General features: G+C 66.0%; 50 protein-coding genes (2 of these 50 only partly in view). 16 read left to right on the top strand and 34 right to left on the bottom strand.

Going from position 1 to position 57,671, the window contains the following annotated elements; all coding sequences use genetic code 11:
• Nucleotides 1-1,385, top strand: partial view of an MFS transporter gene (locus tag ACZI8W_RS22645; protein WP_463370765.1) — the 3' portion only. Its footprint begins 262 nt before the window's first position; 1,385 of the gene's 1,647 nt are visible here — the last part of the coding sequence; its start codon lies beyond the left edge, outside the window; its stop codon occupies nt 1,383-1,385.
• Here ACZI8W_RS22645 and ACZI8W_RS22640 read toward each other — a convergent pair.
• The 7 genes from ACZI8W_RS22640 to ACZI8W_RS22610 all read right to left on the bottom strand — a co-directional run bounded on the left by ACZI8W_RS22640 (nt 1,375) and on the right by ACZI8W_RS22610 (nt 9,413).
• Nucleotides 1,375-2,226 carry a mycofactocin-coupled SDR family oxidoreductase gene (locus ACZI8W_RS22640; protein WP_463370764.1) on the bottom strand — a complete coding sequence of 284 codons (852 nt, stop codon included), beginning with the start codon at nt 2,224-2,226 and terminating at the stop codon, nt 1,375-1,377. The genes ACZI8W_RS22645 and ACZI8W_RS22640 overlap by 11 nt on opposite strands.
• A gap of 95 nt (nt 2,227-2,321) precedes the next feature.
• Entirely contained in the window at nt 2,322-3,494 is a 1,173-nt protein-coding gene (locus ACZI8W_RS22635; protein ID WP_463370763.1) for a lipid-transfer protein, read from the bottom strand.
• Complete coding sequence (locus ACZI8W_RS22630) at nt 3,491-3,916, bottom strand: MaoC family dehydratase (protein WP_463370762.1); 426 nt, start codon at nt 3,914-3,916, stop codon at nt 3,491-3,493. Before ACZI8W_RS22630 ends, ACZI8W_RS22635 begins: the two co-directional genes overlap by 4 nt.
• Nucleotides 3,913-4,929 (bottom strand): bifunctional MaoC family dehydratase N-terminal/OB-fold nucleic acid binding domain-containing protein, encoded by a 1,017-nt coding sequence (locus ACZI8W_RS22625; RefSeq protein ID WP_463370761.1) that lies wholly within the window; start codon nt 4,927-4,929, stop codon nt 3,913-3,915. Before ACZI8W_RS22625 ends, ACZI8W_RS22630 begins: the two co-directional genes overlap by 4 nt.
• A gap of 11 nt (nt 4,930-4,940) precedes the next feature.
• Nucleotides 4,941-6,092, bottom strand: coding sequence for an acyl-CoA dehydrogenase family protein (locus tag ACZI8W_RS22620; protein WP_463370760.1), 1,152 nt, complete (start codon nt 6,090-6,092; stop codon nt 4,941-4,943).
• Nucleotides 6,077-7,126 carry an acyl-CoA dehydrogenase family protein gene (locus tag ACZI8W_RS22615; protein ID WP_463370759.1) on the bottom strand — a complete coding sequence of 350 codons (1,050 nt, stop codon included), beginning with the start codon at nt 7,124-7,126 and terminating at the stop codon, nt 6,077-6,079. Before ACZI8W_RS22615 ends, ACZI8W_RS22620 begins: the two co-directional genes overlap by 16 nt.
• 148 nt (nt 7,127-7,274) lie before the next feature.
• Entirely contained in the window at nt 7,275-9,413 is a 2,139-nt protein-coding gene (locus ACZI8W_RS22610) for an acyl-CoA dehydrogenase family protein (RefSeq protein WP_463370758.1), read from the bottom strand.
• A gap of 93 nt (nt 9,414-9,506) precedes the next feature.
• Here ACZI8W_RS22610 and kstR point away from each other — a divergent pair, with 93 nt between their 5' ends.
• Together kstR and otsB are read left to right on the top strand one after the other, a co-directional pair.
• Complete coding sequence (gene kstR / locus ACZI8W_RS22605; RefSeq protein WP_463370757.1) at nt 9,507-10,223, top strand: cholesterol catabolism transcriptional regulator KstR; 717 nt, start codon at nt 9,507-9,509, stop codon at nt 10,221-10,223.
• Between the two features lie 68 nt (nt 10,224-10,291).
• The gene (gene otsB, locus ACZI8W_RS22600) at nt 10,292-12,850 is read left to right on the top strand and encodes a trehalose-phosphatase (protein WP_463370756.1); all 2,559 of its coding nucleotides are present in this window, start codon (nt 10,292-10,294) and stop codon (nt 12,848-12,850) included.
• A gap of 6 nt (nt 12,851-12,856) precedes the next feature.
• Here the strand turns inward: otsB and ACZI8W_RS22595 are convergent, their stop codons facing one another.
• Nucleotides 12,857-13,966: a LacI family DNA-binding transcriptional regulator gene (locus ACZI8W_RS22595; RefSeq protein WP_463370755.1), complete on the bottom strand. Its 1,110-nt coding sequence runs from the start codon at nt 13,964-13,966 to the stop codon at nt 12,857-12,859.
• Nucleotides 13,967-14,117: 151 nt separating this feature from the next.
• Between ACZI8W_RS22595 and ACZI8W_RS22590 the strand changes: the two genes are divergently transcribed.
• From ACZI8W_RS22590 to ACZI8W_RS22570, 5 genes are all read left to right on the top strand, one after another.
• Nucleotides 14,118-15,158 carry a metal ABC transporter solute-binding protein, Zn/Mn family gene (locus ACZI8W_RS22590; protein WP_463370754.1) on the top strand — a complete coding sequence of 347 codons (1,041 nt, stop codon included), beginning with the start codon at nt 14,118-14,120 and terminating at the stop codon, nt 15,156-15,158.
• Nucleotides 15,159-15,200: 42 nt separating this feature from the next.
• Nucleotides 15,201-16,067, top strand: a complete 867-nt coding sequence (locus tag ACZI8W_RS22585; RefSeq protein ID WP_463370753.1) for a metal ABC transporter ATP-binding protein — start codon at nt 15,201-15,203, stop codon at nt 16,065-16,067.
• On the top strand, nt 16,064-16,951 hold the full coding sequence (locus ACZI8W_RS22580) for a metal ABC transporter permease (protein ID WP_463370752.1): 888 nt from the start codon (nt 16,064-16,066) through the stop codon (nt 16,949-16,951). The genes ACZI8W_RS22585 and ACZI8W_RS22580 overlap by 4 nt, the downstream gene beginning before the upstream one ends.
• Nucleotides 16,952-16,979: 28 nt before the next feature.
• Nucleotides 16,980-17,528: a TetR/AcrR family transcriptional regulator gene (locus tag ACZI8W_RS22575; RefSeq protein WP_463370751.1), complete on the top strand. Its 549-nt coding sequence runs from the start codon at nt 16,980-16,982 to the stop codon at nt 17,526-17,528.
• Between the two features lie 84 nt (nt 17,529-17,612).
• Complete coding sequence (locus tag ACZI8W_RS22570) at nt 17,613-19,226, top strand: GMC oxidoreductase (RefSeq protein WP_463370750.1); 1,614 nt, start codon at nt 17,613-17,615, stop codon at nt 19,224-19,226.
• Nucleotides 19,227-19,265: 39 nt separating this feature from the next.
• Here the strand turns inward: ACZI8W_RS22570 and ACZI8W_RS22565 are convergent, their stop codons facing one another.
• The 16 genes from ACZI8W_RS22565 to ACZI8W_RS22490 all read right to left on the bottom strand — a co-directional run bounded on the left by ACZI8W_RS22565 (nt 19,266) and on the right by ACZI8W_RS22490 (nt 39,445).
• The gene (locus ACZI8W_RS22565; protein ID WP_463370749.1) at nt 19,266-19,928 is read right to left on the bottom strand and encodes a hypothetical protein; all 663 of its coding nucleotides are present in this window, start codon (nt 19,926-19,928) and stop codon (nt 19,266-19,268) included.
• Nucleotides 19,929-20,004: 76 nt separating this feature from the next.
• Nucleotides 20,005-20,985 carry an MlaD family protein gene (locus ACZI8W_RS22560; protein ID WP_463370748.1) on the bottom strand — a complete coding sequence of 327 codons (981 nt, stop codon included), beginning with the start codon at nt 20,983-20,985 and terminating at the stop codon, nt 20,005-20,007.
• Nucleotides 20,982-21,935 (bottom strand): MlaD family protein, encoded by a 954-nt coding sequence (locus ACZI8W_RS22555; protein WP_463370747.1) that lies wholly within the window; start codon nt 21,933-21,935, stop codon nt 20,982-20,984. The genes ACZI8W_RS22560 and ACZI8W_RS22555 overlap by 4 nt, the downstream gene beginning before the upstream one ends.
• Before the next feature lie 68 nt (nt 21,936-22,003).
• On the bottom strand, nt 22,004-23,053 hold the full coding sequence (locus ACZI8W_RS22550) for an MlaD family protein (RefSeq protein WP_463370746.1): 1,050 nt from the start codon (nt 23,051-23,053) through the stop codon (nt 22,004-22,006).
• Between the two features lies 1 nt (nt 23,054).
• Nucleotides 23,055-24,071: an MlaD family protein gene (locus tag ACZI8W_RS22545; protein ID WP_463370745.1), complete on the bottom strand. Its 1,017-nt coding sequence runs from the start codon at nt 24,069-24,071 to the stop codon at nt 23,055-23,057.
• Nucleotides 24,071-25,075, bottom strand: coding sequence for an MlaD family protein (locus tag ACZI8W_RS22540; RefSeq protein ID WP_463370744.1), 1,005 nt, complete (start codon nt 25,073-25,075; stop codon nt 24,071-24,073). The genes ACZI8W_RS22545 and ACZI8W_RS22540 overlap by 1 nt, the downstream gene beginning before the upstream one ends.
• Nucleotides 25,075-26,163 (bottom strand): MlaD family protein, encoded by a 1,089-nt coding sequence (locus ACZI8W_RS22535; protein WP_463370743.1) that lies wholly within the window; start codon nt 26,161-26,163, stop codon nt 25,075-25,077. Before ACZI8W_RS22535 ends, ACZI8W_RS22540 begins: the two co-directional genes overlap by 1 nt.
• 2 nt (nt 26,164-26,165) lie before the next feature.
• Nucleotides 26,166-27,035 (bottom strand): MlaE family ABC transporter permease, encoded by an 870-nt coding sequence (locus ACZI8W_RS22530; protein ID WP_463370742.1) that lies wholly within the window; start codon nt 27,033-27,035, stop codon nt 26,166-26,168.
• Nucleotides 27,036-27,038: 3 nt separating this feature from the next.
• Nucleotides 27,039-27,842: an ABC transporter permease gene (locus tag ACZI8W_RS22525; protein ID WP_463370786.1), complete on the bottom strand. Its 804-nt coding sequence runs from the start codon at nt 27,840-27,842 to the stop codon at nt 27,039-27,041.
• Nucleotides 27,843-28,296: 454 nt separating this feature from the next.
• Entirely contained in the window at nt 28,297-30,108 is a 1,812-nt protein-coding gene (locus ACZI8W_RS22520) for an AMP-dependent synthetase/ligase (RefSeq protein WP_463370741.1), read from the bottom strand.
• Nucleotides 30,109-30,159: 51 nt separating this feature from the next.
• Complete coding sequence (locus ACZI8W_RS22515; RefSeq protein ID WP_463370785.1) at nt 30,160-31,557, bottom strand: aldehyde dehydrogenase family protein; 1,398 nt, start codon at nt 31,555-31,557, stop codon at nt 30,160-30,162.
• A 29-nt stretch (nt 31,558-31,586) separates the two neighbouring features.
• On the bottom strand, nt 31,587-33,560 hold the full coding sequence (locus ACZI8W_RS22510; protein WP_463370740.1) for a flavin-containing monooxygenase: 1,974 nt from the start codon (nt 33,558-33,560) through the stop codon (nt 31,587-31,589).
• A 182-nt stretch (nt 33,561-33,742) separates the two neighbouring features.
• Nucleotides 33,743-35,059 (bottom strand): TetR/AcrR family transcriptional regulator, encoded by a 1,317-nt coding sequence (locus ACZI8W_RS22505; RefSeq protein WP_463370739.1) that lies wholly within the window; start codon nt 35,057-35,059, stop codon nt 33,743-33,745.
• A 95-nt stretch (nt 35,060-35,154) separates the two neighbouring features.
• Complete coding sequence (locus tag ACZI8W_RS22500; RefSeq protein WP_463370738.1) at nt 35,155-35,952, bottom strand: alpha/beta fold hydrolase; 798 nt, start codon at nt 35,950-35,952, stop codon at nt 35,155-35,157.
• A 32-nt stretch (nt 35,953-35,984) separates the two neighbouring features.
• Nucleotides 35,985-38,198 carry a 3-hydroxyacyl-CoA dehydrogenase NAD-binding domain-containing protein gene (locus ACZI8W_RS22495; RefSeq protein ID WP_463370737.1) on the bottom strand — a complete coding sequence of 738 codons (2,214 nt, stop codon included), beginning with the start codon at nt 38,196-38,198 and terminating at the stop codon, nt 35,985-35,987.
• A gap of 29 nt (nt 38,199-38,227) precedes the next feature.
• The gene (locus ACZI8W_RS22490) at nt 38,228-39,445 is read right to left on the bottom strand and encodes an acetyl-CoA C-acetyltransferase (RefSeq protein WP_463370736.1); all 1,218 of its coding nucleotides are present in this window, start codon (nt 39,443-39,445) and stop codon (nt 38,228-38,230) included.
• 167 nt (nt 39,446-39,612) lie between these two features.
• Here ACZI8W_RS22490 and ACZI8W_RS22485 point away from each other — a divergent pair, with 167 nt between their 5' ends.
• On the top strand, nt 39,613-40,761 hold the full coding sequence (locus tag ACZI8W_RS22485; RefSeq protein WP_463370735.1) for a CaiB/BaiF CoA transferase family protein: 1,149 nt from the start codon (nt 39,613-39,615) through the stop codon (nt 40,759-40,761).
• Between the two features lie 57 nt (nt 40,762-40,818).
• On the opposite strand, the gene ACZI8W_RS22480 is transcribed toward ACZI8W_RS22485, so the two are convergent.
• From ACZI8W_RS22480 to ACZI8W_RS22470, 3 genes are all read right to left on the bottom strand, one after another.
• Nucleotides 40,819-41,958 (bottom strand): acyl-CoA dehydrogenase family protein, encoded by a 1,140-nt coding sequence (locus ACZI8W_RS22480; RefSeq protein WP_463370734.1) that lies wholly within the window; start codon nt 41,956-41,958, stop codon nt 40,819-40,821.
• Nucleotides 41,959-41,962: 4 nt separating this feature from the next.
• Nucleotides 41,963-43,129, bottom strand: coding sequence for an acyl-CoA dehydrogenase family protein (locus tag ACZI8W_RS22475; RefSeq protein WP_463370733.1), 1,167 nt, complete (start codon nt 43,127-43,129; stop codon nt 41,963-41,965).
• A 160-nt stretch (nt 43,130-43,289) separates the two neighbouring features.
• Nucleotides 43,290-44,609: an oxygenase MpaB family protein gene (locus ACZI8W_RS22470; protein WP_463370732.1), complete on the bottom strand. Its 1,320-nt coding sequence runs from the start codon at nt 44,607-44,609 to the stop codon at nt 43,290-43,292.
• A 162-nt stretch (nt 44,610-44,771) separates the two neighbouring features.
• Between ACZI8W_RS22470 and ACZI8W_RS22465 the strand changes: the two genes are divergently transcribed.
• The 4 genes from ACZI8W_RS22465 to ACZI8W_RS22450 all read left to right on the top strand — a co-directional run bounded on the left by ACZI8W_RS22465 (nt 44,772) and on the right by ACZI8W_RS22450 (nt 48,231).
• Entirely contained in the window at nt 44,772-45,476 is a 705-nt protein-coding gene (locus ACZI8W_RS22465; RefSeq protein ID WP_463370731.1) for a nitroreductase, read from the top strand.
• Between the two features lie 40 nt (nt 45,477-45,516).
• Complete coding sequence (locus ACZI8W_RS22460; protein WP_463370730.1) at nt 45,517-46,533, top strand: ABC transporter ATP-binding protein; 1,017 nt, start codon at nt 45,517-45,519, stop codon at nt 46,531-46,533.
• Nucleotides 46,534-46,853: 320 nt separating this feature from the next.
• On the top strand, nt 46,854-47,639 hold the full coding sequence (locus tag ACZI8W_RS22455) for a LamB/YcsF family protein (protein WP_463370729.1): 786 nt from the start codon (nt 46,854-46,856) through the stop codon (nt 47,637-47,639).
• Nucleotides 47,623-48,231, top strand: a complete 609-nt coding sequence (locus ACZI8W_RS22450; RefSeq protein ID WP_463370728.1) for a 5-oxoprolinase subunit B family protein — start codon at nt 47,623-47,625, stop codon at nt 48,229-48,231. Before ACZI8W_RS22455 ends, ACZI8W_RS22450 begins: the two co-directional genes overlap by 17 nt.
• A gap of 14 nt (nt 48,232-48,245) precedes the next feature.
• Here ACZI8W_RS22450 and mgtE read toward each other — a convergent pair whose 3' ends face one another.
• Nucleotides 48,246-49,619, bottom strand: coding sequence for a magnesium transporter (mgtE, locus tag ACZI8W_RS22445; protein WP_463370727.1), 1,374 nt, complete (start codon nt 49,617-49,619; stop codon nt 48,246-48,248).
• A 99-nt stretch (nt 49,620-49,718) separates the two neighbouring features.
• On the opposite strand from mgtE, the gene ACZI8W_RS22440 reads away from it, so the two are divergent.
• Entirely contained in the window at nt 49,719-50,582 is an 864-nt protein-coding gene (locus tag ACZI8W_RS22440) for a 5-oxoprolinase subunit C family protein (protein ID WP_463370726.1), read from the top strand.
• Between the two features lie 36 nt (nt 50,583-50,618).
• Here ACZI8W_RS22440 and rlmB read toward each other — a convergent pair whose 3' ends face one another.
• The 5 genes from rlmB to carD are packed head-to-tail and all read right to left on the bottom strand — an operon-like array spanning nt 50,619 to nt 54,711.
• A complete protein-coding gene (gene rlmB, locus ACZI8W_RS22435) occupies nt 50,619-51,578 on the bottom strand; it encodes a 23S rRNA (guanosine(2251)-2'-O)-methyltransferase RlmB (RefSeq protein WP_463370725.1) in 960 nt (319 codons plus the stop codon).
• Entirely contained in the window at nt 51,578-52,972 is a 1,395-nt protein-coding gene (gene cysS, locus ACZI8W_RS22430) for a cysteine--tRNA ligase (protein ID WP_463370723.1), read from the bottom strand. Before cysS ends, rlmB begins: the two co-directional genes overlap by 1 nt.
• Nucleotides 52,973-52,983: 11 nt before the next feature.
• Nucleotides 52,984-53,460, bottom strand: a complete 477-nt coding sequence (ispF, locus tag ACZI8W_RS22425; RefSeq protein WP_463370722.1) for a 2-C-methyl-D-erythritol 2,4-cyclodiphosphate synthase — start codon at nt 53,458-53,460, stop codon at nt 52,984-52,986.
• 6 nt (nt 53,461-53,466) lie between these two features.
• Nucleotides 53,467-54,183, bottom strand: a complete 717-nt coding sequence (ispD, locus tag ACZI8W_RS22420) for a 2-C-methyl-D-erythritol 4-phosphate cytidylyltransferase (protein WP_463370784.1) — start codon at nt 54,181-54,183, stop codon at nt 53,467-53,469.
• Between the two features lie 39 nt (nt 54,184-54,222).
• Nucleotides 54,223-54,711 carry an RNA polymerase-binding transcription factor CarD gene (carD, locus tag ACZI8W_RS22415; RefSeq protein ID WP_463370721.1) on the bottom strand — a complete coding sequence of 163 codons (489 nt, stop codon included), beginning with the start codon at nt 54,709-54,711 and terminating at the stop codon, nt 54,223-54,225.
• Nucleotides 54,712-54,984: 273 nt separating this feature from the next.
• Between carD and ACZI8W_RS22410 the strand changes: the two genes are divergently transcribed.
• Both ACZI8W_RS22410 and radA read left to right on the top strand, forming a co-directional pair.
• Nucleotides 54,985-55,614 carry a copper chaperone PCu(A)C domain-containing protein gene (locus ACZI8W_RS22410; RefSeq protein WP_463370720.1) on the top strand — a complete coding sequence of 210 codons (630 nt, stop codon included), beginning with the start codon at nt 54,985-54,987 and terminating at the stop codon, nt 55,612-55,614.
• A 98-nt stretch (nt 55,615-55,712) separates the two neighbouring features.
• Nucleotides 55,713-57,101 (top strand): DNA repair protein RadA, encoded by a 1,389-nt coding sequence (radA, locus tag ACZI8W_RS22405; RefSeq protein ID WP_463370719.1) that lies wholly within the window; start codon nt 55,713-55,715, stop codon nt 57,099-57,101.
• On the opposite strand, the gene ACZI8W_RS22400 is transcribed toward radA, so the two are convergent.
• A protein-coding gene (locus ACZI8W_RS22400) for a crotonase/enoyl-CoA hydratase family protein (RefSeq protein WP_463370718.1) crosses the window boundary here: on the bottom strand, nt 57,098-57,671 show its 3' portion. The gene runs 221 nt beyond the window's last position; 574 of the gene's 795 nt are visible here — the last part of the coding sequence; its start codon lies off the right edge, out of view; it ends in the stop codon at nt 57,098-57,100. The genes radA and ACZI8W_RS22400 overlap by 4 nt on opposite strands.

The following is a 57,671-nucleotide window of genomic DNA, read 5'->3' as shown; positions in this document are numbered from 1 at the left end:
GTCTCGTGATCTACGCGGTCGGATCGCTTGTCACCGGCCTCGCCCCGAACCTGGTGGTCCTGCTGATCGGGTGGTCGCTCCTCGAAGGGATCGGCGCAGCGCTGATCATGCCGGCCATCGTGTCACTCGTCGCAGCCAACTTTCCGCCCGAGCGGCGCGCAGCGGCATACGGCCTCGTTGCGGCAGCCGGTGCCATGGCGGTCGCGGTCGGCCCGCTCCTCGGTGGGGCGGTGACGACATTCGCATCGTGGCGGTATGTGTTCTTCGGTGAGGTCGTCGTGGTGGCGCTGATCCTGCTCGTGTTGCGGCAGGTGAAGGATGTTCCAGCGTCGCCGGTGTCGATCGACGTGCCCAGCGCGGTCATGTCCGTGATGGGGCTGGCGATGGTCGTGTACGGCGTGCTGCGGTCGAGCGAATGGGGTTGGGTGATCGCCGCGCCCGCCGGCCCGGAGATCATCGGTGTGTCCCCCGTGATCTGGCTGATCCTCGGAGGGTCGCTGATCCTCTACGCGTTCATGCGACGGCAACACACGCTGGTCGCGAAGAGCCGCGATCCACTCATCGATCCGGCATTGTTCGAGAACCGTCAGCTCACCGGAGGGCTGACGATGTTCTTCGCCCAGTTCGCAGTTCAGGCCGGGGTGTTCTTCTCGGTGCCGCTGTTCCTGTCCGTGGTGCTGGAGCTGAGTGCACTCGAGACCGGGGTGCGGATCCTCCCGCTCTCACTCGCCCTCGTGCTCGCCGCGGCAGGTATCCCCAAGCTCTGGCCGTACGCGAATCCCCGACGAGTGGTGCGCTTGGGGCTCGCATCGATGATCATCGGGATCGTCATCCTCACCGCGGGTATGGATCCTGGCGCCACCGCTGCCGTCGTGGCGATCCCGATGCTGTTCCTGGGGCTTGGGCTCGGCGCATTGTCGTCGCAGTTGGGAGCGATCACGGTGTCGGCGGTGCCGGAGTCGCAGAGCGCGGAGGTCGGTGGCGTGCAGAACACCGCCACCAACCTCGGCGCGTCGCTCGGTACGGCATTGATCGGGTCGATCCTCATCGCCACCCTCTCCACCTCGGTGGCCGCGGGGATCGAGGACAACCCCGAAATCCCGGCGGCCGTCCAGCAGCAGGCCGGCACTCAGATCGCACAGGGCGTGCCGTTCCTGTCGAATACCGAACTCGACGGCGCCCTGGTCGCGGCGGGTATGGACGAACAGACGCGCGACGCCGTCGTCGCCGTCAACAGCGGTGCGCGGCTCGAGGCCCTGCAGGTGGCCTTCGGGGTGACTGCCCTGCTCTCGGTCGCTGCGCTGTTCGGAACGGGTCGGCTACCGACGCATGCCGTCGGCACCGACCCGCCGAGCAGATCCGGTCCCGACGTTGCTAGCCGGTGACGCGCGCGGCGTTCCCCGCGTCGATCGGCAGGACGGTTCCACTGATGTGCGCGGCAGCCTCGTCGCAGAAGAACAACACCGCACGGGTGACCTCGGCGGGCTCGAGCCAGGGCACCGGCTGCGCGTGCAGCGACGTGAAAACCGGGGCGACATCGTCTGCGGTGGGGTTCTCCAGATCAGGTCGGAGCATTCCGTAGAGCGCGTCGTTGTGGATCATGGGGGTGGAGATGTTTCCGGGGGCGATGGCGTTGACGGTGATCCCGTTCTGTGCGAGATCCAGGGCGGCACTCTTGGTCAGGCCGATCACACCCCACTTCGATGCACCGTAGGCCACCATGTTGGTGTTCCCGGCACGGCCGAGCATCGATGAGATCGTCACGATCCGCCCGTATCCGCGCTCGATCATGCCCGGTGCAACCGACGCGATAGTGTTGAACACACCCGTCAGGTTCGACGAGATCGTCTCGTCCCACATTGCCTGGGGCATCGATTGGACGGGCGCGGCCGTCGACACCCCGGCGTTGGCGACCGCGATGTCGATGCGGCCGAACTCCTCGTGTGCGCGAGCGACGAGCCGGTCCATCGCTGCGCGATCGGCGGTGTCGATCTTGTCCGAGACGACCTTCGCTCCGGCTGCCTCGACGAGCCGTACCGTCTCGGCCAGGTCCTCCTCCGTCGCGAGCGGATACCGGACGACAGGAGTGTCCTCGCACCGGTCGCAGAGCACCAAATTCGCGCCTGCCTCGGCAAACGCGACCGCATGCGCACGTCCCTGACCGCGCGCGGCACCCGTGACGAACGCGACCTTGCCTTCGAAATTACCGCCTTCGAAATTACCCATGCCGTTCCCTTCTCGATTCCGCGGCTACCCGTACCCGGTTTACACCACCGTCACACGGCACGCCCGGATTCTCCCGTCGACCGGGAGAGGACCGGTCAGGACCGGGACAGCACCAGCCCGGATGTGGGGACACCGGTGCCCGCCGTGACGAGCACATTCTCGACGACATCCACCTGGTTGACAGAGGTGCCACGAATCTGGCGGACACCCTCGGCGATGCCGTTCATGCCGTGGATGTAGGCCTCGCCGAGCTGGCCCCCGTGGGTGTTGAGCGGCAGATGCCCACCGAGTTCGATTCCGCCGTCGGCGATGAAGTCCTTCGCTTCGCCGGGCTTGCAGAATCCCAGCTCTTCGAGCTGCATCAGCACATACGGGGTGAAGTGGTCGTAGAGCACCGCGGTCTGCACATCTTGCGGGGTCAGTCCCGACTGGTCCCACAACTGGTTGCCGACGATGCCCATCTCGGGCAGCCCCGCCAAACCGTCCCGGTAGTAGCTCGTCATGATGTATTGATCCGGGCCACTGCCCTGTGCCGCCGCCGTGATGACCGCCGGTGCCTGCTTCAGGTCCTTGGCGCGCTCGGGTGTCGTGATCACCAGCGCCACACCACCATCGGATTCCTGGCAGCAATCCAGGAGATGTAGCGGCTCCGCAATCCAGCGTGAGTTCTGGTGGTCTTCGAGGGTGATCGGCTTGCCGTGGAAGAACGCCTTCGGGTTCGTCGCCGCATGTTTGCGGTCGGCGACCGCGACAGCACCGAAATCGGCGCTGGTAGCACCAGTGACGTGCATATAGCGCTGCGCGGTCATCGCGACGAACGAGGCCGGAGTACTCAGGCCGTGCGGGTAGGAGAACGCGTTGTCGGTACCCGAGGAATTCACCTGGGTCGCAAGGGCACCGTTGACCTGCCCGAAGCGTGCACCGGAGCGTTCGTTGAACGCGCGGTAGGCAACGACCACGTCGGCGACTCCGGTCGCGACGGCCATCGCGGCCTGCTGCACCGTGGCCGCCGCGGCCCCACCGCCGTAGTGGATGCGAGAGAAGAACGTCAGACTCGGGATGCCGACCGCCCGTGCCACCGCAACTTCGGTGTTGGTGTCCATCGTGAAGGAAACGAGTCCGTCGACGTCCGCCGGCGTCAATCCGGCATCGTCGAGGGCATCGGTCACCGCTTCGGCAGCGAGGCGCAGTTCACTGCGCCCGGACTCCTTCGAGAAATCGGTCGCGCCGATTCCGGCGATGGCAGCCTTACGCGACAGCCCGCTCATGCGGCTCCTCCTTCGGATACGCCCTCGCCCGCATGGAACGTGGCTTTCGCGACGATATGGTTCCCGAGCGAGTTGCTGCCGACGATGTCGACGGTGACAACACCGTCGTCACCGATGTCTGCCACGGTGCCATTCAGCGTGAGGGTGTCGTACGCGTACCACGGGACCCCGAGGCGCAGTGAGATGGATTTGACGACGGCACGGGGCCCGGCCCAGTCGGTCAGGTACCGCTGCACGAGTCCGGTGTCGGTGAGGATGTTGACGAAGATGTCCTTCGAGCCACGCTGCTGTGCGAGGTCGCGATCGTGGTGGACATCCTGGAAATCCCTGGTGGCCAACGCTGTCGACACAACGAAGGTCGGGTCTCCGTGGACGGACAGCGGCGGGAGTGTGGCCCCCACCGTCGTCGCAGATGTACTCATGCGTCCTCCTCACGGGGCTGCCAAGCGTAGAGAGTCCAGGGGCTCCCGCCCGTCTCATCGTCGCCGGGGAAATCGAGATAGGTTGCCTCGACTGGCATTCCGATCTTCACGTCCCCTGGGGAGACACCGCGAAGCTCGCCGAGCATGCGGATTCCACCTTCGTCGAGTTCGACGAGGGCAACTACGAACGGCAACTGTCGCCCCGGGGCCTTCGGCGCGTGGTGCACCACGAAACTGAAGACGGTACCGCGACCACTCGAGACGACGTAGTCGGTGGTCTCGCCCTTGTCGAGCCACAGCGCGGGGACCGGCGGATGCTGCAGCGAGCCGCCGGGGCGACGCTGGATCCGCAATTGGTGCGCGGCGACACCGTCCCAGAAGAACTTCGTATCGTGCGACACGGACGGACGGAGCATCCGCGTGGGGTCGAGATCCTCCGGCACCGGTTGCCCCGCAGCGGAATCCGACTTACCCCTGTCGGCCGAGGGGGGCGCGAACTTCAGTATGCGGAAGATCATCTCGGCGACCGGTTCGTCGCCGACCTTCCAGATGTTGCGGGTGGTGAAGAACCAGCCCTCCCCGAGTCCCGTCTTCTTGGGGCCCACGACGTCCTCGAGGGTGGACTCGATCGTCACCTCTTCGCCGGGGCGAAGGTAGCGGTGATAAATCTGGTCGCAGTTGGTCGCGACCACCGAGGTGTAGCCGGCCTCGTCGAGGATGCTCGTCATCCGGCCGAGCGGATCGTCCTTCTCGCGTTCGGCACCGAGGCCACGCATCGTCCACACTTGCGCCATCGCGGGAGGTGCGACGAGACCGCCGTGACCGGCGGCGATGGCCGCGGCTTCGTCGGTGTATACGGGGTTGTCGTCGCCGATCGCCTCGACCCAGTTGCGGATCATCGGCAGATTCACCGGGTCGCGTCCCTCGCGCGGAGCGGACGGCCCGTCGGCGCGGACGCCGTCTGCGGCGGCGAGGATCTCGTCAGGGGTACCCATGGTGCCTGTGTTCGTCATCGCAGTCTCCGTCATCGCGGCACCCGGGGCATTCCGAGACCTGCCGTTGCGATCAGTTCCCGCATCACCTCGTTGACACCACCGCCGAAGGTGATGACGACGTTGCGCTTGGCCTGCATGTCCAGCCAGCTGAGCAGCGCGGCGGTGTCGGGGTCGGCGGGGTCGCCGTGACGTCCGACGATCTCCTCAGCGAGCATGCCGACCCGCTGGATCCGTTCGGTGGCGAAAACCTTGGTTACCGACGCATCGGCGATGTCGACGGCATCGCTGTCGCTCGAGGCGACCTGCCAGTTGAGCAGTTCGTTGAGCCGATACGTCGCGTGGATCTCGCCGAGTGCGCGGCGCACGTCGGGTTCGTCGGTGAGCTTGTGTTCGCGCACCCAGTCGATGAGGTGCTCGTAGATTCCCGCGACCTTGCCGGCCGGTCCGAGCATGACGCGCTCGTGGTTGAGCTGGGTGGTGATCAGGCGCCAGCCCTTGTTCTCTTCGCCCACGAGCATGCTCGCCGGCACCCGGACGTCGCTGTAGTACGTGGCGTTGATGTGGTGGGCGCCGTCGTTGGTGATGATCGGCGTCCAGCTGAATCCGGGGTCGCTGGTATCGACGATGAACACGGAGATGCCCCGGTGTCGCGAATCGGCGGACCCGGTGCGTGCGGCGAGCCAGATGTAGTCGGCGTCGTGGCCGCCGGTGGTGAAGATCTTCTGGCCGTTGATCACGTATTCGTCGCCGTCGCGGACAGCTGTCGTGCGCAGCGCCGCGAGGTCGGTGCCGGCCTCGGGCTCGGAGTAACCGATGGCGAAGTGGACTTCACCGGCCAGGATTGCGGGCAGAAACTTCTGCTTCTGCTCGTCGGTTCCGTACACCTGCAGGGTGGGGCCGACAGTCTGCAACGTGACGCTGGGCAGCGGCACATCGGCGCGGACGGCCTCGTTGGCGAAGATCTGCTGTTCCACGTCGCCGAAGCCGTGACCGCCGAATTCGGTGGGCCACCCGACACCGAGCCAGCGATCCTTGCCCATGCGGCGGATCACCTCACGGTAGGTGGGTCCGTGCCGCTCGGTCCGCATGATCGCGGCCTCTTCGGGTGAGATGAGATTCGAGAAGTAGCTGCGCAGTTCGTTCTGCAGTGCGCGCTGGTCTTCGGTCAGTTCGATGAACACCGGGCCCCCACGAGGTCGAGTCGGTACGAAGCGCCGCCGAGCAGCCGCGCAAGATCCTTGGCCGTCGACGAATATTTGTGCATCGGATAGGTTTCGTCGACACCGATGCCGCCGTGCAAGTGATGCAGCACGCGCATCGCCGGGAGCAACTCCGCGGCGATCCAGTAGGCGGCCACGTCGAGATCGTCTGCGGCGTCGAGTCCTTCGGAGACCCGCCAGATGACGGACAGGGCCGCCACGTGCAAGGTGCGGGAGGTGACGTATACGTCGGCGATCTGCTGCGCCACGGCCTGGAAAGCAGCCAGCGGTTTGCCGAACTGGTGGCGTTCGCTCACATGCTTTGCAGTGAGTTCAGTTGCACCGGTGAGCAATCCGTCGGAGTAGGCTGCAACCGCGGCGACCGCGAGGCCGTACAGCGTCTCGATGTCCGACATCGCGTCGGTGCCGCCCCCGAGCAGGGTGCCGACCGCGGACTCGAGGCGGACGGAGAATTCAGGGGCGTGCGCCGAGCTGGGACTCTCCAGCAGGGTCACTCCGTCGGCGTCGGGCGTCACCGCGACGACACCGGAGGCAGTGGGAACGAGGATGCTCCGTGCCCGATCCGCGTAGGGCACCGCGACGAACGATCCGGTCACCGCGACACCGCCGTCGACCTCGACGACCGTGGCGGAGGGCTGCCGAGGGAACGGACGACCCGGCTCTGCGAGTGCGGCAGTGAGAACTCCCCCACCGGCAACTTCGCTGAGCAGTGCGTCCTGCTGCTCGGAGGTCGCGAGCGCAAGCACGGGAAGGACACCGAATCCGATAGTGGGTAGTGCCGGGACCAAGGCCGCAGCACGGCCGACCTCGGTGAGGACGGTGAGCGACTCGGTGACTCCGAGTCCGGAACCGCCGAGCCTCTCGGGCACTGCCAGGGAGAGAAGATCCGCACCAGCGAGCGCGGACCACAGTTCGTCGGAGTCCAGACCCCGACCCAGCAGGTCGGCAGCGACTCCGGCCACTTCCTCCTGCGTCTCGTCACGTGCGAAATCCACCGTAACCACCTTCTAGTTAGAACGTGTTCTAGTTGTAGCACCATTCCGGTGTCGGCGAAACCGCCGTCGGCTCGTATCGTGCATGCCTCGAGGAACCGACGACGGGCTCGTCCCGGCCTTCGGGACTCGCCGCACCCCGACCCATCAGCTACCTGGGCAACCCCAGAAGGCGTTCGGCTGCGACGGTGAGCAGGATCTGCTCGGTACCGCCCGCGATCGTCAGGCACCTGAGGTTGAGGAACTCACGGGTGAGGGGGCCCTCCACCCACCCGGCCGGACCCGCAAGATCCATCGCGAGTTCGGCAGTGTCCTGACGCTGACGCACCCCGATCAGCTTCCGAACACTCGACGCCGGGCCGGGATCCTGACCTTCGAGTTGCGCGAGGGTGGTGCGCAGATCCAGCAGAGACCCGACCAGCGCCTCCCCGATCTGGGTGCCGATTCGGTCGTCGGCCACCGCATCGCCGGGCGCAGCCAGCGTGAGGAGTTCTTCGATGGCCGGGCCGAGCGACGATTTCCCTCCCATCGCGACCCGTTCGTTGGCGAGCGTGGTCCGTGCGAGCTTCCAGCCGCCGCCGAGAGAACCGACAACGCATTCGTCGGGCACGAACACCGAGTCGAGGAACACCTCGTTGAACAGCGCGTCGCCGGTGATCTCCCGAAGCGGCGCCACCGTGATGCCCGCAGACTTCATGTCGACGAGGAAGTACGTGATGCCCTTGTGCTTCGGAACATCCCGGTCTGTGCGGGCCAGGCAGATCGCCCAGTCGGCCTCGTGCGCGAGCGAAGTCCACACCTTCTGTCCCTGCAGTTTCCAGCCGCCGTCGACCTTCTCCGCGGTGGTGCGCAAGGCCGCGAGGTCGGATCCGGCACCCGGCTCGGAGAAGAGCTGGCACCACACGATGTCACCGCGCAGCGTGGGCATCGCGAAACGTTCGATCTGCTCGGCGGTTCCGTGCTCGAGGATGGTCGGCACCGCCCACCAGCCGATCACCAGGTCGGGCCGCGAGATTCCTGCGGCAGCGAGCTCTTCGTGGATGAGGAGCTGTTCGACGGGGCCGGCGCCGCGTCCGTACGGTTCCGGCCAGTGCGGTGCGAGACAACCGGATTCGGCGAGCGCTACTCTGTGCTCGGACTCGGGCTGCGCTGCGATCGCTGCAACCTCACCGCGGATACGTTCGCGGTCGGTGGCGTGTTCCGACAGATCGATCCCGAGGTGGCGGCGTGCACCTGTGCGGGTCAGCCCGGTCAGGCGTGCGCGCCATTTGGTGGAACCGCCGAGCAACTGCCGCGTAGCAACTGCGCGCCGGAGATAGAAATGCGCGTCGTGCTCCCAGGTGAAGCCGATTCCGCCGAGCACCTGGATCGCGTCCTCGGCAGTTTTCACGGCCGCGTCCAGCGATACAGCCGCCGCGACAGCAGCTGCGACGGGCAGTTCGGCCGGATCGGTGTCCGCGGCGACGGCGGCGTCCCATGCGAGGGCGCGGATCTTCTCGGTGCGGCACAGCATTTCCGCACACAGGTGCTTGATGGCCTGGAACGAGCCGATCGGCTTGCCGAACTGCTCGCGGATCTTGGCGTATTCGACGGCGGTGGTCAGCGCCCAGCCTGCGACACCGGCAAGTTCGGCCACCGAGAGTGCCGCGGTGAGGTCGCGGACGAATCCTGCGGGCGCCTGCACCACTCGATCCTCGGGAACGAGGGTGCCGTCGAAGCGCACCCGTGCGAGCGAGCGCGACTTGTCGATCGTGTCGAGCACGTCCAGGTGCATGCCCGGGGCATCGGGGTCGACCAGCCCCCAGCGTTCCGGGCCGTCGCGATCGGTGTCGAACTCGACGAGGACTGCGACACCGGACTCTGCCGCGATCACCGCGCCGGCTTCACCGGTGAGCACGACCCCCTCGGCAGTGGTCTCGGCACCCACCGGGTCGAGCGCGACAGCAGTGGGTAGGGCACCCTCCGCGAGCAGGGTTGCCGTCTTCGCTGTCGATTCTCCGCCCCGGCCGAACACGAGCGCGGCGACGGCGGTGGTCACGACAGGACCGGGAGCGAGTTCGTGCGCGGCCTGTTCGAGCATGACCGCCAGGTCGACCACGGTAGCGCCGAGCCCGCCGGCCTCCTCTGGAACTGCAACACCGAACAGTCCGAGTTCGGCGAGCGACATCCAGCCTTCGCGCCAGGTGTCGTCGGGATGCCGACGTATCCTGGATACCGGCTCCACGGCTCGCGACCAGGCCTGAACAGAGGCCTGAACGGCCCGCTGTTCCTCTGTCATGGCAATACTCACAGCGAGTCTCCGACCTTTCGAAATGACATTATTACCTAGAACGTGTTCTAATATGACACCGGATCAGAGTCAAGGTGTGAGGAAAAGCGATTTATGGTCACCCCGTCTCGTTCGCGTTCCAATGGCAACGGAACCCTGACTGCCCTCACCGAGGACGATCTCAGTTCCAATGCCCAGAAGGAACGGCGTAAGCGGATTCTCGATGCCACCCTGACGCTCGCGTCCAAGGGCGGTTACGAGGCGGTGCAGATGCGCGCGGTGGCAGACCGTGCCGATGTCGCGGTGGGCACGTTGTACCGGTACTTTCCGTCGAAAGTACACCTGCTGGTCTCGGCACTCGGGCGTGAATTCGCCCGCATCGAGGGTAGGGGGAAGATCCCGCCGGGTCACAGCCCGCTCGAACGTATGCATCTGATCCTGGGCCTGATCACCAAGGCCATGCAGCGCGACCCACTGCTCACCGAAGCGATGACCCGGGCATTCATGTTCGCCGATGCGTCGGCCGCCGCCGAGGTCGATCAGGTGGGCAAGCTCATGGACCGGCTCTTCGCCAGGGCGATGAACGAAGGCGAACCCACCGAGGACGAACTCGCGATCGCGCGCGTCATCAGCGATGTGTGGCTTTCCAACCTCGTGGCGTGGCTGACCCGTCGCTCCTCGGCCACCGACGTCGCACGCCGTCTGGAACTGACCGTCGATCTGCTACTCGGCGATTCTCCCCGCGCGGTGTACTCCACACCGGGTGCCGCCGAGTCACACGGCGATTCCCCGACCCGCACGATTCTTTCGCCCCATACTCCGACGGTGTAACACGAAACACCGTCACGATTGCCTCCACTCGGGTGGATGCACCGGCGTTTTCGCCTACCTTGGGACAGGTGAGCGCACTAGATCTCCCCATCGAGCTGCGCCGGGCGCTGGCCGCGGTCGCACGCGCACCCCGGCTGCTGGTCGCGAGCGACTACGACGGCACCCTGTCTCCCATCGTGTCCGATCCGGACAAAGCTCACCCGCACGCCGACGCTGTCCGTGCCCTGCGCAGCCTGGCAGTACTGCCCGCGACCTCTGCCGCGGTCATCTCCGGACGTGCGCTCAAGGATCTGGCAGCGCTGTCGCGACTGCCCGTGGAGGTCAAGCTGGTCGGAAGCCACGGTTCCGAGTTCGATGTCGGATTCGTCCACGCAATCGACGACGAATCCAAGAGCCGACTCCGCGGCATCGTGGCGGGGCTGGAGGCCATCGCGAGCCGATTCCCCGGTGTCGGGGTGGAGGCGAAGCCGGCCAGCGCCGCCCTGCACGTGCGCAATGCCTCGCCCGAGGATGCCGAACATGCCGTCGCGGCGGTGCGCAGCGACCTCGCGTTGCGCCCCGGCATCCAGGTCACCGAAGGTAAAGCCGTCATCGAACTGTCCGTTGTCCCGACCGACAAGGGCAGCGCACTCGACATCATCCGACACCAGGAAGCCTCGAGCGCCGCGGTGTTCTTCGGCGACGACGTCACCGACGAAAAGGCATTCGCCTCCCTGCGCGGACCCGACGTGGGCATCAAGGTCGGCGAAGGTGAGACCGTCGCCGAGTACCGGGTGGATCGCTCCGACGACGTGATCGCCGCTCTGGCGTTCCTTCTCGAGGAGCGCCGTACGTGGCTCTCGGGTGCGCACGCCGCCCCGATCGAACGACTCACGATGCTCGCCAGCCCGCGTTCCAAGGCACTCGTCACCCCCGACGGCACCATCACCTGGTTGTGCCATCCGGAACCGGATTCGGCGGCGATCTTCGCGCATCTCCTCGGCGGCGACGCCGCCGGCCATTTCACGATCGGCCCGACGCGCGAAGCACTTCCACTGAGCCAGCGGTACGTCGACTCGACGATGACCGTCGTGACCCGCTGGGCGAGCCTCGCGGTGATCGACTACCTGCCGCACGACGTCGACGCCGGCCGCACCGACCTGACGCGTGTGATCTCCGGCCGCGCATCGGCGGTCGTGACGTTCGCACCGCGTCCCGAGTTCGGCCAGGGCCAGGTGATCCTCGAGGCCGTCGACGACGGTCTGCGCGTGCACGGCTTCAACGAACCGTTCGTCCTGCGGTCACCGGGAGTCCGATGGAACATCACCAGCGAGGGCGTCCACCACACCGCGCACGCCGTCGTCGACCCGACCGATGGCGATGTCACCCTGGAATTACGCTGTGGAACAGATGATCTCGAAGCACACCCGGAGTCCGAGGTGGAGCGGCGTGCACGCGCGGAAGCACACTGGTGGCAGTGGGCAGCGGAACTCGATCTGCCTACACTCAAGCCGGATCTCGCCAAGCGATCGGCACTCACCCTGCGCGGTCTCGTCCACGAACCGACCGGATCGATCCTCGCGGCGGCGACCACGTCGCTACCGGAAGAGATCGGCGGGGTGCGTAACTGGGACTACCGGTACTGCTGGCTGCGCGATGCGGCGCTGACGGCGCACGCGCTCGTGGACGTCGGTTCCCTCACCGAAGCCGAAAAGTACCTCGACTGGGTGCACGACGTCCTCGAGACGGTGCCCGGGCCAGAGCGACTGCATCCGCTCTACACGCTCGCGGGTGGCCCGCTACCACCGGAGGCCGTGCTCGATTCCCTTCCCGGATACGCTGGTTCACGACCGGTGCGCGTCGGGAACGCGGCCAATCAGCAGGTCCAACTCGACGTGTTCGGCCCGATCGTGAGTCTGATCTCCGCCATCGCGCATCGGCGTGATGCGTGCGGCACCGACCACGCATCAGCTCTCACCGATCGCGACTGGGAGCTGGTCTGCTCGATGGTCACGGCCGTCGACCGCCGCTGGTTCGAACCGGATCACGGCATCTGGGAGATCCGGGACAACCCCCGGCACCACGTGTACTCGAAGGTGATGGGCTGGCTCACCGTCGATCGCGCCCTGGCACTCGCGGCCGCATTCTCACGCCCTGCCGGTGCAGGTTGGGCTGCACTCCGCGACGAGATCGCCGAAGAGGTCCTCGAGAAGGGCTGGAACGACGACGTCCGTTCCTATACCGCCGCATACGACGGCACCGACCTCGACGCGGCAACCCTGTTCATCGGGCTGGCCGGACTGATCGACCCCACCGACGAGCGGTTCCGCGAGACGGTTCGAGCCACCGAGACGGAACTGCGGAGTGGTTCGACGGTGTATCGGTATCGCCACGACGACGGACTGCCGGGCGTCGAAGGCGGCTTCCACCTGTGCGCGGCATGGCTCGTCGAGGCGTATCTACTCATCGGGCAACGCAACGACGCGGAGGCCCTGTTCGCTCAGCTCGTTGCCGCGGCGGGACCTACCGGCCTGCTCAGCGAGGAGTACGATCCGGTCGCCGAGCGGTCACTGGGCAATCACCCGCAGGCGTACAGCCACATCGGGCTCCTGCGGTGTGCGCAGTTGCTCGCCGCGAAACCCGTCTGAGCAGCCCTACTCGGCGTACCAGCCGGTGCTCTCGACGGGCCCCGAGGTCTTGCCGAACACCAGCCGAGTGTCGAGGGTCTCCATCTCGGGGATGCCCGAGTGCGCCGGTGAGGCCAGCAGCAGCTCACCCGCGCGCCGCCCCTTGTCCTTCTGGGGCTGGCTCACCGTCGTCAGGCCTTCGCGGAGCGCCTCGTCGACGCCGTCGAACCCGGTGATCGACAGGTGGCCCGGGACGTCGAGGCCCGCTTGATCGGCCCATGCGAGTGCGCCGAGCGCCAGCACGTCGGTGGTGCACATCAGCGCGGTGATGCGCGGGTTGACGCTCATGGCCTGCGCGGCGGCCGAGTGCCCGTCGCCGGAAGTATGGGTGAACCGTTCCACCACGGTGAGCGCGGAATCGTCGAGTCCGGCGTCGCGCAGAGCGTCGCGCACCCCGAGGATGCGTTCACGTTGGACGTGGAAGCCCGCCTCCTCGAGTACGGAGAGATCGACGACGCCGTCGTGGCGGTCGCGACCGAGCCGCATGCAGACGATCCCGAACTCGCGGTGCCCGAGTTCGATCAGGTGGGCGGCGAGGTCACGCGTCGGGCGGCGATCGTCGATTCCGACGACGGGTGCCGCCCCGATACCGCGAGGCTGGTCGCAGGCGACGATCGGCAGGTGCCGCTCGAGCACAGCAGCAAGATACGGATCTTCGGGCGGTACGGAATAGACGACGAACCCGTCGACGGACGAGCGATGCACGACCTGCGCGGCTTCGGCGTCGGTGCGGCCCGGTCCTGCGGGAATGAGCAGTAGACCCTGCCCGGCGGCTTCGCATGCTTCCGACAGGCCCGAGAGAAAACTCATCGCAGCGGGGTCTCGGAACGAATAGCTCAGTGCTTCGGTGAGAAGTACCCCCACTGCGCCCGCTTTGCGGGTGCGCAGCGATCGAGCCATCGGATCGGGACCGGCGTACCCACGGCGTTTGGCGACCTCGAAGACCCGTTCGCGCAGCTCGGTCGACAGTTGGTCGGGCCGGTTGTACGCGTTCGAGACCGTGGTACGGGAGATCTTCAGCTCGGCGGCGATCGATGCCAGAGTCGCCTGTCGGCGCGGCTGACGGGACCTGGACATGATCGGACCGTAGTCCTGTGTCGATGCTCACGACCACGCGGGTTGGGCAGGAAGCACGAAATTGTCCGCTAAAGTGGAACGGTAACGGTTTCCAATAGCGTTAGGGTTGCCTCACCGCCCTTCGACGCCTCTGACTCAGGAGAGAACAACAGTGCGCCTGTCCTCCCGCGCCGCGCTCGCCGCGGCCACTCTGTCGTGCGCCACCGCCCTCGCGGCGTGTGGCTCCGGCACGACCGGCGACTCGGGCTCGGGCGGCGAGCTGAGCGTGGTCGCGTCGACCAATGTGTGGGGCTCGATCGCCCAGGCCGTCGCGGGAGACCGGATCGAGGTCGAATCGCTGATCACCGAGCCGACCGCCGACCCACACTCCTACGAGGCCAGCCCGCTCGACGCCGCCGCGATCAGCGACGCGTCGCTGGTCGTGTACAACGGCGGCGGGTACGACCACTTCGTCGACAGCATTCTCGACTCGGTCGGCGGCGACGTCCCCACCGTCGAAGCGTTCGCGCTGTTCGAGTCGGGGGAATACAGCGACCTGCACGCAGGTCACGACCACGGCGCGAGTACCGATACCTCCGCGACCGACGACCCTGCGGAGGAGACACACGATCACAGCACTCACGATCACAGCGCTCACGATCATGACGGTCACGACCACAGCGGTATCAACGAACACGTCTGGTACGACCTCCCGACCGCCGACGCCGTCGCACACGCGATCGCCGAGCAACTCGCCGAGCTCGATCCCGACGGCGCGCAGGTGTACCGCGACAATGCCGCTGCCTTCCACGAGAGTCTGCACGGCATCTCCGACGTGACGACGCGGATCGCAGATACTCACGCCGACGCACCCGTCGCGCAGACCGAGACCATCGGCCACTACCTCGTGCTGTCGGCCGGTCTCGACGACGTGACGCCCACCGACTTCACCAACGCGATCGAGAACGGCACCGACCCGTCGCCCGCGAGCATCGCGGAAACTCGACAGCTGCTGCTCGACAGGCAGGTCGGAGTCCTTCTCTACAACCCGCAGACAGAGGACAAGGTGAGCCGTGAGATGCGCGCCGCCGCCGAGTCTTCAGGCATTCCCGTCGTCGAGGTCTTCGAGACCCTGCCCGAGGGAGTCGATTACATTCAGTGGCAGACCCGGACCGCCGAGTCGCTCGCCGACGGACTCGATTCTGCGTCGTAATCCCTGACAGCCCCTGACCACAGCTCGAGAACGCGGACCCCGGTGACATCTTCCCTACCCGACCATCCCCACGCGGTCGAACTGAACGGCGCCCGATTGGCGTTCGGCGAACGCACCCTCTGGGATCACCTCGACCTGGCAGTGCACCCCGGAGAGTTCATCGCGGTCCTCGGGCCGAACGGCGCCGGAAAAACCTCCCTGCTCAAAGTGCTGCTCGGTCAGCTGCCACTCAGCGCCGGTACCGCCACCATCGCGGGCGCACCGGTGCACACAGGCAGCCCCCACGTCGGTTATGTGCCCCAACAGAAGACCCTCGACGTGGGTGTCCCACTGCGCGGCCGCGACCTCGTCGGGCTCGGTGTGGACGGACACCTGTGGGGCACGGGAATCCGGCATTTCGCGCGCCGTAAGGCCGCTGTGGACGCCGCGATCGCCCAGGTCGGCGCGCAGTCGTACGCGAACGCCTTGGTCGGTGACCTGTCCGGCGGAGAGCAGCAACGACTCCGGGTGGCGCAGGCACTCGTGGGTGATCCGCGGGTCCTGCTGTGCGACGAACCGTTGCTCAGCCTCGACCTCGCCAACCAGAATCTCGTGTCGGCGCTCATCGACCAGCGACGAAAGGACCACGACACCGCGGTCCTTTTCGTCACGCACGAGATCAATCCGATCCTCCCCCTCGTCGATCGGGTGCTGTATCTCGTCGACGGCCAGTTCCGCATCGGTACGCCTTCGGAGGTGATGACGTCCGAGGTGCTCTCCGACCTGTACCGCACCGAGGTCGAAGTGCTCGAGATGCGCGGGCGACTCGTCGTCGTCGGCACCGGCGACGCCATCGACGCGCTCGGCAGCGCAGGCGGGCTCCGCCCCGGCGAAGGCGTCCACCATCACCACCCCGAGGACCCCGCATGAGCAGCAAATTCACGGACGCAATGGGACGGTTGTTCGATTTCCAGGCCACAGCGGAACTACTGCAGTACGACTTCGTGCAGCAAGCGCTGATCTCCGGAGCCATCCTCGGCCTCCTCGCCGGCGTCATCGGCCCTCTGATCATCAGCCGTCAGATGGCGTTCTCGGTGCACGGCACGTCCGAGTTGTCGCTCACCGGCGCCGCCGCGGCGCTCCTGGTCGGGGTGTCCGTCGGGCTCGGCGCAGTGGTCGGCGCGGTGGTCGCGGCAATCCTGTTCGGGTTGCTCGGTACCCGCGCCCGTGAACGGGACTCGGTGATCGGCGTCGTCATGGCCTTCGGCCTCGGCCTCGCCGTATTGCTGCTGTGGGCGTACGACGGACGTACCGGAGCTGCATTCTCGCTGTTGACCGGCCAGATCGTTGCCCCCGGCGGAACCGGCATCTCGCTGCTCGCGGGCTGCGCAGTGGTGGTGATCGGCGCCCTGCTCCTGATGTACCGCCCGCTGCTGTTCGCGAGCACCGACCCGGAGGTCGCCGCCGCACGCGGCGTGCCGGTGCGGGCACTCTCGATGGTCTTCGCGGTGCTCGTCGGCATCACCGCCGCGCTCGGTGTGCAGATCGTCGGTGCGCTGCTCGTCATGGCCCTGCTGATCACGCCTGCCGCCGCAGCGGCGCGCGTGACCCGCGGGCCGCTCGCGGCGACGATCCTGTCGGTGATCTTCGCCGAGGTCGCCGCCGTCGGCGGCATTCTGCTCGCACTTGCACCCGGTGTGCCGGTGTCGAGTTTCATCACCACGATCGCCTTCGTCATCTACCTCGTGTGCCGGACGATCGGATCGGTACAACGTCGTCGAGGCGCGGGGCGGGTACTCACGCCGGCCTCCTGACGTTCGCCCGGTGCGGGAGAATCGACGGATGCGCTCCCGTACGAAGATTCTCGACGCCACGCTCACGCTCATCACGCGCGACGGGTTCGATGCCGCCACCATAGCGGGAGTGGCGAAGGTGGCCGGCGTCTCCCGGCAGACCGTCTACTCGATATTCGGAAGTCGGGAGAATCTGGTGTCCCAAGCGGTCGCGAGCGCTGCGCTGGGAGGGTTCGACGATATCCGCACGCGGTTGGCCGGAACCGATTCGCCGTGCGAGTACCTGGTCGAACTGCTCGTTGCGGGGCGAACTGTAGTGCGGTGCAACCCGGTGCTCTCCGCTTTGCACCGTTCGGGCCGCGAGCATCCATTCTTCGACGAGGGCATGGTGAGCCGGGCGAAACCGGTCGTTCATCACCTGCTCGCACCGTTGGTCGACAAATACCCGGCGATCACTTCCCAGATCGACGACATCGCTGATATCGCGCTCTTCCTCGGCTTGTCGGTGGTCCTGTTCGACGATCCGGAAATGCACTCGGACGACGAATTGCGTCGGTTTCTCACCAGGTGGCTGAGTCCCGCGATGCCTAAACATTGACACTTGGGGCCACTCTGTCTAGTTTTGCACGCGGCCCAGAGAACATCCGCCGGGCTCGAGCACACTCTTTGGGGGGGTCTGATCTTGTCGAGCATCACCAGGCGCACATTCCTCGCAGGTGCAGCCACGATCGGCACCGCACTGGCGGGATCGGCTGTGGCCCATGCATCCGCCGGCCTCACCGTGTCACCCGGTATCGCCGCCCGAACGAACAAGATTCCGCTGACGCGCGAAGAACACCGAGTCGTTGTCATCGGCTCCGGGTTCGGCGGCGGTGTGAGCGCACTGCGCCTGGCCGAAGCCGGAGTGCCCGTCACAATCCTCGAGCGAGGAAAACGCTGGCCCACCGGACCCGACGCGACGACGTTCCCGCGAGTCGACGCACCCGACGGGCGCATCCTGTGGTTCCGCTCCGCACCCGAACTCTTCGGCAGGCCCGTCATGGTCGAACCGCACACCGGCCTGGTCGAGGCGGTCGTCGGACAGAACATGACCGCGCTGTGTGCCGCAGGCGTCGGCGGCGGCTCGCTGGTCTACCAGGGAATGTCGTTGCAGCCCAGCGAGGAAGTGTTCAACACCCACTTCCCGAACGAACTCGACTGGGCCACCATGAATCGCGTCCACTACCCGCGTGTGTCGCGGATGCTGGGGCTCGCGACCGCCCCCGACGAACTCGTCGCTCACCCCAACTACGCCGCCGCGCGGATCTTCGCCGAGCGCGTAAGGCAGGCGGGGCTCCCACTCGACAAGATTCCCATGCCGATCGACTGGGAGTACGCCCTCGCCGAACTGCGCGGCGAGATGACACCGTCGTACACGGACGGCTCCGGCGCTCTCGGCGTCAACAACGGCGGCAAGCACTCCGTCGATGTCACCTACATCGCCGCGGCCGAAGCCACTGGCCTGGTGACCGTCCAGACCCAGCACGAGGTCAGGGACATCGAACGAGCGCCCGACGGCCGGTGGACCGTGTACGTCGACCGGATCGACACCTCCGGGAACCTCCTCGAGAACAAGATCCTCACCACCGACACGCTCATCCTGGCGGCCGGTAGCCTCAACACGACCCGGTTGCTGGTGCGCGCATCGCAGAAGGGGCAGATCCCGGACCTTCCAGACGATCTCGGACGCAATTGGGGCAGCAACGCCGACCGCATCTACCTCTGGTCCGACATGCGCGAGGACTTCGGCGCATTGCAGGGCGGCCCCGTCGTCTACGGCAGTAAGAATTGGGACGATCCGAACGCCGCCTTCACGGTGATCCAAGCCTCGATCCCGGCGATCGGCGTGAACACCCGCAGTACCGTACTCGTGGGCTACGGCATGAGCGACAGCCGCGGTTCGTTCGTCTACGACTCCGCGCAGGACGACGCGATTCTGCACTGGCCGAAGGACGGCGACGCCGCAATCCAGAACGGCCACATCGATCCCACCGTGCGCAGGATCGTCGGCAACACCGGCGTCGCCACCGACACCAATGCCGTTGTGCCGTCCACATGGCACCCACTCGGCGGTGCGAGCATGGGTGGCGTCTGCGATCTCGACGGGCGGGTACACGGCCAGCGCGGCCTGTATGTGCTCGACGGCGCGCTGCTTCCGGGCCACGCCGGTGCATGCAATCCGTCGATGACCATCGCCGCCGTCGCCGAACGCGCGCTCGACAACATCGTCGCGAAGGACGTCGGGAATTCGATCTGATCCCGGGCAGAACAAACCGCAGCATTCGACGGCACTTCTCTACTCGGGGTCGGATCCGCCTGCCAATGCCGAGTCGATGCCGCTGATCTCGGTAATCATCCAATCTTGTTCACCGTCGATTGTCATCTTGTACGTCGCGGTGGACTCGATCCCGTCGGGGCTCTGCGAGTTCCTGGTCAGTACATTGACGAAGCAGACGACCTCGTACAGACCGTCCGATGACGACAAAACCTTCGCGGCAATCGGTTGTGCACTCGAACTCCACTGCAACGGCAGGATGAGCTGTTCCATCGAGATCGACGCCTGAGTCAGCCGATTGGCCAACTCCGGGGTCGTTCCCTCGATCAGACGTTCGCGCCACTGTGCGGGGTCCTCATAGCTCATCTCGGCCGCACCGATGGCGTAATCAAGTGCGAGAGACTCGACATGCGCGTTGTTCTCCAACCGTTGAGCCTGCTCGGCGTTCTGCGACGACTCCGAGTGCAACTGCCAGGCGAGTACCCCGATTGTGGAGACGGCGGCAATGACAGTGGCGCCCACCAATCCGAACCGGGCGAGCGTACGCACAGGGATCGACCTGCCATTCTGCCCGTGTTCATCAGGGTCGTCGGCCGGCGGTTCGGCCGATGCTTCCTGCTGTTCAGGAGCAGACAAGGGTGTTGCCTCGTCATCCGGTTCGTGGCTTCCGGTGGTGTTGTCCATGTGGCCGGTCCTTTCACTCGACGAAAACTGATTCATTCCTGCTTGAGGGTCAGGTCACCTGGCCCGTGGCGCCTTGTTACGGGTTACCGCTCGGCTGCGGGACACCGTTCGGGATGTGCAGCGTGATCTGTCCCGGTTCGTTGGTCGCCGCCAGTGCCTGATCGAGCAGGCGGGATACATCGACTGTGCGCATCGCCGCACTGCCGGCCGACGCCGCGGGCAGCAGGTTCGTTCCGATGACGTTGAGATCGGCAGCAGTGATGTCCAGGAACTCCTGCAGTCCCGCGAGGAAGGGGTTCGCCCCGTACCTAGTCCCGTCGAGCAGTGGTCCGCCGAGGTTCATCGCATCGACGATGGAGTTCAGCAGGTCTTGGAAGTTCACACCGAACCCGGCCAGCAACGGGGTGGTGTCGGCGAGCGACTCCGGTACGGTCCCGGTCCGGGCGAGCAGCGGCTGCATCGCGCTGAGTAGCGTGACCAGGCTGTCGGACTGATGTGCCAGTTCGTCCGCGAGCAGGCGACCCGCCCGATCGAGGTCGTTCACCACGGACAACTGCTCGGGCAGACCTGCGTCGAGCGAACGGAAGATGTTCCCCACCCGGTCCGGATCGACCTGCTTCAGCAGCGTGGTCAACCGTTCGGACAACTCACTGAAGCTCGTCGGCACGGTGACTCGGGCACGATCGATCTGTGCGCCGTCCTCCAGATAGGGGCCACCGGAGCCGTTCGGCGTCACAGAGACGTACGCCTCGCCGAGAGCCGACAGGTTGTCGACACGGAACGCGCTGTCTACGGGAATGTCGATGGAGTCGGCATAGTCCCATTCGATCCGCACGCCGTCCGCGACCGGTTGGATTTCACGGACATACCCGACCTCGACTCCGCGCAACAGGACTCGGGATTCGGTCAGGATATTGTTCGTGTCGGGAACGACCATGCTGGCTGTGCGTGTCGAGCTCAGCGCCTCGATGTGCAGGCCGACCCGGCCGATGTGGACGATGGACACCCCTGCGATCACAAGCATCGCGAGCACGGAAACCCTGGTTTTGGTGATCATCGGACGGCTCCGAGCATCCGCAGGACGTTCTCGGCATCGGCGAGGAGCTCGTCGCCCGAAGCCGACGTCACCGACGTAACGTTGACCGAAGGGTTGTTCACGAACGGAACCAATGTGGTTCGCAGGAAGTTGTTCAGACGCGTCGATGACTCGACCACACCGTCCTGGTTGCCCCGGAGAGTCTGAGCGGTACCGGCGAGCGAGTCGAGCATGGGCACCAGCCACAGTCCTCCGGAGAAGATCGATCCCAGCGACGGCAGCAGCGTGCTGATGTGGGCGACAGATTGATTGGCGACCTTGTCCCAATAGTCGGCCCCACCGGGGCTGAATACCGTCTGCCATTCGGCAGAGCGGTCGTTGATCGACACCGCGGTGTCGTCGATGCCGTTCAGGAAGTTGTCGATGCCCGCGGTCCCGTTGGCGAGGTCCTCGAGGTCGATCGCGACCGTACCGGCAAGAGATTTCAAATCCTCTGTTTCCGAAACTGTTTCGTTGAGAACGGCCATGGTCTCCTGCACCTTCTGGATGCTGCCGCCGTTCACGAAGTGCGCAAGTACGGCGATGGTGTCCTCGAGCTGCGGTGGTGAAGTCGTCCTGTCGATGGGGATCACGTCGCCTTCGCGGAGAAATGCCCCGCTTCCCCCACCAACCGGGGTGGTCGGTGTCAGCGCGATGTAGGTGTCACCGAGCAGCGTGTTCTGCCGGATGATGGCATTGATGTCGGTGGGTACCTGCGTGGCTCCGGACAGTCCGATATTGACGTCGATCCCCCCGTCGGTCGCGCGTAGCGACCGGACCTCCCCGATTCGGATTCCATTCATGACCACGTCGGCTCCGGTCGGGAGATTCATCACGCCCGCGAACTCGAGTGTCACCTCGAAGTCGATGTCCACACCTGCTCGGACCGAGGGTAGGTCGTTGGGGCTGAAGGAGCACGCAGTCGCTGTCATCAGTACGGCAGTTCCGGCGACGCAGCCCAACAGTCGGCGGACGCGTTGACGTCCGGGTGTCCTGGCGATCACAGGCCCGTCCTCTCGACGATCAGACTCAGCAGGTTCGTCGACACGGTGGTTCCACCGGCCTCGATACGAACATCCGGGGGGGTGTAGGGCAGCGTGAGACCACCACCGGCCTGCTGCTGATATCGCAACGCCGCCGCGATCGACGGCACAGTCTCGTAGAGCGCCGCCAGATCGGTCGCCCGCGTCGAGGCGAGCCGGATGAGATCGGCGACCGGGCCGTGCATCGTCGGCCATATCTCGTCTCCGTACTTACGCTGTACGTCGTAAATGAACGCGACGACCCAGCCGACACCGCGGTCGAATCGTGCAACCTGCGGGAACAGGTCGGTACCTGCGGCAGCGACAGCGGGCATCTGGTCGAGGATCGACTGGATACGGTCCCAGTCCTGGAGCCCACGGTCGGTCAGGGGGGCCATATTCATGATCGCCGAGCCGATGTCGGCGGTCAGCTGATCCGGGCTCGACGCAGCCGCAGCGGCGTGCTCGAGCATCGCGTGGGCGGGCCCTTCGACACCGGTGAGCGCCTGGTCGAATCCGGTGATCACGCCCTGCACACTGTCGCCCTCGACGGAGTTCAGCTTCTCGATGAAATCTGCGGCCGATCCCGCGATCTCGGAGATGTTCTTGGGGGTGCGTGCCCGGTCCTCGGTGATGCAGGTCCCCGGTTCGAGGGTGGCCCCGGCGGCGTAGTTGCCGACGAGTTCGAGACTCCGGTCTGCCAGGAGCGATTTCGAGCGCGTCACCGCCTGCACGTCTGCCGGGAAGTACCGACCGCCGTCGAGTTCGAAGGTGACCTGCACGCTGTCGTCACCGGACTCGATTCCCGTCACGGTGCCGACCTGATAGCCCATCTGGGTCACCGGGTTTCCGACGTACAGGCCGATGGTGTCGGGCATGTTCGCGCAGTACCCGGACCGCCCTTCGATTCGAGTGGACGGCTCGCTCGCGTCGCTACGCACGAACACGGCGAGAGCGGCGACGGCGGCGACGGCGGCGACCACGAGAACCGACCCGAGCAACAGCATCTGTTTCTTCTGCAACGCCACGTCAGCACTCCCGTCCGGCCAGCGGAACACACACGTTCGACAGCGTCATCGTTCCGCCGCCCATTTCCCTCATCCCGTTCGGTGTCAGCCAGTCCGCGAGCCGGCCGCGGAGAGCGGTCAGATTGTCGACGGCCGGACCCAGGTTTGCCTGCATGTCGGTGATCAAGCCCTGCAGGTCCCTGATCTGCTGCTCGAGGGGGTTCGAGTTCTCCAGGTAGGTGTCCACCAGTGGCTGCAGCCGCCACAGCACGTCACCGAGGATCCGGTAGGTCTCGTTGAAGCCGACCTTCGTGTTGTTGTAGGTCGATATGACGATGTCGATCTTCCGAATCAGTTCGAAGACCAGTTCTCGGTTCGCGTTGAAGGTGTGCAGGTATTCCTCTGCAAGAGCGGCGATTTCGTGCACTTGAGTGCGCTGGCGATCAAGGATTCCGGTGATCGCGTTCATCCCGTCGACGATCTCCCGCACTGAGGACGGGTTGTCCCGCAACGCCTCGGATACCTGTTCGAGGTTCGCGTGGATCATCTCCGAGTCGACCTCGTCGGTGACCTTCGGCGCACTCTGCAATACGTCGCCGATCGAGTAGGGCACCGTGACCCGTTCGGGTGGGATCACACCGCCCGGCGCCTCGGTCTGCCCCAGCGGGATCAGATTGACCGCATATCCGCCGACGGGGGTGAGCATCCTTACTTCGACGCGAGACTGGTCACCGACGAAGGTGGACCGGTCGATTCTGGTCTGCACCGTCACCGAATCCTGCCCGATCGATACTTCGGACACCGTGCCGACGCTGATCCCCGCGACACGGACGTCCTGCCCACTGGTGATCGCTGACGCGTCGGTGGTCTCGAAGGTGACCGTCCGCTGGTTGGGGGGTCGCAGGTAGACCACCACGAATGCAACCAGGGTCAGGGCGGCGACTCCGAGCGAGACGAGCCCCAGCCCGAAGTCGCTTCCCACGAGGGCACCCGAACGCGCGCGTAGGCGTCGCCACATCGCCGTCGGTTGCCGGGACATTATTGGTTGCACAGCACGACCTCACTACCATTGAGCAGCACCTGGATCTCGGCCGGCAGATGCGCCTGTCCCTGACTGCAACCGGAATCGAACGTCCGCGGTTGCGCTACCTTCAGGCCGGCCAGCGCCGCAGGCATCAACCGCAGTGACTCCACCGCGTCGCCCAGGGATGCGAAGGCGTTGTTCAACGATTCGTCCACCGTGTTGTTGTCGTCGAGTCCGACCATCACGAGCAGACGTTGTATCGGTTCGAGGAACTGCGGCCCGTAGGACGCCGTCCGGGGGAATTCGTCGATCACCGCGAGCGCATTGCTCATCGGTACGTTGACCGCGTTCATGAAATCCATCACGTATCGCGAGCGCCCGCCGAGGACACCGGACAGGCTGGACAGGTTCGCGGTCAGCGTGCTGATCACGGCTTGCCTGTCCTCCGCGTACGACGCCAGCCTCGCAGTACTCTCGAGCATGGGAGACAGTCCGCGACCGTCACCCTCGAGCAGCAGCAGGGCGTTCCGCGAGAACTCGTTGATCTCTTCGGTTCGCATCGTCTCGAGTACAGGCTGGAGTCCGTTGAACAACGCGGTGATGTCGTAGGACGGGTCGGTGGACTCCGTGCCCAGGTGAGTGACCGAGAGACCTGGCCGGTCCGGCTCGACCACCTCTACATACCGGATTCCGGTCAGGTTCTGGTACTTGATCGCGAGTCTGGTTGTGTCGGTGAGCTCGTAGCCGTTCTCCATCGAGAAGCGGACGCGGGCCGATGCCCGGTTGTCGGACTGCACCAGGTCCACGCCGGTCACCTTTCCGATCCGCAAGCCCTTGAGCCGCACGTCGCCGTTGACGTGCAAACCCGACGCGTCTGTGAAGTCGGCGCTGTACTCGGCGGTGGTCGATCCAACCGGGTTGCGCATGGCGTTGATCGCCAGGACGAACAGGAACGCCGCCACGACACCGACGGCCACCAGTTTGATCCCCGTTTTCACTAGTGCCAAATTTCCAGACATCAGTTTTCCCCCAATGTAATCGGTCTCGTCAGGCCCGCTGCAACCATCGACCCGGCCAGTGCGGGGAAACTGTCGAGCATGAGTTGCAACTGAAGGGTCTTGTGCTCGGGCCCTCCGGTGAATGCACCGTCGAGCCGGGCGATGAGTTCGGACAGATCGTCGACGGCCTCTGCACCCCCGATCATGTCGGGTATCGGGTCGCTGATCTCCTTCAGCACGAGCGTCAGCGGCGTCAACTCCTCGCCGTGCGAGGCCAACAGCGTGCCCGCCGCGCCGAACAGATCCGACCCGAGCAGGCCGAGGGTCTCGTCGGTGGCATCCAGCAGTTCCGCGTCCGCCACAACCGGATCTCCCGCCGGTGCCTCGTTGTAGACACTGTTGACGATCGTGTACAGCGCCGTCGCAGCCTCCTTGCTGAAGGCCGGGAACTCGTCGAGCAGCGCGTTGATTCGACGCAGATGCACACTGGGGAGCTGTTGTTGGGTCTTGGCGACCTGGTCTGCGAAGATGACGCCCGCGCGGATCAACGGTGCGAGTCCGTTGGCGTATCGCATCACCTTGTCCAGGCTGTCGATCACGTCGCCGGTGAGCGTGCCGTCGATGACCAGCGAACCGGTCTCGAGCATCGTCGACATCGTGTAGTCCGGAGAGGAATCGCGATGGATAACCTGTCCTTCGCGGATCGCGCCGCCACCCTCACGAGAGGTGAGGTTCACCGCTGACACGCCGAAGTAATTCTCCGGGCGGAAATCGACCTCGAAGGAATCGGTGAGAACATCGGCGCCGACTCCGTCGACGACCATCTGGAGTTCGACTCCGCCGGCGCCCATGGCGGTCACGTCGGCGACAGTTCCGACGGCGGCGCCTCGCAACAGTATCTTCGAACCCGTTTTCACTCCCGGCCCCAACGACGGAACGACGAGCGAAAAGCGTGTTCCCGCAGGCTCGGTCACGCGTGGGTAGATCACGGCGGCCAGCACGATCACCAGCGACCCCACCAGCAGCGCAGCGATACCGGCGATTGTCAGCATCCGGCGCTGGCTCGGCACGTCACCGCGAATGAAGTCCTGGTTGGTATGTCTCGACACTGTCAACCCCTGAACGGAAGGTCGGGGCTCAGTCCCCAGATGGCCACGGTCATGAGAAAGTTGAGAACGACGATCGCCACGAGGCTCGCGCGAATCGCTCGACCCGATGCCGCGCCCACGCCTGCGGGTCCACCACTCGCGAAATATCCGTAGTAGCAGTGGATCATCGTGACGACAGCACAGAAGACCAGCGTCTTGCCGACCGATGCGATGAGGTCGGGAACATTGACGAACTGCGCGAAGTAGTGGTCGTACGTCCCGGAAGGCTGAGCGTGGAAGGTCTTGATGATCATTCCACCGGTGATGAAACTGACCACGATTGCCATCAGATATCCGGGAAGGACAACGAGCATCCCCCCGATCAATCGGGTTCCCACCACGAACGGAATCGCGCGCAGGCCCATCGCCTCGGTGGCGTCGATCTCATCGGAGATGCGCATTGCACCGATTTCGGCGGTCATTCGACATCCCGCCTGAGCAGCGAAGCCGATCCCGGTGATGATGGGTGCGATCACTCGGATATTCCCGAAGGACCCGATGATTCCGGTGAGAGCACCGAAACCCAACAGGTCGAATGCCATGAACGCCTGAATCGCGACCACCGCACCCACCGCGATGCCAAGGAACAGCATCAGGCTGATGACGCCACCGTCGACGACAAGCGACCCGTTCCCCCAGGCCATGTCGTTCATCGTCTTCGTGGTCTGCTTGCGATAGTGCTTGACCGTCTTGGGCAGCAGGACGATCGTCCGCCAGCAGAACACGACGATCTGACCGAGTTCCTGGACCAGATCCTCGAGCGACCTGCTCACTCGTCGCGCACCCCTGGTCAGTAGGTTTTCGCGGGTGGTTGCACCCTTGCCGATTGTCATCGCTCAGGCCAACCTTGCCGGGAAGAGCATCATCTGCACCTGACTGACCAGTAGGTTCGTCATGAAAATGCAGAAGACACTGAGTACGACCGACGCGTTCACCGCGTTGGCGACACCCTTGGGTCCTCCCTTCGCCTCCAGCCCTCGCAGACTGGCGATCACCACGACGATCACCGCGAATATCACCACCTTGATGACCGAGAATGCGAGGTCGATTGGGGTGGCGAACGCGCCGAAGGACTGCCAGAAGCTCGCCGGTACAACGTTGTTGATGTTGGCGGAGATGACGAGGCCGGCGGCGACACCCGCGGTGATGATGAGGATGCACAACGCCGGGGCGATCGCGAGCATCGCAATGAACCTCGGCACGATCAGCCGCTGCACCGGATTGACTCCCATCACACGGATCGCCTCGATTTCTTCACGGATCGCGCGAGCGCCCAGATCCGATGCGATAGCGGAGGCAGCTGCGCCGCTCATGAGCAGACCGGCTGCCATCGGGGCGCCCTGACCGACCACTCCGAGGCCGCTGGCCGCTCCTGCGAGCGAGTTGGCGCCGACCTGGTCCATCACACCACCGACCTGAACGGAGACCTCGGCACCGATCGGCACGGCCATCAGGAGTGCGGGCAGTGCGGTGACCTTGAACAGCTTCCACGTCTGCTCGACGACCTCGCCGAACGGCAGTCGCCACCTCAGGGTGTCGACGATCGCAATAGCCACGATCTCCTGTGTCAGGCGCACGGACCGGCCGATGGTGGCGACGCTGTCGTGGGCACGACGCCGAGCACCGGAGCCGACTCGCATCACTGCATCACCCACCCGCGCCGAAGGCCCGCGGCTCTCGACCGCAGGTTTTTCGAGCATGCTGGTGCTCACCCCGTTCTCCGTCCCTTGTGGCATGTGATCTGCGCTCGCAATCCATAGCGGCACAGTTACGTTGGCGTCAATCGAATGAGTTGTGCATGAGGGTTGAGCGGCCTCGCCGCATTGCCGTTCCGCGTGCGGAATTCGCTATTCGTTCGACCGCTACTGAGCGACCTCTGCACGGACATCCGGCAGATCACATCGGACCACTCCAGGGTCCTGCGCCGACACAGTCGGCTGAACGCGACCTATATGTCTCCACTTCCCCATGCAAACAAGGAGATCATACAAACTGTTCAGACGTGATGTCAATCACCGTTGGTGAGGTTTCATCGCGACGTGGTGGACGAGCCGCTCGGCCCGACCACCGCGTCGTGTCGATTCGCTCCGAGTGTCAGCTCCGGGCGCTCTCGTCGTAGAGCGACTGGATCACGTCAGCGTACTTGGTATTGATTGTCCGGCGCTTCAGCTTCGACGTGGGCGTCAGCTCGTCGCTGTCGGGCAACCATTCCTGTGTCAGCACGTCGTAGTGCTTGATCTGCTCGATGCGGGAGAGCCGGCTGTTCGCCGACTCCACAGCCTCGGCGACGAGCGCGAGCACACCTGGATCCGCCGATACCGCGATCAGCGATGCATCGGCCAATCCGTGTTCGTCGGCGTATGCCGCCGCCGCATCAGGGTCGAGCACCAGAAGGGCCACGTTGTACGGACGTCCGTCTCCGTAGCAGAAGGCCTGACCGATCAGAGGGGAGGAGCTCTTGAGCACACCCTCGATGTTTGCCGGCGACATGTTCTTGCCCCCGGCATTGATGATCAGTTCCTTCTTCCGGTCGACGATCCGGAACCAGCCGTCGTCCGAGGTCGCAATGTCGCCGGTGTGCAACCACCCGTCGGAATCGATCGCTTCCGCTGTCTTCACCGGATCCTTGCGGTAGCCGCGCATGACGTGCGGTCCGCGCAGCAACAGCTCGCCGTCCTCGGCGATCCGCGCCTCGGTACCGGGCATCGCCCTGCCGACACTGCCGAGCCGGATCTCTTCGGGAAGGTTCGTCATGCCGAGTGCGCCCGTCTCGGACATGCCGAAGCCCTCCGAGAGCGGAAGTCCGAGTGCGAGGAAGAACTCGTGGACCGCCACCGGGATCGGAGCAGCACCGGTCATGAGCAGGCTGACCTGATCCAACCCGAGTTGCCGGCGCAGCGGCGCGAGAACCGCCTCGTCGAACGCCGCCACCGCGATCTCGAGTTCCGGTGGGGCGGTGTCGCCGCCCTGTTCTGCTCGGACCTTCTGCAGCGCCCGCGCGAGCCCGTCCTCGACCGCGGTCCGTTGCGGCTCCGGCATCGCGCCGAAGCGAGCGAGAAGCGCAGCGCGCAGCTTCTCCCACACACGCGGCACCCCGAGCAGCCAGGTGGGCCGAACCTCGCCGACAGCGGCGAACAGGCCGGTTGCGTCCCGCACCGTGGTGATGGTCCACCCCGTCACCATGAACAGGTAGTGCGAGAAGATCCGATCCGCGACGTGCGCCGTCGGCAGGTAGGACACACACGTCCCGTCGGCGGCGAAGGGGAACCGCTCGTTGCAGGTCTGCAACACGAACATCAGGTTCGCGTGCGTGAGTTCCACACCCTTGGGCGGTCCCGTGGTGCCGGAGGTGTAGATCAGCGTGGCCACGTCATCGGGCCGGATCTGACGCCACGTCGCCGGGAAGTCGAAGCCCACCGGTCGGCGCGTCCGGATCTCGTCGAGCGACAACTCCTGCGGGTCGTCACCGCCGACGACCACGATGTGCTCGAGGGACGGCGTCTCGGCCTCCCCGAGTCGCTCCAGGAATTCTGGTTCGCACACCACCACACGACATTCCGCGTGGTCGAGCAGATACGAGATCTGCTGTGCCGACGACGTGTTGTAGATGGAGAACGGTGTCACGCCGAGGTGCAGCGCAGCGAGATCGACGATGTGGAACTCCGGACGATTGGTCATGATCAGACCGATCGTGTCGCCGCGTCGCAGACCGAGCGACGCCAATCCGGCGGCGACCTCCTCCACGGCATCGGCCAACTCGCGCCGGGTGAGGGCAGTGGTGTCGCCGTGGGCGCGCAGAGCGGGTGCGTCCGGTACCGCGGCGACAGTACGTTGGAACGCCTCGCACAGGGTGGAGACATCGACCGCGGGCGACGAGTCGGTCGCAGTGGTGGTCTGTGTGGTCATGGGAAACTCACCTCTCGAAGGGGCAGAGTGACGTGGGTGGCGTGCTGTCGATCAACCCATGAGGCGGCGCAGGATGCGGGTCGCGACGGGGCCGTACGGGGGGTAGCTCAGTGCCAGGTCGATCACCGTCGGCTTGCGCAGTACCGCCTTGTGATGACTGAACGTGTCGAATCCGTTGCGGCCGTGGTACGAACCCATTCCGGAGTCACCGACACCACCGAACGGCAGTTCCGGTACCAGCAGTTGGTAGAGCACCTGGTTGACGCCGACCGAGCCGGAGGAGGTGGACGAGACGACCGTGTCGATGGAACTCTCCGAGCCCGAGAACACATACAGTGCCAGGGGCTTCGGTCGTTCACGCACGAAGGTGATCGCATCGGCCAGGGACGGCACCGAGATCACCGGCAACACGGGACCGAAGATCTCCTCCTGCATCAGCGGCGAACTCGGGTCCGGATCAGTGACGACAGTTCCCTCGATCTGCAAGCTCGTGCGGTCGTGCGCACCGCCTGACACCTCCCCAGCGTGGCCGCTGAGCAGGCCGACGACCCGGTCGAAGTGCGCTTCGTTCACCATGTGGGTGCCCTCCGCCTTCGCTGCAACCCGAAGCCGGTCGAGGAGTTTGCCCACGAACTGGGGGCGCACCGAATCCTCGACGAGTACATAGTCCGGCGCGATGCAGGCCTGTCCGCTGTTGACGCATTTGCCCCACGCGATCCGGCGGGCGGCGATATCGAGGTCTGCATCGGCAGTCACGATGACCGGGCTCTTGCCACCGAGTTCGAGAGTGACCGGAGTGAGATGCTTGGCCGCGGCCTCGAGCACCACCCGGCCCACGCGAGTGGATCCGGTGAAGAAGATGTGATCGAACTTCTCCGCGAGCACCCGGGTCGACACCTGTACGCCACCGGTGACCACTGCGACGGCAGACGGGTCGAGGTAGCGTGGCAGGAGGTCCGCAAGGGCGGCAGCGGTGTGCGGTGCGAGTTCGGACGGCTTGATCAGCACTGTATTACCTGCTGCAAGTGCGCTGACAAGCGGGTGCAAGGTCAGCAAGATCGGGAAGTTCCACGCCCCGACCACCAGCACCATCCCCTTGGGCTCCGGCACCTCACGCGCCCTGCCCGGCTGCTGCGCCGCCGGAATCCGGACCTTCCTCGGCCGCGTCCATTTCTCCAGGCCCGCCAGAGTGTGCCGGATCTCGGCCCTGACGGGCGCGATGTCGCCCATGAAGGTGCCGATCGCATTGCGCCCCAAATCCTTCTGGAGCGCTTCGGCGAGCTCGCTCTCGCGCTCGTCGAGCAGGCGTGCCATGCCTTCCAGTTGCTCCCGCCTCCAGGTGAGTGACCTGGTGCGTCTGCTCTCGAAGGTTCTGCGCAGCCGCGCCACCTGCTCCGGCACGGAATCAGTCACCTCGGCCGGGACCGGATTCCCGTTCGGCGTGTTCACGTGTCGTCGTCCTGCACCGATTGCGCTGCTCACGACTGCCTCCCGCTCTCGTCCGCCACACCGACGGCGCTCAGTTCTGAATTCACGTGGAAGTCCTCCAGTTTCGGCTCGTGGACACGCCGCCAGTAGTCGACGTACTTCCACGGGCTGTTGGTAACGACGCGGCCGGCGCCGTTGACGTAATACGACCGGGCTCGGGGATGCATCCAGATCGATCTGTTCAGTGCAGTGGCCAGTTCCTCGTCGTACGCCTCGAACGCTTCCTGCCGTATCTCCACCGAGGCGATACCGTCGTCGATCATCCGGGAAAGCATGGCGGTGACGTACTGAACCTGCATTTCTGTGCCGGCGACCACGGTGCCACCGTGGCCGGTGTTCGTGTTCGGTCCGTAAAGGCAGAAGAAGTTCGGGAAACCGGGGACGGTGATCCCGAGGTGGGCGCGACCGTCCTCGTCGCCCCACGCATCCCGTAGCGACTGCGCATCCCGGCCGACGACGTTCATCGACGCGAGCACGCGGGAAGCCTCGAACCCGGTTGCGAGAACGAGTATGTCGAGTTCGTGCTCGTTCCCGTCCGTGGTGCGCACACCGGCCTCGGTGACCTTCTCGACAGACTCGGTGACGAGATCGACGTTGTCGCGCCTGATCGTCTCGTACCAGCCGTGGTCGATGAGAAGTCGCTTGCCGTAGGGCGGGTAGTCCGGAACACTCTTCGCGACGAGGTCGTCTCGGCCCTTCAGTTGGGAGTGGATGTAGCCGGTCAGTACCTCGCGGAGCCTGTCGTTCCCGCGATTGACCGCGCGATCCTGATGCGGGAACGACGGATCCACCTGCAGCAGGCCGTGGACCCGATCGCCCATTCGCCAGAACACCCGGACTCGGTACCAGCCGAGATAGTGCGGGATGTGCCGGAACAGGAATCGCTGGGCCTCGGGCACTGCGCGAGCCTGGTTCGGGTGCGGCGTCGCCCACTGGGGGGTTCGCTGGAAGACGACCACGCGGTCCGCGGCCGCGGCGGCGGCGGGAACGAACTGCATCGCACTCGCACCGGTTCCGATGACGCCGACGCGCTTGCCCGCCAGGTCGATCGAGGGATCCCACTGTGCGGTATGGACCGCCGGTCCACGGAAGTCCTTCAGTCCCTCGATGTTCGGCATGCTCGGCCGGTTGAGCAATCCGACGGCGCTGACGACGACGTTGGCCGTGATCCGGTCGGTCGACCCGTCCGCGGCGCGAGTGGTGACCTCCCAGGTGTCGGACACCTCGTCGAATGTTGCGGCCTCGACTCGGGTCGAGAAGCGGATCGACTCGCGGACACCACCCTGGTCGGCGAGGTCCCGCCAGTACTGCACCAGTTCGTCGCGACCGGTGAAGTACCGTGTCCAGTCCGGGTTCTGCGCGAACGACAGCGAGTACAAATGGCTGGGGGTGTCCACGCCGCATCCGGGGTAGACGTTCTCGTGCCAGCTGCCGCCGACGTCCGCGTTCTTCTCGACCACCGTGAACGCGATACCAGCGTCCTTCAGGCGCAGCGCGAGGCACAGCCCGGACAGCCCGGCACCGACGATGACCACCCGGAAGCCTGTCGGTACCTGCGACGTCGGGTGGGTCACCCGCGGATGGACACCGAGTTCCTCGCCGAGCAGTCGCCCGTACTCCGCGGGCACCTCCTCCGCGACCGAGAAGGACAGCAGGGCGGCGATCCGTTCGGGTGCGGGGACATCCGCGACGGGGAGAGTGCCGTCACGCCACGCCCGCAGCGTCGCGAATGCCTCCTCCCGGATGCGCTCTTGTACCTGCTCGGGCAATCCGGCGCCGTCGTGGTCGTCGAGGCCCACCGGCACGGTAGGTGCGTATTCGGCCGCGATCCAGCGGTCGTCTCCGGTGAGATGCGCCAGGGCGGGCAGTAGGACGGGGAGGGTGGCGGCGTCGAGAGCGGCGCGGAGTTCAGTGTCGGAGAACGCATTCGGTGATGACTCCGGGGGCGATCCATAGCGCGTCATACACGCGACCATACATCGTGTTCATACGTGACGTCAATCACTGATACGCCGCTCGGTGCAGCGCGATCCTCACAGCGCCTTGCGACTCCGCGCCCGACACGACAGCCGGACACGACAGCCGGACACGACACTGCCGGGGACCGCCCTGCGTGCAGGCGATCCCCGGCAGTGGGTATGGGAGGTCAGCGACCGTAGACGGTGGCGTTTATCAGATCCGCAAGCAGCGCGACCACGGTGGGCAGATCCGACAGGTGCTCCTCACCCGCGAGCGCACCCGACACCGTGCGCTCGATCGTCCACACCAGGACCGCGGCCAACTGCGCGGCTGGCGGACCATCGACCGCCAGACCCGCCGCGCGATCGACTTCCACGACTTGTTGCACCACGTCGGTCATGCGCGCGACGGTCGACAGATAGGAGTGCTGCAGCGCGGGTCGTCGAGGCCACTCGTGAATCGCGTTGCGTACCACAGCTTCACTCGCCGGATCCAGAGCGAGCCAGCTTTCGACCGCGTTCCGGATCGACGCCGGGTCCGATCGATCCACATCGAGCAACTGGCCGATCCGCTCGACAAGACCCCACGCAACCTCGGCGAAGAGCGAGACGAAGGCGTCGTCCTTGTTGCCGAAATAGAAGTAGAACGTCGCCCGCGACGCGCCCGACTCCTTCAGGATGTCCTCGACGGTGACGGTGTCGAGCGAATTGCCGGACTGGGCCAGCAGCGACTCGAGTCCCCGAAGAAGAGAGTCCGACGTGGCATTCGCCTCGCTGCTGTCCTTCTCCCGCACCGACGTGGCGGCGACCGCGGGGACGACGACCGCCCCGGTCGCCTCACGATGTCCGTGGCCGCCCGCCTCGCGGTACGGGCGCGTGCCGCGATAGATCGCGGCGAACGTGACCGCGACGACCGCGTCGATCGCGTCATCGGGGGTGGGCAACCGCGCATCGAGCTCACGTGTTCCGACATAGAAGGCGCGCTCGATGCAGCACACGAGCATGGCCGCGATCATGTCCGCAGGAGGCCCGTCGGGGGCTGCCCCGGCCTCCCGCTCATGTGTGATCTGCTCGGTCACCGCGCGGACGAACTGCCCCGCGGAGGACCGCCACGCCGTCGCGAGCCCGGGGACGGTGTACATATTCTCGATCGCCGCACACACCACCGGGCCGTGATCCGACCACATGTCCAAGGTTCCGCGCATGCTCGTGTCCATCGACCGCGAACGTGCCTTCCCCGGGGGCGCCTGCCACGGACCGTCTTCGTCGTACGTGCTCGCGAGCAACCTCGCGACCAGCGCCACGAGCACGTCGAACTTGGATGCGAAATAGTGGTAAAAGTTCGCGCGGGAGAGACCCGCACGTTTGATGATCTTCGCAACTGTAATGTCCTGCAGCGGTTCTCGCCGCAAGAGTTCCTCGGTGGCGTCGAACACCGCGATTTCTGCCGCACTCTGCCCGTCGTGCGCACGCGGGCGCTGCCGAACAGCCGATTTCTCCGTCACGAGGCCATGCTACATCTGTCTGGACATCATGAATGGACAAGTCCGACTCACCGGGACCGGCGACGGCCGGAGGAAAGCGTGGCGTCCCGGGGCCGTCACCGGGCGGCCGCCGTCAACAGGAATTCGTCGAACTCGTCGGGCCGTTCGAGCATCGGATAGTGCCCACAATCCAGTTCGACCAGACGATGCCCGAGTCGCTCGTGCAACCAGCGGGTGCCGCGCACGGACAGGGCCGGGTCGGCGGTCCCGATGACCTGCTCGATCGGCATCGTGAGACGGTCGAGCAGATCCACCTGCTCGGTCTGCAACAGAGTGGCCATGCAGGCGTTGCCTGCCCACCCGGGCGTCGCGAGCGAAATCCGGTGCAGCCAGTCCAGCACGGTCTCGTCCGGCGGCGACCCGAAGGGGTCGCCCACCGCGCGTCGCCGGAACTCGACCCTGGATCGGTGTTCGGCCTCGTGCATGGCACGGACAGCCGGATCCGCGGGCGCCCCGAAGGGAAACGACTCGTGCCGCGCGGCCGCCACCCCGTTGGAGGCAACGAGGACGATCTTCCTGATCCGGCTCGGCTCGTCGTGTGCGAGCCGGAGTGCCGTCATCGCGCCCAGCGACCACCCGACCACAACCGCGTTCTCGACGTCGGCATTCTCGAGCACCGCCGCTGCATCCCGCGCAAGGGTCTCGATGTCGTACGATCCCCACGGTTTGTCCGAGCTGCCGTGACCCCGAGTGTCCATCGCAAGAACCCGATGTCCGGCCTCGACGAGCACCCGGATCTGCCGGTCCCACACCTCGTGACTCAGGCTCCAGCCGTGGATCAGCAACACCGGACTACCCGACCCGAGGTCGCGGACGGCGACCCTGACACCCTCACCCACGTCGACGAGCTTCATCGTTTCTGTTCCCTTCGATCTCGGAATTCGTGTCAGCCCCGAACAGAGACGGACACCATCGGGGTGTCGACGAGCAGTCGGCCCGAACTCGCGAGATCGCGGAGCGACGCGGGCACGCTGAAACGCTCCCCGTACCGGGCTGCCAACTCATCGGCACGCGCGACGAAACCCGCAGGCCCGCCCTCGTAGCCGTCGATCAGACGCAGCACACCACCGGTCCACGCCGGGTAGCCGATACCGAGGATCGACCCCACGTTGGCGTCTGCCACCGACTCGAGTACCCCTTCCTCGAGGCACCGGTACGACTCCAGTGCCTCGACGAACAGCATCCGGTCACGCGTGTCCTCCAGTGGCATATCCAGGGTGTTGCCCCCGAAGACCCCGACCAGGCCGGACCACAGACCTGCCCGTTGACGGTCGACGTATTCGTAGAACCCGGCACCGCCGAGCCGTCCGGGCCTCCCGTGCGCGTCGACCATCTGGTCCACCACTACTTCTGCCGGATGCGCCTGCCACGTGCGGCCTTCGGCGGCGGCAGCCTCGCGGCCGGTGTTCCGCACTCTGCGGAGCAGTTCCAGATTGAGTTCGTCGGCGAGTTGCAGCACCGGCGCCGGATAGCCGGCCTGCGCACTCGCCTGTTCGATCGACGGTGCAGGCACCCCCTCGCCGAGCATCGCGAGCGCCTCGTTGATGAACGTCCCGATCACCCGGCTGGTGAAGAACCCGCGGCTGTCGTTGACGACGATCGGAGTCTTGCCGATCTGATTGGCGAAGTCCAGTGCACGCGAGAGTGTTTCCTCGTCGGTCTTCTCTCCCTTGATGATCTCGATGAGGGGCATCCGGTCGACGGGACTGAAGAAGTGCAGACCGATGAACCGTTCCGGTGCGGGGACCGACTCGGCGAGCCCGCTGATCGGCAGCGTCGAGGTGTTCGACCCGATCAGCGCGCCCTCGGCGAGATGCGGTTCGACACGGCGCACGACCTCGTCCTTGATCGCCGGATCCTCGAAGACCGCCTCGACGACGATGTCGGCGCCAGCGGCGTCCGCAACGTCGGTGGTCGGACGGATCCGGGCGAGCAGGGCCTGCGCATCGTCCGCGGACATCCGGCCGTTCGCGACGGCCTTGCCGACAACCTTCTCTGCGTATCCCTTCCCGCGCTGTGCGGCTTCCGCCGACAGATCCTGGAGCACGACCTCGAGACCGGCGCGCGCGCACTCGTAGGCGATTCCGGCGCCCATCATCCCGGCACCGAGGACGATGGCCTTGGTCGCCTTCCACGGGGCGCGATGCGCGTCCCGACCGCGTGCGCCGGATACCTCCTGGGTGTCGAAGAAGGTCTGGATCATGTTCTTCGCCACCAGTCCGGTCGCGAGGTCCACAAAGTACCGGGCCTCGACCTTCAGTGCGCCGTCGACGTCCAGGCGCGCTCCCTCCACCGCCGCGGCAAGGATGTTGCGCGGCGCAGGTTGGTTCGCGCCCTTGAGCTTCTGCTCGATCCGGGCGGGCAGCAGCGGCAGGCGCGCGGCCACACTCGACGATCGGTCGGCCGGGCTGCCTCCGGGAAGGGTGTATCCCGTGCGGTCCCAGGGTTGAACGGGCTCCGGTCCGGAGGCGATCCACCGCTTCGCGGCCGCGACGAGCTCATCCGCGTCGTCCACGACCTCGTCGACCAGACCGAGGTCACGGGCGGCGTGCGCGTCGAACCGCTGACCGGAGAGCAGCACCTTGTCGAGTGCAGCCTCCAGGCCGAGCAGTCGGACGGTGCGAACGACACCACCGGCGCCCGGGAGCAGGCCCAGGGTCACCTCAGGAAGCCCGAGCCGGACCTTGGGTCCCGCCAGGACGATTCGGTGATGGGTGGCGAGCGCGAGTTCGAGCCCACCGCCGAGCGCCGCACCGCCTACAGCGGCCACGACCGGGACGCCGACCATCTCGAGGCGGCGCAACAGCCTACTGTTGCGATCCACGAACTGCGTGAATTCGTCGATACGGTCCTTGGTGACGGTCCGCAGATCCGCGAGGTCGCCGCCGGCGAAGAAGGTTGACTTCCCGGAGGTGACGATCACCCCGGTGATGGTGGACTTCTCGGCCTCGATCCGGTCGAGCGCGGCACCGAGGTCGTCGACGAACGCCTCGGTCATGGTGTTCACGCGGCGGTCCGGGTCGTCGATGGTCAGGGTCACGACACCGTCGTCGCCGCGGTGCCAGGACACGATCCCGGCGCCGGTCTTGTTCTCGGTCATGAGGGTACGATCCTTCCGGAGATTCTCGGTCACAGGGCTTCGATGACGGTGGCGATGCCGATGCCGCCTCCGACGCAGAGCGTCACGAGGCCGTATCGACCGCCGGTGCGATGCAACTCGTCCAGTATGGTCGACACGAGCATCGCGCCGGTCGCGCCGAGCGGATGCCCCAGCGCGATCGCGCCGCCGTTGACGTTGACCTTGTCGATGTCCAGGTCCAGGTCCCGCACGAAGCGCAGCACCACCGAGGCGAACGCCTCGTTGATCTCGACAAGGTCCAGGTCGTCGGCCGAGATACCTGCCTTGGCAAGCGCTTTCCGGGACGCGGGTGCCGGCCCGGTCAACATGATGGTCGGATCGTCGCCGGACACCGCGGTCGCCACGATGCGCCCCTTCGGGGTCAGGCCCAGCTCGTCACCGATCGCCTGGCTGCCCACGAGGACGAGGGATGCGCCGTCGACGATTCCCGAACTGTTCCCTGCGTGATGGACATGATCGATCCGGTCGATCCAGTGGAACTTCTGCAGGGAAACCGCGTCGAATCCAGCTCTGGTGCCGAGCTGTTCGAACGACGGGGCGAGCGCGGCGAGAGTCTCGGTGGTGGTGGTCGGACGGATCAGCTCGTTCCTGTCCAGAACCACGCGACCGTTCAGATCACGCACCGGGACCGTCGATCCCGCGAAGCGGCCCTCGGTCTCGGCAGCGGCGGCGCGCTGGTGCGAGCGGACCGCGAATTCGTCGACATCGTCGCGGGTGAAGCCCTCGATGGTGGCGATCAAATCGGCGCCGATCCCCTGAGGTACGTACCGGGTACGGAAGTTGGTGGCCGGATCGTCCATCCAGGCACCGCCATCCGATCCCATGGGGACCCTGGACATCGATTCCACACCGCCGGCGAGGACCAGATCCTCGAAGCTGGACGCGACCTTCTGCGCGGCGATGTTCACGGCCTCGAGACCGGACGCGCAGAATCTGTTGACCTGCACGCCCGCGACGGTGTCGGGTAGCCCTGCGGCGATCGCCGCGATCTTCGCGATGTCGCCGCCCTGCTCCCCCACCGGGGAGACCACGCCGAGCACCAGGTCGTCGATCCTGTTCGGGTCCAACGCGGGATTGCGTTCCCGGATCGCGTCCACGAGACCCACGGTGAGGTCGATGGGCTTGATTGTGTTGAGCCCACCGCCGCGTTTGCCCTTACCGCGCGGGGTGCGGATCGCATCGAAGATCAGTGCATCGGTCGCCGCCATCGAAACTCCCTGTCTACTTGTCCTCACTGCACCTCGCAGCACATCGCACCATACACTTTGTTCATACTTTCTGTATAGCATTGGTCGGCGTGCGCGCGGTTCGGCCGTGCACACCGATGCACGGTGAAGCACAACAACATTGAAATCACCCGATGAAGGGAACTGCCTTGACCACACACTCTCCTCCGCTCGACGGTGTGCGCATCGTCGAACTCGCGGGGATCGGCCCCGGCCCATTCGCCGCCATGATGCTCGCCGACCTCGGTGCCACCGTGATCTGCATCGAACGGCCCGGCGGCAACCCATGGGCAGACGGCGGCAGATCCGTGCTGTTCCGGAGCCGGACCTCGATCGCACTCGATCTGAAGTCGCCCGACGGAATCGCCGTCGTGAAGGATCTGTGTCGCGACGCCGACGGCGTGCTCGAGACCTTCCGTCCCGGCGTCGCCGAACGGCTCGGCGTGGGCCCGGACAATCTGCAGGCGATCAATCCCGCGCTGGTGTACGGCCGGATGACCGGATGGGGACAGGATGGAACGCTCGCCACGGCACCCGGGCACGACATCAACTACATCGCGCTCAGCGGCGCACTACACGCCATCGGCCGACGCGGCGAGGCACCCGTGCCGCCGCTCAACCTGGTGGGCGACTTCGGCGGTGGCGGCATGCTCATGGCTGTCGGCATGCTCGCGGGCATCGTCTCGGCCCGCGCGACCGGCACCGGAACGGTGGTGGACGCGGCGATGATCGACGGTGCCGCAGCGCTGATGGCGATGTTCCACGCGCTTCGAGCCGACGGCCGCTTCACCGAGGAGCGCGGCTCCCACATGCTCGACACGGGCGCCTTCTTCTACGACGTGTACCGCACCCGCGACGACCAGTGGGTCAGCATCGGCGCGATCGAGAACCAGTTCTGGGCGGACATGTGCGACGCGCTGGATCTACCACAGATGCTGCGCGACAACCACTTCGACAAGTCGCGCTGGGAGGAGTTCCGACCGATCCTCGCCGCGCGGATCGCCCGGTCCACCAGAGCCGAACTCGACGCACTGTTCGACGGGCGGAACACCTGCTACGCGCCGGTCCTGCCGATGTCCGACGCACCGAACCACCCACACAACGCCGCGCGGGACACGTTCGTCGAGGTGGACGGTGTGGTGCAGGGCAATCCGGCGCCGCGGTTCGACGGGCGACCACCGACCCGGCCCCGGCCGGCTCGCCCCTCCGGCGCAGACACCCGGTCGGTGCTGAAGGAACTCGGCTATGACGACGCCCGCATCGGTGACCTGCTCGGTCGAGGAGTTGCCGCCGAATAACGTCGAGGGGTGGGCGGAACGAATCCGCCCACCCCGGGTGTCACAGCAGCAGCGATCTCACAGGCCCATCGACCGGCCGACGATCTCCCGCATGATCTCGTTCGTGCCACCGTAGATCCGCTGTACGCGCGCGTCGCGCCATCGGCGGGCCACCTCGTACTCCTCCATGTATCCGTACCCGCCGTGGATCTGCAGGCAGGTATCCAACGCCTCGAACTCGAGTTCAGTGGTCCAGAACTTCGCGCCCGCCGCCTCCGCGGGCGACAATGTGCCCGCGACGTGCGCATCGATGCACCTGTCGACGTAGACCCGCGCGATACCGACCTTGGTGTGAAGCTCCGCCAGCGTGAACCGGTTAGCCTGGAAGCTCCCGATCGTCCGGCCGAATGCCTTCCGTTCCTTGGCGTAGTCCACCGCGAGCTCGAGCGCCTTCTCCGCACTGGCGACGGCCACGACGGCCATCGACAGCCGTTCCTGCGCGAGATTCGCCATCATGTAGTGCAAACCCTTGCCCGGATCGCCGAGCACGTGGGCAGCGGGCACGGCGACGCCTCGGAAGAAGAGCTCGGCCGTGTCCTGAGCACGCCGGCCGATCTTGTCGAGCTTCCGGCCGCGTTCGAACCCGTCCTGCCCCTCCTCCACGACGAACAGCCCGAATCCGCCGCCGTCCTCGTCCGGGATTCGGGCTGCGACGATGACGATCTCGGCCTGGATACCGCTGGTGATGAACGTCTTCGATCCATCGAGGAGCCAGTTGTCGCCGACGCGGCGGGCCGTCGTCTTGATGGCCCGCAGGTCCGAACCGGTGCCCGGCTCCGTCATCGCGATCGCGATCGCCTTCGCACCCGAGGTCACATCGGGCACCCACCGCTGCTTCTGGAACTCGCTTCCCAGTTCGACGACATACGGCAGCACGATGTCGTTGGTCAGAGAGAAGCCGTCCCCGACCGTGCCGGTGCGGACGACCTCCTCGTTGAGGACGGCGTTGAACCGGAAGTCGCGCAACCCGGCTCCGCCGAGTTCCTCCGGTGCCGCGAATCCCACGAGTCCTTGGCCTGCTGCTGTGCGCCAGAAGGACCTGTCGACCATACCGGACTCTTCCCAGGCTGCAGTGTGTGGCACCGCCTCCTTGAGGAGGAAGCCGTGGACCATGTCCCGAAACTGATCGTGCTCGGGTTCGAAGATGTTGCGGTCCATATGATCACAATCCCATCGACTTGCCGATGATCTCCCGCATGATCTCACTGGTGCCACCGTAGATCCGTTGGATGCGGGCATCGACGTAGGCACGGGCGATCGGGTACTCGGTCATGTAGCCGTATCCACCGAACAACTGCAGACACCGGTCGGCAATCCTGCCCTGCAGTTCGGTGGCGGCGAGCTTCGCCATCGCCGCTCGCTCCGGTGGGAGTTCGCCCGCAACGAGATCGGCGAGACAGTTGTCGACGAACGCCCTGGTGGTTTCGAGTTCGGTTCGCACGTCGGCAAGTTGGAACCGGGTGTTCTGGTACGACCCGATCGTGGAGCCGAAAGCCTTGCGCTCGCAGACGTAGTCGAGCGTGAGGTCGAGCATCCGGAATCCGGATTCGACGCTGGCCAGCGCGATGGTCATGCGTTCCTGACTCAGATTCGACACCAGGTACCGGAAACCCATGCCGAGCTCTCCCAGCAGGTTCGCCGCAGGCACCCGGGCGTTCTCGAAGTGCAACTCGGCGGTGTCCTGGGCGTGCATGCCGATCTTGTCGAGGTTCCGGCCGCGGGTGAACCCGGGGGTGTCGCGTTCGACGACGATCAGTGAGAGGGCGTTATGGCGCCCCTCCGCGCGCTCCGTCCGAACGGCCACGATCACGAGGTCGGCGTTGATCCCGTTGGAGATGAACGTCTTTCCGCCGTCGAGAACGTAGTGGTCGCCGTCGAGGGTGGCGGTCGCGGCAATGGCGGCAAGGTCGGATCCGGTGCCGGGCTCGGTCATCGCGATCGCGGCGATCAACTCCCCTGACGCGAGGCCCGGCAACCAGCGTCGACGCTGCTCGTCGTTCGCGTACTGCAAGATGTAGGGGAGGCAGATGTCGTTGTGGAGGTTGACGCCGAACGAGACCACCCCTGCCCGGGCGATCTCTTCGGCGATCACCGCATTGGAACGGAAGTCGGCAACGCCGCCGCCTCCGTACTCCTCCGGGATCTCCATTCCCAGGAAGCCGTGCTTGCCCGCCTCGGTGAAGAGCTCCCGCGGAACGATGCCGTCGCGTTCCCACTCCGGGTACCGATCGACCACGCGGGAGGCGAGGAAAGATCGGAAGCTCTGCCGGAGTTCGTCGTGCTCGGGCTCGAAAACTCGTCGCTTCGGCGACTTCGTGTACGTTGCCATGCCCTTGAGAATACATTGCGTCTATACACATTGTATAGGTTATTTCCGCTGGTGCAGTTCCGATCCGGTGCACACTGCGATGTGACCATCACAGCGGCATGGAACACGGGCGGGGCACCGCGCACGAAGACGCGATGCCCCGAGCACCCTCCTCACCCGGTCAGGAACCGGGCAGTGACACCTTCGGCATGTTGCCTCGATTGGCCTCGATGTCCGCACCGACCTCCTCGGGATTGGCGACCTCGTGCTTCCGATCCCCGTCGGGAATCTCGATCGCCGCGTTGAACATCTTCAGCAGCGCGAACGCCGACTTCTCGTCATCGTGCGGAAGGATCCGCGACAGCCGGTGCCCGACCGAGATCAGGGGCCGCAGCGCGGGCAGCACATGCCGCCAGCCCGTCGGCTCGACGTGCAGCATGTCCATCGTCTCGCGCGGCAGCCAGGAATACAGCATGCCGTAGGCCAGCGCGAGCCTGCGCTCGGTCGTCAGCTTCTCCTCGATCGGCGCCGGAAGGATGTTGACGTCACCGGGCGGATTCTCGACGCTGTAGCGGATCACCGAGTGCGCCACCTCACGGCAGTATTCGTCGGCGGGTTGCTCGATCAGGCCATGCAGTGCAGACTTTCGGCACGCGTCGTCATAATCCTTGTGGAGGATGTCCTCCGGAACGCCGATGACGTATCCGACGTAGCGGGCCAGCGCGGTGATGTCCTCGATCTCCCGGTCGCTGTAGCGGATACCCGAGTTCTGGATCGCGTCGATGAACTTGTGGCAGAACTGCCCGGCCTGTGTCTCCATCGCGTCGAGATTGTTGATGGGGATCCCCCAGGCGGCCCAGTCCCAGGTGTCCGCCCGGCTGAGGCTGTTCCGCACGGCCGCGTGGATCATCCGCACCTTGGCGGTGAGGCGGAACCCCTCACCGAACCGCGTCATGTTGCCGGGCGTGTAGGCGGCCACGATGTAGCGGAAGCTCTCGATCAGACGGGTACCGGTGCGGTCTGCCGTGCCGAGTCGGCCACTGAACAGAACCGGCCGGGTGGAGCTGTACAGCGAGAAGCCTCCCGCGATGGACGACCACGCGAGAACGGGCGGAACGATGATGCCCGGCCGCCAGAACGCGACGGCACCGCGGTAGAGCTGGTCGAAGTCGACCCACTCGGGAATGCGGTCCAGGGCGGCGAATAACTCGACCAGCGCCGGCCCGGGCTCATCCACGGCATCGATGCCGTGCTCCAGCGCGGTATCGAAGGTGCGCCAGCTGGTGCCGTTGCTCTTGTCCTTGAACTCCAGCATCGCCCGGTACGCCACATCGTCACCGAGGAGCGCGTGGTCGGTAAGCTCCTCCATGAAGTCGCGGCCGAACATCGCCAGCGCCTTCTCACGATTGTTGATCCGTCCCAGATCGATCCCGCGCGGAACCCACTCGGGAACATCCAGGTCGCCTTCGCGCTGCGGCCGAAGCCTTTCCGTGGTCGTCATCTCACACTCCCTTGTACCGGGTTCGGAAACCCTCGTAGTGATGTGCACTACGTTCGAGGCTAGACCACACCTGAACAGTGTGTCTATACTTCCTGTTCAATTCCTTCGGTTCAGTGGTATCACTAATTCAAGAGCTTTGTCTCCCAACAGAAAAGAAGAACCATGACACCCTCCACCGAGGCACCGGACGCCACTCACATTGCGGCACTGCGCGCGCTACAGCAGAACCGTAGGAGCTGCCGGGCGTTCACCCTCGACCCCGTCCCCCACGACACCCTCGTCGACATCGTCGACTCCGCTCACCTCGCGCCGTCCTGGTGCAACACCCAACCGTGGCACCTCCACATCACCGAGGGGATCGCGACCGAACTGTTCCGCGTCGGCCTCCGGGACCACATCGGCTCGGCACCCCGGCAGGAGCCGGACATCGACTTCCCCGCCTCGTACGAGGGCGTGTACGGTGAGCGACGCCGCGAGAGCGGATGGCAACTCTACGAGAGCCTCGGCATTGCCCACGGCGACCGCGTCGCCTCGGGCAGACAGATGCTGCGTAACTTCGACCTGTTCGACGCTCCACATGTCGCAATCGTCACGACGGATCGCTCATTGGGCACCTACGGCGTCCTCGACTGCGGTCTGTTCGTCGCGAACTTCCTGCTCGCAGCCGAGAGCCTCGGGGTCGCCACCATCGCGCAGGCCGCCATTGCCAGCCAGGCGCCGTTCATTCGGAAGTTCTTCTCCATTCCCGACGATCGGCAGGTGCTACTCGGAATCTCCCTCGGCTACAGCGACAACGAGCACCCGGCGAACGCGTTCCGAACGAACCGACAGTCCGTCGCCGACGTGGCGTCGTGGATCGACAACTGACAGCCCACACAGTAGCGGCACACATCGAGAGGAGAGCTCCGTGGGAATCGCGGTCGAGGTCGACGGACTGACGAAATCGTTCGGCTCACAGCGAATCTGGGAGGACGTGACGTTGACACTGCCTGCCGGCGAGGTCAGCGCACTGCTCGGGCCGTCGGGCACCGGAAAGTCGGTGTTCCTCAAGTCACTAATCGGGCTGCTCCGGCCCGAACATGGGTCCATCGTCATCGACGGCACCGACATCCTGCAGTGCTCGAGCAACGAGCTCTACGAGATCCGCAAGCTGTTCGGCGTACTCTTCCAAGACGGAGCACTGTTCGGATCGATGGACTTGTACGACAACGTGGCCTTTCCCCTGCGCGAGCACACCCGAAAGTCCGAGTCCGACATCCGGCGGACGGTGATGGAAAAGCTCGAGCTGGTCGGACTGCTCGGCGCGGAGCACAAGCTCCCCGGCGAGATCTCCGGCGGCATGCGCAAACGTGCAGGGCTCGCGCGAGCGCTCGTCCTCGATCCGCAGATCATCCTCGTGGACGAGCCCGACTCCGGTCTCGATCCCGTACGCACTACCTACATCTCACAGACGCTGATCGACATCAACGCCGAGCTCGACGCCACGATCCTGATCGTCTCGCACAACATCAACCTCGCGCGCACGGTGCCCGACAACATCGGGATGCTGTTTCGTCGCAACCTGGTGATATTCGGGCCGCGGGAAGTTCTGCTCACCTCGGACGAACCCGTGGTCAAGCAGTTCCTGCAGGGTTCGATGATCGGCCCGATCGGCATGTCGGAAGAGAAGGACGACGCGACCCGAGCCCACGAACAGGCTCTACTCGATGCGGGCCACTCGGCAGGCGGAGTCGACGAGATCACCGGAATCGTCCCGCAGATGTGCGCGACACCCGGACTCCCGACACGGCAGGCTGTTGCCCGACGGCAAATGCGCGTACGCGAGATCCTTCATTCACTTCCCTCAGCCGCACAGGCCGCGATCGTCGATGACCTCGATGCGCAATCGACCCCACCATCGGTATCCCTGGTCAGGACCACGTAGATTACCGAGATCGTCTTGCCCCGGGAGCGGGATGCCGCCGGCTTCGCTTCGCGGCGTCTGACGCGAGTCGGCGGTTATGGCACGTGGTCTCCAACTCCACATCACGGCAGACACGCAACGCAACGCCGGTGTCCACCCCATTCCTCCAGCAACAGATGCTCGAACCGATGTCCACGCGCTCGTTGCGGCGTTCCATGCTGCACAGCGCACAGCCCAGGATGATGTGTCCTGGCCAGAGCGTTCGTCGGCGCACTGATTGCGGGTCCGCCGCGGACGCCGATCGCTGATCGGCCTGCACCCGGCAGCCTAGAATCGGACACGTGACCCGCATCGACCTCAACAGCGACCTGGGCGAAAGCTACGGGCAGTGGCGTCTCGGCGACGACAAGACCATGCTCTCGCTCGTCACGAGCGCCAACATCGCCTGCGGATTCCACGCGGGCGATCCGTCGACGCTGCTCGACACCTGCAGGGGCGCAACAGATCACGCCGTGCGTATCGGAGCCCAGGTGGGGTACCACGATCTGACGGGATTCGGCCGACGGTTCATCGACGTCGAGCCGGCTGAACTCACCGCCGAAGTCATCTATCAGATCGGCGCGCTCGACGGTCTCGCCCGAGCGGCGGGTTCGGCGGTCAGTTACGTCAAACCGCACGGCGCCCTGTACAACGCGATCGTGCACCACCGCGAGCAGGCCCGCGCGGTGGTGGAGGCGATCCGCTCGTACAACGCCTCGCTGCCCGTGCTCGGCCTCCCCGGATCGGCGTTCCTCGAGGAGGCCGAGCGCGCGGGGTTGGTCGTCGTCCCCGAGGCGTTCGCCGACCGCGCGTACACACCCGAGGGCACGCTGGTGTCGCGGCGCGAACCGGGCGCCGTGCTACACGACCCGGATGTGGTGGCCCGGCGGGTGCTGCGCATGGTCACCGAGGGTGTGGTCACGGCGATCGACGGCACGGATGTGCGCGTGGATGCGCAGTCCGTGTGCATCCACGGCGATTCCCCCGACGCCACCGCGATGGCCCTGGCTGTCCGGGCCCTGCTGGACGCCGAGAACGTCGACATCCGCGCATTCGTCCAGGCGGTGGCGAATGAAGATCCTGCATAACGGCGAATCCGCGATACTCGCGGAGTTCGATTCGCTCGACGACGTACTCGCGCATTTCCGCGCACTCGATGCGCAGCGAATGCAGGGTGTCCTCGACCTGATTCCCGCCGCCCGGACACTGCTGACCCGCTTCGACCCCGAGACGACCCGCGCCGACGCGGTGCGCCGCTGGCTCCTCGAGACACCGCCGATGCGCGCCGACACCGCCCCGGGTACGGAAGTGGTGATCGACGTCCGATACGACGGCCCCGATCTCGAGGAGGTCGGGGAACGAACCGGACTGGGCGCCGAGGGTGTGATCGCCGCACACACCGGCCGCGTCTGGACGGTGGCGTTCGGCGGTTTCGCGCCCGGCTTCGCATACCTCACGGGCGGCGACAGCCGCTTGCACGTACCGCGCCGCGATTCCCCGCGCATCTCGGTGCCCGCGGGGGCGGTCGGGCTCGCCGGCGAGTTCTCCGGCGTCTACCCCCGAAGCTCCCCCGGTGGCTGGCAATTGATCGGAACCACCGAACAGGTGCTGTGGCAACCGGACCGGACCCCGCCCGCACTGCTTCGTCCCGGTAGCGCGGTGCGGTTCGAGTCGATCTGAGCGACGAGCGGGCGTCAGATTCCCAGCACCGCCTTCGCGATGAGGAAGTACACCACCAATCCGGTGGCGTCGACGAAGGTCGTGATGAACGGATTGGAGAAGACCGCAGGATCTGCCCGGATCGCCTTGGCCGCCAAGGGCATCACTCCACCGACGGTGGCCGCGAGTGTGCACACGGAGACCAGCGTCAGCCCGATCACTGCTCCGACCGACATGTCGTAGACGACGGTCGCGAGCACGAACGCCACCGACCCGAGCAGCACCCCGAGCGACAGTCCCACCCGGAACTCACGGACGACGACTCGACCGACGTCGCGGGGACTCACGTCGTCGAGAGCCAGTGCACGCGTGACGGTGGTCGCCGCCTGATTGCCCGTGTTGCCACCGGTACCGATCAGCAGCGGCACGAACAACGCCAACGTGACGGCCTGCTCCAGCGTCGATTCGAATACCTCGAGCACCTGCACGGTCAGGGTTGCTCCGACCGCCAGCACCAACAGCCACACGACCCGTGAGCGCACCAGTTGCCCCGCTGGTGTAGCAAGGTACGGCTGCCGCAGCGGCTCGGTGCCACCGATGCGAGCTTGGTCCTCGCTCTCGGCCGACTCCAGGATGCCCAGCGCGTCGTCGACGGTGAGAATACCCACCAGTCGTGTCTCGCTGTCCACCACGATCAGCGCCAGCAGTTTGAGTTCGGCACAGCGGCGAGCCGCTTCCTCAGCGTCGTCGGTGGCCCGCGCGAAATACGGTTCGTTCATGAGGTCGCCGACGACGCCGTCCTCAGGCGCACCCATCAACTCCCGCAGCCCCACTACGCCCACGAGGATCCGGTTCCTGTCGACGACCGGCAGCGTGTAGACCGTCTCCGCATCGTGCAGGCGGCTCCGCACCATCGCGAGCGCTCGGTCGACCGGCAGGTCGAGTCGCAACGACACGAACTCCGGGCTCATGCGCCGGCCCAGCGCACCCTGTGGGTAGCCGAGGATCGCTGCCGTCAACTCACGTTCGTCGTACGGAAGCCCCCGTAGGAGTTTCGCGGCGACGGTCGCCGGCAATTCGTCGAGCAGTTCGACTCGATCGTCGGGCTCGAGATCGGCGAAGATGGTTGCAACCTGGTCATCCTGCAGGCCCCCGACGAGGGCGCTCTGCAGACTCGGATCCAGTTGCTCGAACACCTCCATCGCCTGGTCCTTGGGCAGCAACCGATAGAGCACCGCGCGGTCGGTCGTGTTCAACCGCTCGAGCACGTCGACGAGCAGTTCCGCGCTCAGGTCGGCAACCGCAGCGTGCGCCGCGGTCAGATCGCCGTCGCCCAACGCACGCTCGACCGTCCGGGTCGCCTCGACCCTGCTGGCCTCGATACGGGTGCTCGGATCGTCCCGGCTCATCACGCCTCCTTCGAACTGCGGCACCCCAACCTAACGCGCTCCGGGCGGGCCCACCGAACTACTCTCGCGGCCGACCACAGAGTGCGAGACCATAGGTCCATGGCATGGTTGGAAGTCGTCACCTGCGGAGTATTCACGACCGTGCAGGACCGCGGGCGCACCGGCCACGGGGCCGACGGCGTGACCGTATCCGGTGCGGCCGACCGCACGGCGCACGACGCCGCGAATCGGCTCGTCGGCAATCACCCGGATGCCGCCGCGCTCGAGATGACCGGCGGCGGGCTTTCCGTCCGCAGCGTCGGCGACACGATCGTAGCGGTCACCGGAGCGCGTGTCGACGTGACGGTCAACGGCCGGCCTGTGGGCGATTATGCGCGAGCACTGCTCCGCGATCGGGACATCGTCTCTGTCGGTGCGCCGTCCGAAGGATTGCGGTCGTACCTGGCGGTCCGCGGCGGCATCGACGTACCGGAGGTACTGGGAAGCCGCTCGACCGACACATTGTCGGGCACGGGCCCCGCACCGGTACACACCGGCGATCGGTTGCTGGTCGGTGCGCTCGCCGACGAACTCCCCCATGAGGAGCAGATCCCACCGCCCGCCCCGCACAGCGATCCCGTCGAACTCCGTGTGCGGATCGGACCCCGCGACGACTGGTTCACCCCCGCGTCGGTCCGCGCACTCCTGCACGAATCATGGACGGTGACGCCGAAACTCGATCGGGTGGGGATCCGGTTCCAGGGCCCCGGCCCCCTGCACCGCTCACGCCACGACGAGCTTCCCAGCGAAGGCATGGTTGCGGGTTCCGTTCAGGTGCCGCCGGAGGGGCACCCGGTGCTGTTCCTCGCGGATCATCCCGTCACCGGCGGATATCCGGTGATCGCCGTGGTGACGACAGCGGACCTTCCCACTGCCGCGCAGTTACGGCCGGGTCGGCACGTGCGGTTCGTCCGATTGATCTGAGCCACAACCGTGTTGTCCCACACAGCGATCCGGCCGTCAGGAACGACGGCGACGCGCGATATCGGCGAGCACGACTCCTGCCGCAACCGACGCGTTGAGCGATTCGACGTCGCCGGCCATCGGGATGGACAGGATGGAATCGCAGGTCTCGCGAACGAGCCGCGAAAGCCCCTTGCCTTCGGACCCCACCACCACGACAACGGGATCGGTGCCGTCGAAATCGTCGAGATCGGTGTCGCCACCGGCATCGAGACCCACGACGCGGACGCCCTGAGACTGCCAGTCCTTGAGCGTGCGCGTCAGGTTGGTTGCCCGAGCGACCGGAAGCCGCGCCGCGGCACCCGCACTGGTGCGCCATGCGACAGCGGTCACCGACGCGCTCCGACGCTGCGGAATCACCACGCCGTGGCCACCGAACGCCGCAACGGACCGGATGATCGCACCGAGGTTGCGCGGGTCGGAAATGTTGTCGAGCGCCACCAGCATGGGCCGCTCGTGCTTCTCCTTGGCGCGCACGATCAGATCATCGGGATGCGCGTAGCGGTACGGCGGCACCTGAAGGCCGATGCCCTGGTGCATGCCGTTGGCGGTGAGCCGGTCGAGTTCGCCGCGCTGTACTTCGAGGATCGAAATGCCGGCATCGGCGGCACGCTGCACGGACTCCTTGAGCCGATCGTCGGCTTCCGCTCCGATCGCGACGTAGAGCGCGGTCGCGGGCACCTCGGCGCGCAGACACTCGACGACGGGATTGCGGCCGAGAACCATTTCCGGTCCGTCGTCCGGCTTGCGTCCGCCCGGACGGCGGCCCCGATTGTCGGCGGCCTTCGCCGCGGCGCGAGCGCGGCGCGCTGCGGGATGGTACGAGCGGTCCTCGGCCTTGGGGGTCGCTCCGCGGGCTTCGAGACCGCGCCGACGCTGACCGCCCGAGCCGACGACCTGACCTTTCTTCGTTCCGCCCTTGCGGATCGCTCCGCGACGCTGGGAATTGCCTGCCATCACTGCCCTGCTTTCAGGGACCACTCGGGTCCGTTCGGCGTATCCGTTACTTCGATCCCCGCCGCTGTCAGCCGGTCACGCACTTGGTCGGCGACCGCCCAGTCCTTCTCGGCGCGGGCGCTCTGTCGACGATCGAGTTCTGCTCCCACCAACACATCGAGGGCAGCGAGCGCACCCGACTCGTCGCCGGAGCTCTCCTGCCAGTGTGCATCGAGTGGGTCGACACCGAGGACGGAAAGCATCGCACGGACCTGAGACGCGATACGTACCGCGGCGGTCAGGTCTCCGTTGTCGAGCGCTTTGTTGCCCTCGCTGCGCCTGCCGTGGATCTCGGCCAGTGCCTTGGGCACCCCGAGGTCGTCGTCGAGTGCGTCGGCGAACGCGTCGGTCCATGTTCCGATCGGAACGTCACCGGCCCGGTCCCGTGTCTTGAGCACGAACGACTCGAGTCCCCGATAGGCTGCGGCGGCCTCGGCCAACGCCGTGTCGGAGTATTCGAGCATCGACCGGTAGTGGGCGCTGCCGAGGTAGTAGCGCAGTTCTTGGGCCCGCACCCGGGTGAGGACGTTGGGGATGGACAGCACATTGCCGAGCGACTTGGACATCTTCTCGCCACCCATGGTCACCCAGCCGTTGTGCATCCAATAGCGGGCGAAGCCGTCGCCCGCGGCGCGCGCCTGCGCGATCTCGTTCTCGTGATGGGGGAACACCAGATCCATACCACCGCAGTGGATGTCGAACGCACCGCCGAGGTAGAACTCGGCCATCGCGGAGCATTCGAGGTGCCAGCCCGGGCGGCCCCGGCCCCACGGAGTCGGCCATGAGGGTTCGCCCGGCCTCTCGGCCTTCCACATGGTGAAGTCGCGGGGGTCGCGTTTGCCTCGCCCGGCGCTCTCACCTTGGTGGACGTCGTCGAGTTTGTGCCCCGACAACGTGCCGTACTCGGGGAAGCTCCTGACGTCGAAGTAGACGTTGCCGTCGGCTGCGTATGCGTGCCCCGCGTCGATGAGGCGCTGCATCAGCTCGACCATCTGGGTGACGTGCCCGGTTGCGCGCGGCTCCACCGAGGGCGGCAGCACGCCGAGCGCGTCGTAGGCGCGGGTGAAGGCGCGTTCGTACGTCGTCTTCCATTCCCACCAGGGGCGGCCCGCTTCGCCGGACTTACGGAGGATCTTGTCGTCGATGTCAGTGACGTTTCTCACAAACGCGACATCGAGGCCTTTCGCTGCAAGCCACCGTCGCAGCACGTCGAATGCGACGCCGCTGCGCACGTGGCCGATGTGGGGCTCACCTTGAACAGTGGCGCCGCACAGATACACCGAGGCGTGTCCGGGCACCAGCGGTTCGAAATCCCGCACAGCTCGTGTTTCGGTGTCGAAAAGGCGCAAAGTCACGACAGACCATCCTACCGTTGATCGGCGTCGGGTAATACGAGCGCGGTGGCGATGGCCGCCACACCTTCTCCGCGGCCGGTCAGCCCGAGTCCGTCGGTGGTGGTTGCGGACACCGACACGGGTGCGCCGAGCAGATCGGACAGTACGCGCACCGCCTCGTTGCGGCGTGGGCCGATCTTCGGGCGATTCCCGATCACCTGCACCGCCGCATTGCCGATGGACCAGCCCTCTTCGGCCAGCAGCCGCCGTACCTCGAGGAGCATCGAGGCTCCCGACGCTCCAGCCATCTCGGGTCGATCGGTTCCGAATAGTGAACCCAGGTCGCCGAGGCCGGCGGCCGACAGCAGCGCATCACACAACGCGTGCGCTGCGACGTCGCCGTCGGAGTGACCTGAGCACCCATCCGCATCGTCGAACAGCAGACCTGCCATCCAGCACGGGCGCCCCGGCTCCACCGGGTGGACGTCTGTTCCGATTCCGACACGCACGTGTGGTCAGTTCCCCTCTTCGCTCCGGTCGGCGTCGGCGAGCAGAGCTCGGGCCAGCACCAGATCCAACGGTGTAGTGATCTTGAAGGCGAGTGGGTCTCCCGCCACGGTCTGCACGGGCTCGCCGAGCCGTTCGACCAGCCCGGCGTCGTCGGTTGCGTCGCCCGTATCGCGATTGGCGCGGTCCAGCAGGTCTGCGGCGAACCCCTGCGGTGTCTGCACCGCGCGGAGGGCCGCGCGGTCCGGGGTGCCGGTGACGACGCCGTCGGAGTCGACGCGCTTGATGGTGTCGGCGACCGGCAGGACGGGAATCACCGCGCGGCACCCGGCCCGCAGGTGGTCGACCACGCGGGTGAACAACCGCGGCGGGGTCAGCGCCCGCGCGGCGTCATGCACGAGGACGAAATGCGCGTCGGATGCCGCCCGCAGGCCGGCTCGCACAGAATCGGCGCGTTCCGTGCCGCCCGCGGTGACCACGACCCGATCGGCGTACTCCTCGCGTACGAGTTCGGCCGGAGGGGTCGCGGCGAGTTCGGGCGGTGCGACCACCACGACGCGGTCGACTGCGCCGGAACCGAGCATCGAGTCGACCGCCCGGTCGAGCATGGTGCGCCCATCCAGGTCGACGAATGCCTTGGGGAGCGATTCCCCCAGCCGGACGCCGCGGCCGGCCGCCGGAATGATTCCGACGACCGGCCCGCGGCGATCGTGTACTTGCTGTATTCGATTCACTTGATGTTGATTCGAGTGTCGCGTCGCCTATCAGGATGCGGCGGCGAGAACCTCGTCGAGCATGCTCTCTGCCTTGACCTCGTCAGTTCCCTCGGCGAGCGCGAGCTCACCCACGAGAATCTGCCGGGCCTTCGCCAGCATGCGCTTCTCACCTGCAGAAAGGCCGCGGTCCTGTTCCCGGCGCCACAGATCGCGAACTACTTCTGCGACCTTGTTGACATCACCGGAGGCCAACTTCTCGATGTTGGCCTTGTACCGCCGTGACCAGTTGGTCGGTTCTTCGGTATGCGGTGCGCGCAGCACCTGGAAAACCTTGTCGAGGCCTTCTTGTCCCACAACGTCGCGAACTCCGACGTATTCGGCATTCTCAGCAGGTACCCGCACCGTGAGGTCGCCCTGCGCGACTTTCAGAACCAGATATTCCTTCTGCTCCCCCTTGATGGTGCGTGTTTCGATTGCTTCGATCAGCGCCGCACCGTGATGGGGGTATACGACGGTGTCTCCGACCTTGAAAATCATGTGTCCCGTGCCCCTTTCGATTCTTCGAGTTTAACACGTGACCACATCGCCCTCTCATCAACGGCGCAGGTCAGGGCACCGACACGTGGGCGTAGGACTTGACAGGCAACCGGTTACGTGCATCTCGTGATGTGCGACACACCCACCCGGATAGGGTGTTCCGGCCCGTTGTGGTGCACAAAATGGCAATATCGATGACCCGACGCGCACTCCCCGTGGGGCAACTACTACTCTGCCTAGTGGATTGCGAGCCTTACCCCGAGTGGAGGAAAAGTGACTGCTCTCAACACGCCGACTCGCCGAGTCGCGACCGCTGTCGCCCTGGCCGCGGGTGCGATGCTGGCGCTGTCCGCGTGCGGCGCCGGTCAGATCACCCAGACCTCCGATCAGGTGGCTGCGATCAACGGCACCAACACGGACGCCGGCACCATCGCGCTGCGCAATGTACACATCATCTACCCGGATTCCGAGGAGTACAGCATCGAGCCGGGCGGTACCGCTCTGCTGGGCTTCACCATCGCGAATCTCGACGCCTATCGGGACGATGTCCTCACCGGCATCGAGACCGAGTTCGCGGGTTCGGTGACCGGGGTCGACGACATCGAGATCCCGGCTCTGGGTTCGGTCGTCGCAGGTGTTTCCGAGGAGACCACGAACCTCCTCGAGTCCGTCGATGAATCACCGCAGCCGACCTCGCCGGAAGAGACACCCATTGTGCCGACGGCGGTCGAAACGATCGAGCTCGTCGACCTGGAGGAAGGTGTCCGGCCCGGCCTGACCATCCCCTTCACCTTCTCGTTCAGAGAAGCCGGTGACGTAACCCTGTCCGTACCGGTCGATGCGGGCCCGGTGCTCGAACGCCACGAGTCGGAGCTGTCGCCGATCATCGGCGAAGCGCACTGACCCAGCACGACCACAGAACGTCGCCGAAAGGTCCGGACGAGTAGATTCTCGTCCGGACCTTCCGGCGTTCTGTCACCACATTCGCATATCCTCCGGCCGTGGCCAGAACCAAAACGCTCTATCGCTGCTCCGACTGCTCGCACACCGTCGCCAAGTGGGTCGGACGCTGCCCGGAATGCGGAACATGGGGATCGCTGGACGAAGCGCCGGTACAGCCCGCGGCCGTCGCATCGCGGCCGGGCACCTCGCTCGCACGCGCCGGCGCCGCGGCCGTCCTCCCCACCACCCCTGCCACTCCCCTGACCCGGATCGACGGCAAGGAGACCGCTGCCAAGTCCACCGGCATCTCCGAACTCGATCGCGTCCTCGGCGGCGGGATCGTGCCCGGATCCGTCGTCCTGCTCGCAGGCGAGCCGGGCGTCGGCAAGTCGACGCTGCTCCTCGAGGTCGTACATCGCTGGGCTCAGCGCGGCGCCGACGACCGATCGCTGTACGTGACAGGCGAGGAATCCGCCGGTCAGGTCCGGCTCCGCGCCGACCGCACCGGATCCGTCCACGAGCGGGTCTACCTGGCGGCCGAATCCGATCTGGCGACCATCTTCGGTCACGTCGAGCAGGTCAAGCCGACGCTGCTCGTCGTCGACTCGGTACAGACGATGCTCGCCGCCGACGTCGACGGCGTGTCCGGCGGTGTCACCCAGGTCAAGGCCGTCACGAGCGCCCTGACCTCACTCGCGAAAGCGAGCGGGATCCCGGTGTTGCTCATCGGTCACGTCACCAAGGACGGCGCAGTCGCAGGTCCACGCTCACTCGAACATCTCGTCGACGTCGTACTGCACTTCGAAGGCGACAAGCATTCGACGCTGCGCATGGTGCGCGGAGTCAAGAACCGGTTCGGTGCGGCCGAGGAAGTGGGCTGCTTCGAGCTCACCGAGGGCGGCATCGTCGAAGTGAGCGACCCGTCCGGATTGTTCCTCCAGCACCGGAACGAGGAGGTCTCGGGCACGGCCGTGACCGTCACGATGGACGGCAAACGCCCTCTGCTCGGCGAAGTACAGGCACTCGTCGTCCACACCCAAAATCCGTCACCGCGGCGGGCGGTGAGCGGTCTGGATTCGGCGCGTGTCGCGATGGTCCTCGCCGTGCTCGAACGCCGCTGCAACATCCGCAATCTCGGGAAATGCGACGTGTACGCGTCGACGGTCGGAGGCATGCGGATCACCGACCCGTCCGCCGACCTCGCGTTGGCGCTCGCCATCGTGTCTGCAGTACGGGATCAGCCGGTCCCGCCCGGCACCGTCCTACTCGGAGAGGTCGGGTTGGCGGGCGAGGTCCGACGTGTGGCCGGGGCGGGTCGACGGCTCACCGAAGCACACCGACTGGGGTTCACCCGCGGCGTGATCCCCCGCAACACCGACGGCGCGCCGTCCGGTATGAAGATCCGCGAGGTGACGAATCTGGGGCAAGCGCTCATGAACATCGGCTAACGGAAGGCGCCGCGCCTGCCCTCCCCGGACGCGAACCGCGCGGCCCCGGCGAGACCTTCCCGTGCGACGATCGGCACACCGTGTGCGCCCTCGGCACGCAATGCGGCGTCGAGCGGGAGGTCGAACGAGCGGAAGGCCGACGCGCGATCCACCGACAGGCATTCCTGCGGGAATGCTGCCAGCCGCTGCGCGATCTCCCGCGCCGCATCGAGTGATGCACCTGCGTCGACCACTCGGTTGACGAGACCGAACGCCAAGGCCTCGGCCGCGTCCACGGCGCGGCCGGTGAGGATCATATCGAGCGCTCGGCCCTGCCCGACGATCCGTGGCAGCCGCACCGTGCCCCCGTCGATGAGCGGTACACCCCAGCGGCGGCAGAACACCCCGAAGATCGCGTCGGATTCGCACACCCGCAGGTCCGCCAGCAACGCGAGTTCGAGTCCGCCTGCGACCGCGTAACCGCTCACCGCGGCAATGAGCGGCTTGGTCAGCATCATCCGGGACGGCCCCATCGGCCCGGTTCCGCCGCCCTGCGGGTCGAGTTCGTGATTCCGTTGCGGATCACCCACG

This window comes from Rhodococcus ruitaii (assembly GCF_055230935.1).
This window is presented reverse-complemented; position numbering and strand designations above follow the sequence as displayed.

What these genes read in the sequence shown, in the direction of transcription:
- ACZI8W_RS22560 (WP_463370748.1), bottom strand. Translation starts at nt 20,985, where the DNA reads ATGATCACCAAAACCAGGGTTTCCGTGCTCGCGATGCTTGTGATCGCA.
- ACZI8W_RS22450 (WP_463370728.1), top strand. Translation starts at nt 47,623, where the DNA reads ATGAAGATCCTGCATAACGGCGAATCCGCGATACTCGCGGAGTTCGAT.
- ACZI8W_RS22580 (WP_463370752.1), top strand. Translation starts at nt 16,064, where the DNA reads ATGAGCAGCAAATTCACGGACGCAATGGGACGGTTGTTCGATTTCCAG.
- carD (WP_463370721.1), bottom strand. Translation starts at nt 54,711, where the DNA reads ATGATTTTCAAGGTCGGAGACACCGTCGTATACCCCCATCACGGTGCG.
- ACZI8W_RS22635 (WP_463370763.1), bottom strand. Translation starts at nt 3,494, where the DNA reads ATGAGCGGGCTGTCGCGTAAGGCTGCCATCGCCGGAATCGGCGCGACC.
- ACZI8W_RS22565 (WP_463370749.1), bottom strand. Translation starts at nt 19,928, where the DNA reads ATGGACAACACCACCGGAAGCCACGAACCGGATGACGAGGCAACACCC.
- ACZI8W_RS22465 (WP_463370731.1), top strand. Translation starts at nt 44,772, where the DNA reads ATGACACCCTCCACCGAGGCACCGGACGCCACTCACATTGCGGCACTG.
- ACZI8W_RS22480 (WP_463370734.1), bottom strand. Translation starts at nt 41,958, where the DNA reads ATGGACCGCAACATCTTCGAACCCGAGCACGATCAGTTTCGGGACATG.
- ACZI8W_RS22495 (WP_463370737.1), bottom strand. Translation starts at nt 38,198, where the DNA reads ATGACCGAGAACAAGACCGGCGCCGGGATCGTGTCCTGGCACCGCGGC.
- kstR (WP_463370757.1), top strand. Translation starts at nt 9,507, where the DNA reads ATGGTCACCCCGTCTCGTTCGCGTTCCAATGGCAACGGAACCCTGACT.
- ACZI8W_RS22520 (WP_463370741.1), bottom strand. Translation starts at nt 30,108, where the DNA reads ATGACCACACAGACCACCACTGCGACCGACTCGTCGCCCGCGGTCGAT.
- rlmB (WP_463370725.1), bottom strand. Translation starts at nt 51,578, where the DNA reads ATGGCAGGCAATTCCCAGCGTCGCGGAGCGATCCGCAAGGGCGGAACG.
- ACZI8W_RS22545 (WP_463370745.1), bottom strand. Translation starts at nt 24,071, where the DNA reads ATGTCCCGGCAACCGACGGCGATGTGGCGACGCCTACGCGCGCGTTCG.
- ACZI8W_RS22530 (WP_463370742.1), bottom strand. Translation starts at nt 27,035, where the DNA reads ATGACAATCGGCAAGGGTGCAACCACCCGCGAAAACCTACTGACCAGG.
- ACZI8W_RS22500 (WP_463370738.1), bottom strand. Translation starts at nt 35,952, where the DNA reads ATGAAGCTCGTCGACGTGGGTGAGGGTGTCAGGGTCGCCGTCCGCGAC.
- ACZI8W_RS22540 (WP_463370744.1), bottom strand. Translation starts at nt 25,075, where the DNA reads ATGTCTGGAAATTTGGCACTAGTGAAAACGGGGATCAAACTGGTGGCC.
- ACZI8W_RS22525 (WP_463370786.1), bottom strand. Translation starts at nt 27,842, where the DNA reads ATGCGAGTCGGCTCCGGTGCTCGGCGTCGTGCCCACGACAGCGTCGCC.
- ACZI8W_RS22510 (WP_463370740.1), bottom strand. Translation starts at nt 33,560, where the DNA reads ATGACGCGCTATGGATCGCCCCCGGAGTCATCACCGAATGCGTTCTCC.
- ACZI8W_RS22555 (WP_463370747.1), bottom strand. Translation starts at nt 21,935, where the DNA reads ATGACAGCGACTGCGTGCTCCTTCAGCCCCAACGACCTACCCTCGGTC.
- ACZI8W_RS22490 (WP_463370736.1), bottom strand. Translation starts at nt 39,445, where the DNA reads ATGGCGGCGACCGATGCACTGATCTTCGATGCGATCCGCACCCCGCGC.
- ACZI8W_RS22625 (WP_463370761.1), bottom strand. Translation starts at nt 4,929, where the DNA reads ATGACGAACACAGGCACCATGGGTACCCCTGACGAGATCCTCGCCGCC.
- ACZI8W_RS22575 (WP_463370751.1), top strand. Translation starts at nt 16,980, where the DNA reads ATGCGCTCCCGTACGAAGATTCTCGACGCCACGCTCACGCTCATCACG.
- ACZI8W_RS22475 (WP_463370733.1), bottom strand. Translation starts at nt 43,129, where the DNA reads ATGGCAACGTACACGAAGTCGCCGAAGCGACGAGTTTTCGAGCCCGAG.
- mgtE (WP_463370727.1), bottom strand. Translation starts at nt 49,619, where the DNA reads ATGAGCCGGGACGATCCGAGCACCCGTATCGAGGCCAGCAGGGTCGAG.
- ACZI8W_RS22440 (WP_463370726.1), top strand. Translation starts at nt 49,719, where the DNA reads ATGGCATGGTTGGAAGTCGTCACCTGCGGAGTATTCACGACCGTGCAG.
- ACZI8W_RS22595 (WP_463370755.1), bottom strand. Translation starts at nt 13,966, where the DNA reads ATGTCCAGGTCCCGTCAGCCGCGCCGACAGGCGACTCTGGCATCGATC.
- ACZI8W_RS22640 (WP_463370764.1), bottom strand. Translation starts at nt 2,226, where the DNA reads ATGGGTAATTTCGAAGGCGGTAATTTCGAAGGCAAGGTCGCGTTCGTC.
- ACZI8W_RS22470 (WP_463370732.1), bottom strand. Translation starts at nt 44,609, where the DNA reads ATGACGACCACGGAAAGGCTTCGGCCGCAGCGCGAAGGCGACCTGGAT.
- ACZI8W_RS22630 (WP_463370762.1), bottom strand. Translation starts at nt 3,916, where the DNA reads ATGAGTACATCTGCGACGACGGTGGGGGCCACACTCCCGCCGCTGTCC.